Raw genomic sequence first — 57,671 nt, forward strand, 5'->3', positions numbered from 1 at the left:
AAGAAGGAAAAGATTATTACAAATTAAAATTAGTTGTTGAAAAATTAAAAGATCTTCAAAATATTAAAAACAATAAAATTAATGAACTAACCGATCAATTAAATGAATTAATTAATAAAATTTATGTTCCTATTTTAATTACAAAAGATATTGATCTAAAAATTCAAAAAACAACTGATATGGAGTTATTAGATAAATTACATCAAAAAAGACAAAATATCATTGATAAATTTACTAAAATTTATAATCATAAAATTGAACAAAAGAATTTAGTTTTATTAAAAATTAATCAAAAAACTGATAAGTTAAAAACTAGATTATTACCAAGTCAAGATGAAAATGTATCTCATTCAAGATCATTTATTTCAAGATCTTGAAAAGCTATTTTAATTTCATTTATTGGAATTGGTGCTTTTAGTGGATTAACTGCTGCTTATGTTTTAAATAATATTTATGATTTAGTTGTTGCTAACTGAGGAGAATATATTGATCCTTCATTAATTGGTGAATTTGAACAACAAGCTAGTGAAAGACACAACAGAAGAATTAGAATTAATTATCAAATTTATAACTCAAATGAGATCTTATATAATAAACTTCATACTGTTGATTATGATGTAATGATCCCAAGTGATTATATGGTTCAAAGACTTGCTTCAGAAAACTACTTACAAAAAATTGATTATAGTAAGTTGAATATATGAGGTATGTTTGGTGGTAATGATAATAAAGGATTTAACTTAAATCATAAAGATAAAGATGAATTTAAAAACTTACAAGTTAACCAAAGTTTACTAGATTTAATGTTAAAATCTCCTATTAAATTAGAAGATGAAACTAAAGAAGTAAAAACAAAAAACACTAATGGAACATACTTAAATACCAATTCTATTTTAGATTATTCAATTCCTTATTTATGAGGAGATTTAGTAATTGTTGTTAATCCAAAAGATGAAAATATTAAATTTCTTGAAAAAGAAGGGGTTAAATTTAAAAATAGTAGCGCTTCTTCTAATAAAGAAAAAATAGAAATAGATAATTCTACATTATCTTGAGATATTTTATGAAAAGCTGCAGAAGCTGGTAAATCAATAGCTCTTAATAATGACCCTAAAAACGTATTTATGTTAGGTTCTCAAAAACTATATCAAACAGTTAATTTAACTAAAAAGTCACAAATTGATGAAGTTGGAAAAGATTTAACTAAATTACTTTCAAATACTGGAGTTTCATTACATAGTGATGATCTAATAAGTATTGTTGTTAGAGAAAAATTTGATTTTGCAGTAATGTATAATGGTGATGCTGCCTATGCAAACTACGCTCATAATGAAGGTGATGGAGATTATGAAAAAGCTAGTGAATCACTAAATTTCATATACGGTAGACCAAATAAAAAGAATGATAAAAATAATAGACATGAGTCAACAAACGTCTTTTCAGATAACATTGTTATTTATAAAGATGCACAAAACGTTGATTTAGCTTATGAATTCATTAATTTCTTATATGAAAATTCAACAAAAATTACTGAATATGTTGGTGTTACTTCTCCATTAGATTCAACAATTGAAGAAATGACTGCTGCTCCAAATAGTAAAAAAGAGGAAGAAGAAAGTGAAGAAGATGAAGGTGGAACTTACCACGAATTCAAAAATCTTTATGATCCTATAACTCATCAAAATGGAACAAAATATGAAACTAATAACGAACAATTATCATTTACTTATAATGGAAAAATTGATGAATATTTAGTTAATAGTTTTAATAATTTACTTGCAAATAAATAGCAAAAAACCTGGGGGCCCCCCGCTACCTTAAACACGGACTAAAAATTTTCAATATTATAACAGGATTGTTTTCTGAATTGTACAGGAGACAATCCTTTTAATTTTTCTTTTATTCTTATATTGTTGAACCAATAAATATATTTATGTATTGCTTTAGTTAAATCTTCTATTGAATTGTATTTCTCACCATAATAAATTTCTTGTTTTAATAAACCAAAAAAATTTCTATAATAGCATTATCTAAGCAATTACCTTTTCTAGACATACTTTGTATTATGTTATTTTCTTCTAGCGTACTTACTCAACTCATGTGCTGATAATGAAATCCTTGATCAGAATGAATTACTAAACCATTTGTATTTTTAACCTTCTTAAGCGCTTTTTTTAGCATTGAATTAGTTAGGTTTAAGTTAGGTCTAGATTGAATTGAATATGAAATAATTTCACTGTTATAAAGATCAATAATTGGTGACAGATATAGTTTTTGACCATTAACTTTAAACTCTGTTACATCAGTACATCAAACTCTGTTTGCTTCTGTTGAAGAAAAATTTCTTTTAAAACATTGTCTGCGATTTTCCCAACAGTTCCTTTATAAGAACTATATCTTCTGTTCTTTGTTCTAAATTTGACACACTGAATACCAAGTTCTTTAGTTAGCCTTAAAATTTTTTGTGATTCACAATATATCCCATTGATTTTAAGGTCATTTTTAGCCGTCTATAGCCATATCTTTCAAATGATTTGTTGAATATATCAACAATTATATTTTTTAATTCCATATCCTTATCTATTGAATTTTCTAATTTCTTTTTCATTCATAAAAGAGTATTTAGGTAATTTTGCTATTTTTAAAAGAATAGAAACTTTAGCTTTTTTGTGAGTTTTTAGCATTTCTAAAATTACTTTTGTTTTTTCCTTGTTGATTCTTCTTCTGTCAACAAGGTGTTTAACTTTTTTCAGAATTCAACCTCTAATTTGTAGTATTCAACTTCTTCTTCTAATTGTTTTATTCTATCTTCATTATTAGTTGTTATTTTTGTTTTCTTTTTTTAACTGGTTTTTTCTTAGAGTTTTTCATAATTTTTTTAGGTCTTCCTATATTATTATTTAACCCTAAAATTCCATTTTCTTTATACTTTTTAACTCAACCAGCTATAGTTGATGAATGTATAATATTAAATTTTTTTGCAACTTCCCTGTATGATTCTTTAGTTTTAAGTTTATATAATACTATTTCTTGTTTTGCTTCCAAACTATAATGAGGTTTTGTTTTCTTGTGGGTAAGCGCTTCTATTCCAAACATTTCATATTTGTAAATTCAACCCTTTAAAGTATTAGCCGAGACATTATGCCTGTCTGCCAAATAGGTGCTATTTTTAACATTAAGTCTTTTAGCTTCTTTGACAATTTTTAATTTTTTTCTAAGCTTCATTTAGCCATATAAAAACCCCACTTCCTGGATTTTTAGTCCGGAATATGGGGTTCGGGGGAGGGCCCCAGGTTTTTTTAATTAATAGAATTTATGTTTATATAAAATTTAAATACACATATAAATAATCTATAATTATTAGTTTTTTAAAATAAAAAGAGCCGGGGTAACATACACTTTACCGGCACTAGTTTGCCGGGGTGACATACACTTTACCGACATGAACATTGTTATAATAACATAAATTTAATATTTAAAAAGTATTTCTAATACATAAAAATTGTTGCTATCTAATATTTTGAAAAATTAAAAAAAGCCAGGGCTCGTAAGCTTGCTGGCGTTATTTGGCCGGGACTCGTAAGTTTACCGACATTATCCTTATTGTTATAATAACATAATATTTTCAAAAGTAAACACTTTTTTTACTTTTTAGGTTCGAATATTAAACAAAATGGTACTATACCAAATTATAATCGTTTAAAATCTTCAATTTTTATACCCATTTCATTTAATATTGTATTAAAGGAAATTACAGAAAATGCATTACTGAATTTATTAAATAATTTATTTAAATCATCCTTTAATAATGAAAAATCTATCTCATTTAATACTATTTTTAAAAACATAAAAACAATTATTAGTTTTGATTTATCATAATAATCGTAATCTACTATATAAGAAATATCCTTTGCAGTAATTCTTTCAAATTTTGCATTATACATTCTTTCTTCATGTGCACAAATGTTTCGAACAATATTAAGAACCTTTAAACCTGATAAAAACGTTTTATCTCTTATTATAGACTCAAATGAAGTTAGTTCTTTTGTTTTTAAAAATCTATTAACATAATAATAAACTATTTGGTTCTTATCTTCATCTTTTAAAATTTTAAACATAAATGTCATATTTCCAAAAGACATAATATTTACAGCTACTCACAAAGGAATATGCCCATATTTCTCTATATAATGCTTAATATAGTCAGTTTTTTCACTTTTTGAAATTATTATTTTATTAAGTGCAGATATGAAATCCAAGACCTCTATATAGTTGTCTCTGTAATTTTCTGGATATAAATATGAATCTACTCTGTTATCTTTGTTATATTTTTTACTAAAATTATAAGCAACTATTGTTTTAAAATTTCTTTCAAAAAGCAGTATGTATTTTAATAGAACAGACCTTAATTCTCTATCAAATAAAAATAAAGAGTACAATTCTTCAAAAGATGTGTCTTCTACAAACTTATCTTCATTATTAAAAGAATTCTTTTCTAAAAAAAGATCCTTATAGCCATTGACAATATTATAATAATTTTCTTGCTTTAATATTTCTATTGTTCTCTGTTTATCAGTAATCTTTAAACCACGAGATTTTAGTATTTCTATTTGCTCTTCAAAAGTTTTAAATTCTTTTGGTTTTTTCATATTTATCTCCATTCTATTACGTCTGTAGTTTTTTTATACTAGAAAGGTTTTTTATATTTTCTTTATTTACTATATTTAATAAACACAAAAAAAACAACTCCTTTTTTTAGAAGTTGTTTGGATATTTTTGTTATTAAACTAATAATTAAAAGCAAATAAAAAGGGCCGGGGTGACATACACTTTACCGGCACTGGTTTGTCGGGGTGACGTACACTTTACCGACATAATCCTTATTTTTATAATAACAAAAAAAATAGATATTTAAAGTATTTTTTTAACACATAATAAAACAATGGATTTTAATATTTTATAAAAATAAAAAAGGCCAGGGCTCGTAAGCTTGCTGGCGATATTTGGCCGGGACTCGTAAGTTTACCGACGTGATCCTTATTTTTATAATATCATAGAATATTGAAATTGAATCACTTTTTTAAATCAAAACAAATACCAAATATTATCTAGAAATAAAAAGAGCCGGGGTGACGTACACTTAACCGGCGCTAGTTGCCGGGGTGACGTACACTTAACCGACATGAACCTTACTTTTATACTAACATAATATTTTTAAATATTAAATAATTTCTAATTTTTATCCTAATCAGGGTTCAAATAATATTAAACAAAATATAATATTTGCAAATATTAATCCAAAAATAGGTACTTTTTTAAGATATAAAAATAAACTTACAATAATTCCAATTGGAACATAACAATAAAGTGCAATTAATCTTCATCTTGTAAAAAATTTCATTGCATTAGTTGGTTTATTTGGATCTATAAATTTTCAATATTCACTAACTGATTCATTAAATATTAAATAAGGAAACATACAACTTATAAATATTTGAATAGCTAAAGCTATTATAATTCCAGTTACAACAGGATTCATAATATCAATTAATCTTTTAAAAAATGTAGATTGATGAAATTTTTCAGAGTACTTTATAGCAATCATCATCATAAAAATAGCAGGTAAAACAAATGCTAAATAAGTAAAAATCATTGCAACAAATCCTCATCACTGACCTTGAGCAATCATATATCCTGTAATTGCTGCAAATTTTGGACTTAAAATTCCTGGTGTTGAATTTGAAACTGCAAAAACTGTATTTATAAATTCTTCTGAAATTGGTATATTAAATCAACTATCTAATGATTTTCATAATCATACAAATATAGGCATAAATACTTGTCCACCACCAAATACTGATAGTGAAACAAAAACTAACAATAACAATGTAACTAAAAAAGCAATAAAACTTAACATTATTTCATTCCTTTCTTAATTTCATCATTATCAATTTTTTTAGCTTTTTTTGTTCTGATTATAAAAACTGTTGAATAAATTGCAATTACTAAAATCATTACTAAAACTGGAACATTATATGGAGTTGGAATAAATAAAGAAAAGATCAAAGTAGTTAAAAATAATATAATTCACAAACTTAATTTCATTACTTTTCTACCTTTTTTAAAATAGTTATAACCAAACCCTAATAAAGCTCCTGTAATTGCTACTAATACTCCAATTTGAACAACTACTAAATATTGAGTAGGAATTTTATTAAAAGCAAAAATTAAACCAACTGCAAAAAAAGTATGGGGCATTGAAGCTAAACACACAACTAAATAAGCTTTAAATTTTGATAAAGACTTAAAAGCAATATAAGCTGTTGTTTGAATAGCTGCTGGACCTGGTAGCATATTTGTTAAAACTACATTCTGATGAAATTCATCTTCATCTAATCATTTATATTTTTCAACTGCATACCTTTTAATAACAGGCATAATCGCATTACCACCACCAAAACCAATAAAAGTAATAAGTAATATAAATACAAAAATATTTCAAAATGTTGGTGGTTTTGTATATTCTTTTTTATTCATAAAATTCTCATTTCTTATATATATTTAAATATTATAAAAATGTAATAATAAATTGTTAAAAAATCCTTATTAGTAGACTTGAGATCTTATTTTAAATAGTAATACAAATAAAAAAGTGCATAAATACAAGAAATTTTAATTATTAGACTTAGATTATTATCATAAACATTTAAATCAATTTTTATTAAATACAACTATTTCTAATATGAACTAATAACTAACAATAACATTAAAGTTTATAATACTAATTAAATTTCTTTATAATTAATGTTAAGGTCAAATCATTTTTAAAATAGATAGGAGAACTATATGCTTAAATTTAATGACAAAAAAGAAGAATTAACTTTAGTTTGTTTAACTGATGTTAATGACAAAAAATATGTAGTAGATGCTGATTTAACAACCTCATTTATTAGTGAAGATAAAACTTTTTATATGGTTATTAAAAAAGATAAAAAAGATCTATTTAGAAAAGTTAAACTGGCATTTCAAAAATTTGTTTTAGAAAATAAAAGCAATGTTAATATTGATGTCGATTCATTTTTTAACTTATTAGACGAATGTGATTGTAAGAAAAAATTAATCAATACAATTTATGAAACAATTGCATTTGAAACATATGATAAAGTAAGTTATAAAAAAGATGCTAAACCAAATCAAGTAGTATATAACTTATTAACTAGTTTTGATGTTAAAGAACTAGAACAAAAAGAAGCAATAAAAATGGAATTTGTAAACTTTGCAAGAACTTTACAAGACACTCCACCAAACATTGCAACAAGTGAATATTTAGCAAGCCAAATTGTTAAAAAAGCTAGTGAAATTGAAGGTTTAAAAGTAACTGTTTTAGGTAAAAAGCAAGCTAGTGAATTAGGAATGAATTTATTTTTAGCAGTTAATGCCGGATCACCATATGAACCACAAGCTGTTGTTTTAGAATATATTGGAGATGCAAATGAACCTAAAAAAGCTTTAGTTGGAAAAGGAATTACTTTTGATAGTGGTGGATATAATTTAAAATCTTCTAAATATTTAGAAGGTATGAAATTTGATATGTCAGGAGCTGCTATTATGTTATCAACTGTAATGGCATTAGCAAAAAATAAAGCTAAAGTTAATGTAGTTGGAATTGGTATGTTTACAGATAATAGAATTGGATCAACTGCTACTTTACCTCAATCAGTAGTTAAATCAATGAATGGATTAACTGTTGAAATTGATGATACAGATGCTGAAGGAAGATTAGTTTTAGCTGATGGAATTACTTATGTAATTAGAGAAAAACAAGCAACTGAAGTTTGAGAAGCATCAACTTTAACTGGATCAGTAGTTTCAGCTTTAGGAACTTATGCAACTGGAGTATTTACTCATTGTGATAAAAGATGAGAAATTGTTAAAAATGCTTCTAAATTTAGTGGTGAAAGAATGTGAAGATTGCCATTATATGAAGAACATTTAGAAGAAGTGCAAAACGATGCTATTAATGCAGATATTACTAATGCTACAAAAAACTATGAAGCAGAAAGTTCAAAAGCAGCTAGTTTTTTAAATGAATTTAGAGAAGATAAACCTTATGTTCATTTTGATATAGCAGGAACTGATAGTATTAAAGGAAGAGGACAAGGAGTTTTAGTTAGAACTCTATTTGAAATATTTAATAGATAGGTATGTATTATGAAATTAAAAAACTGAACATTTTATAAAGCTAAACAATTTGTAAAATTAAATGAATCTAATGAAGTTTTAAAAGATATTGCTGTTTTAATATTAAGACCAGATATTAATAGAGAAAAAACATTACTAGGAGTTGCTTTAGATAAAAAAGTAGTTAACTCATTAATTATTGATCTACAAAATAAAGCATTTGAAGAAAACGAATTATTTGATATTTTTAAAGAAAATATTGGGTTTGTTTCAACTGAAGAAGTAAGTGAAATTGATGCAAAAGGACTAAATTTATCAACTCCAATTCATCAAGATAACATTAAAACAATTATTAGAATTTATAATTTATTTTTAACACCTGAACCAATTGAATTTGATACTAAAGATTATCAAGATCTAGAAACTATTCAAAATCAAGATGATGTATTTACTAATGTTGATTTTGAAAATATTCCTTTACCTGCTTTATTACAAACTTTAAATGTTGGTATGGAAAATTATAAACAAAGAGTTGAAGAAATCTTTAATTTAGATGGAAAAGAAGCTTTAAATAAAAAACTAGAACTAGTTAATATTCAATCTAATCTAATTGCTTTTTTTGATCAAGCATTAAGAAAAATGGATGAAATTATTACTAAACTAGATGAACAAAACTCTGAATTAATTAAACAATTAGAAAGTATGAAAAATTAATGAAAAGACCCGAAGCTTTAAAAGAATATAAATGAGATTTTGATTATTTATATAAAACTCAAGAAGAATGAAAAAAAGATCTAGATTATTTAGTTGAAATTTCTAAAGAATTCAAAGATTTTAAAAACAGATTACATGAAAAAGAAGTATTTTTTAAATGCTTAGATTTAGAAGAAAAAATTGATTTTATTTCAAATAAACTTTCAACTTATACAAGAATGGGAGATACTGATCAAGCTGATGAAGTTTATAGAACTTTAGAAGCTTTATTAATGAACGTATTACAAGATATTTCTATTCAAACTTCTTTTATTTCTCCAGAAACTAAAAAAATTGGTTTTGAAACTATTAGCAAATGATTAAAAGAAACAAATGGTTATGATAGATATTTATATGGTTATGAAAAATTCTTTGAACAAGCAAAACACATTTTAAGTGAACACGATGAAGGATTATTATCAAAAATATCTAAAGGAAATAGTGCTATTGATAATATGTACGATACTTTAGCTTATGCTGATAGACAAGAAGAAACTATTAATTATAAAGGTGTTAATCAAGTATTAACAAATTCTTTATATCAAGAAATTTTACAAGATTCAGATCCAATTAATGATCAAGAATTAAGATTAAAAGCTGGTGAAATTTTTTCTAAAAACTTTACTTCTAAAAAGCACAGTTTTGCTTTAATTTATGAAGGAATTTTACAAGCAGATAATCAAGATAATGAGTTAAGAAATTATGAATCAAGTTTACAAGCAAGCTTAAGTTCTGATTCTATTCCAGTTGATATTTATTTAAAACTTTTAGAAGTTGGTAAAAAATATATTAAACCATTAGAAGACTTTTTATTATTAACTAAAAAACATTTTAAATTAGATAAATTCTATCCAAGCGATAGACAATTAAAACTAGTTAAAGAATATAATCAAACATTTACAGTTGAACAAGCAAAAGATCATATTAGAAATGCTTTAAGTGTTTTAGGTGATGAGTATTTAAAAAACTTAGAAATCTCTTGAGGTCCTAATAAAATTGATTATTATGAAGATACTAACAAAAGAGATGGTGCTTATTCAACAGGTGGACATGGTGTTGATCCAATCATTTTAATGAACTGAGATGATAAATTAAACTCAGTTAATACTTTAGCTCATGAATGTGGTCATTCAGTTCATACTTTATTTTCAGAACAAAACCAAGTTTATCCATTAAGTCAATATCCAATTATTTTAGCTGAAGTTGCTTCAACAGTTAATGAACATATTTTATTTGATTATATGTATAAAAATGCTAAATTAAAAGAAGAAAAAATCTATTTATTACAACATAGAATTTTTGATTTAGTATCAACTTTTTATAGACAAATTCAATTTGCTGATTTTGAATATAGAGCAAGTTTATTAGTAAGTAAACAAACTCCATTAACTAGTGAAGTTTTAAGAGATCTATTTAGAGAAGTTGAAGATGATTATGGTTATAAAGTATTTGATAAACTAGAAAATGAAAATCAAACTGGTTATGGATGACCAAGAATTAGTCATTTCTTCCATTCTCCATTTTATGTTTATAAATATGCAATTGATGTAACTGCTAGTTATAAATTATATGATGATATTAAAAAAGGAAATATTAAAACTACACTTGACTTTTTAAAAGCAGGTGGATCTAAAGAACCTTTACAAATCATGTTAGATGCCGGAATTGATTTTAATAAAGAAGAAACTTATTTACCTTTAATTAATGGAATTAAAGATCATATTAAAGAATTAGAAGAATTATTAAACAAATAGTAAAAACCTCGAGATTAATCTCGAGGTTTTTTATAGATATTTAATATAAGAAGTTTCAAAGTGATCTAGATTAATTGTATGTTGAGTGATTTCAACAATGTTATCTTCTTTATCATATAAAATTGAATATCGGCAAATCACATAATCTTGATGATTATCAACTAAAAGATTTCTAGTTAATTGATCTTTTAATTTAGATTCTAATACACTAGTTAGTTTGAATGGTTCGATGTTATTTTGCTCAATATATTCAATTAGTGATCTTTTAATCTTTTCACTATCAATTTCTTTATCAAAAAGACTTTTATTTAGAAATGATTTAGCATATCTTACTGGTAGATCATTTACATAAAATACTTTGATATATGAAAAATAATCATCTGGATTAATATCAATATTTAAATGTAATTTGTTAATAATTGTTATTAAATTACTAGTATCTAGTTCAGTTTCAATAATCACTTCTTGTTTATTTGATAATAATTGATTTCTAATTGATTTAATTCTGTTAAAAGAAAAATCTGGGTTTATAAAATATCCTGCCCCTTTAGATGATTTAATTAAACCTTTTGTTTTTAAATCAGAAAATGCACTTCTAACAGTACCTCTACTTACTTTAAACTTAGTTACTAAAAAATATTCACTAGGTAAAGCAGTTTTATAATCAACTTTTTTATGTTCTATCAAATCTAATAAGTAGTTAACGATTTTTTGACGCTCAGTAATTTCTTTGTTTTTTTTATCTTGCATATCTTTTATATTATAAACTTTATTTACTCAACAACGATTGTTTGTCAAGGTTTTAAAGTATTTTTATTAAAATCAGATTGAGTATTTAAAATGATTTTATTATCATCATTTATTAAATGACTAATATCTACTTCTTGATCACTTCAATTAGCAATTACTTTAATTGATCTATTTTGATCAATTCTACTATAAGCAAATAACTTATCATTATTTGGATCTAATAATTCAAAATAAGCATCAATAATTAATTGAGAATAATTACTTTCATCTCTAAATTTAATTAATTTTTTTAAATAATTATAAACACCATCAGGATTTTTTAAATCATTTTTAGCATTAATTTCTTTATAATTATCATTTACATCAATTCAAGGATTAACATTACTAAATCCAGCATAATTACTATCATCTCATTGATATGGAGTTCTAGCATGATCTCTACTATTTACTAAAATACCATCTATAAACTCATCATAAGTTAAAGTTTTATCTTTTAAAACAGCTGAAGCATAAGTGTTTTTAATTTCAACATCTTTATATTTATTTAAATCAGTTCAATTAACATTAGTCATTCCTATTTCATCACCTTGATGAATAAAAGGAGTTCCTTGCATTAAAAAGAAAGTAGTTAGTAAAGTTTTTGCTGAATCAATTCGGTATTTTTTATCATTTCCATATCTTGAAACCATTCTTGGTAAATCGTGATTTGATAAAAATAATCCTGATCATCCTTTATTATGTAAACCTTGCTGTCATTTTTTATAAATTTGTTTAAATTCTAAAAAATCAACATCCATTGTTTTATATTTATTAGTTTTATTAAAAAAGCTTGTAACTGGTTCAAAGTTAAACACCATTGAAAATTCTTCATTTTTTTCATTTGAATATTGAATTGCATTATCAATATCAGCTGATCAACATTCTCCAACTGTTAAAAATTCATTTGAATCTCAACTGTTTTTTCTTAAATCTTGAATGTATTTATGTAACATTGGACCATTTGATAAAATCTTTTGATCAATTCTTTTTCCAAGTAGTTCAATAACATCTAATCTAAATCCCATAATTCCAAAATCGCATCATCATTTAACCATTTTAGCAATTTCTTCTCTAACTTTAGGATTTTCTCAATTTAGATCAGGTTGTTCTTTTGCAAACATATGAAAGTAATATTGATTAGTTTTTTTATCATAAGTTCAAGCAGGACCACCAAAAGCTGATTGAATATCATTAGGTTCATCTCTTCAAATATAAAAATCACGATATGGATTATTTTTTGATGATCTAGATTGTTTAAATCATTCATGTTGATCTGAAGTATGGTTTAAAACTAAATCCATAATTACACCAATATTTAATTCATTAGCCTTGTCAACAAATTTTTTAAACTTTTCTAACCCACCATATATTTGATTAATTGATTGATAATTTGAAATATCATATCCGTTATCAACTAGTGGAGAATCATAAATTGGAGTTAATCAAATAGCACCAATTCCTAATTCTTTTAAATACTCTAATTTACTAATAGCACCATCTAAATCTCCAATTCCATCATCATTTGAATCTTTAAATGATTGTAAGTACATTTCATAAACTACAGTATTTTTTCATCAGTAATTTGCCATTTTAAACCTCTACTTTAATTTTTGATTCTAAAAGATATTCTTTATCAAATAAATTAATTGTTAAAGTTTGTCCTTCTAGTAATTGAATTTCAACTTCAGTTTTATGATGTTTAACTTTTAAAACACGGTTTCTAAAGTTGATATTAAATTCATAACCTTGTCATTGTTCTGGTAGTTTTGGAGAAAAACAAGGTATGTTGTTTCTAACAATCATTCCACCAAATCCTTCAACAATTGCTAGATAACTTCCTGTCATACTTGTAATGTGTAATCCATCATCAGTATCATTATTATAATTATCTAAATCTAATCTAGCAGTTCTATTATAAAATTCATATGCTTTTTGCATTAAATCAATTCTTGCTGCAATTATTGAATGAACACATGGACTTAGTGAAGATTCATGAACTGTAAATTGTTCATAGAATTTAAAGTTTTTAGTAATTTGATCTTTACTAAATTTATCTCATAAATAATAAATACCTTGTAAAACATCAGCTTGTTTAATATAAACACTTCTTAAAATACGATCTCAACTTCAGTTTTTATTTAAAGGTCTTTCATCTTTACTTAATAAATCTTTATGTTTTAAATCTTTATCTAAAAATGTATCGTGTTGAACAAAAATATCTAAATCTTTATCATATGGTAAATAGATTTTATTAATAATATCAACTCATTTATCTGTTTCACTATTAGTTAAATTTCATTTAGTTTTATCTAAGTTTAATTTATCTAACATTTCTAAAGTATAAGTTAATACTCATTGACACATTAAATTAGTTAATCAGTTATTATTAACGTTATTTTCATATTCATTTGGTCCAGTTACCCCATGAATAAAATATTTATCTTTTAGATTATGATAATGTACTCTATCAGCTCAAAAACGACTAATCTCAACCATTACATCCATACCATATTCTTTAATGTATTCAAAATCACCTGTATAGTTAGTGTAATTATAAATTGCATAAACCATAGCAGCGTTTCTATGAATTTCTTCAAATGTAATTTCTCATTCGTTATGACATTCAACACCATTAAAAGTAACCATTGGATATAAAGCACCTTTAAATCCTAATAACTTAGCATTTTCTATAGCTTTATTTAAATGATTGTGTCTATATTTTAATAGATTTCTACTAATTTTTGGATCTGAAGTTTTTAAATATAAAGGTAAACAATAAGCTTCTGTATCTCAATAAGTAGCTCCACCATATTTTTCACCAGTAAATCCTTTAGGACCTATATTTAAACGATCATCATTTCCATAATAAGTACAAAATAGTTGGAATAAATTAAATCTAATTGCTTGTTGATCTAAATCTGAACCAATAATTTTAACATCACTAGTTTGTCATCTTTTATCTCATAATTTAACGTGTTTTTCTTTTAATTTTTCATAGTCAAATTTACTAATTTGATCATTAATCTTAATAGCATTTTCTTTTAATTTATCTTCAGAATAATTTAAAGAATGTACTAAAGTAACTAATTTATAAAATGTTAAAGTTTGATTAGCTTTTAAATCAAATTTATAAGTAGTTTTAGCATATAAATCACAATGATCAGATTCAATCAAACTTGGGTTTAAATTAAAATTATTTGTTGCATAACAAGCATAACTAAAACGTTCTATATCAAACTTATTTTCAACCATTTTAGATACTACTAATTGAGAATGATCATCACTTGATGAATCTAAATGAGTTCAAAACTTAGTTTTATAATTTGAATCTCTATTAATTACATCTCCATTAATATAACTAGTTAAATCTAAATTAATATCTTTATTACTTGTAATACTATATTTAATAGCTACAAGTTCTTTAGTATCAATTGAAACAAAGCGCTCAGTTTCTACTTTAATTTGTTTATCATTAATATTAGTTACAAATTCTCTACTTAACACTCCTTGTTTTAAATCTAGTGTTCTTTTATAAGAACTTAAAGATTGTTTAAATAAGTCAAGTTCAGTATTATCTATAACTACATTTAATCCTAATAAATTAACTGCATTAATAACTTTTCCAAAATAGTGAGGATATCCATTTTTTCATCACCCAACTATAGTTCTATCTGGATATCATAACCCACCAACATAACATCCTTTATGAGTATCACCTGAATAAGTTTCTTCAAAGTTTCCTCTCATTCCTAAATACTCATTTCCTAAAGAAGTAATTGATTCACTTAATCTAAAATCATAAGAATTATCTGGTAATTTGTTTTCAACTAGTTTTCAAGGATCAACTTCAAATAGTCTTTTAATATTAACATCTATATTTGTTTTCATATTACTCCTATTAATTATTAATCTTATTATTATCAATAAAAATAGACACATTATAAATAGATTGTGTCTATTTTTTATAAAAGTAAATCTAATATATAGTAATTATTTAACCAATACGGTTTTCTGTAATTCCGTTAAATAAGTGGTATTTGTGAATCTTAATACCAACTTTATCATCAATTCTAGCATCATTATCTTTTGAAGTAGTAATTACAAAGTTATTATTTGGCATTAATTCACAAGTTACTTGTTTGTTCATTCCTAATAACTCAGTATTAATTACATTAGCAACTATATTAGCAGATTTATCATTAGCATCAACTAATTGAGCATCTTCACTTCTAATTCCTAAATATAGTTTTGTAACTTCTTCTTTTTTAATTAGTTCTAATTCTTCATCAGATAATTTTACTTTATAGTTATTTATATTTGAAATAAAGTAATTCTTTTCAAGTTTACCTTCTAAAACGTTCATAGTAGGAGTTCCAATAAACTTAGCAACAAATAAGTTGTTTGGTTTGTTATAAAATTCTTCAGGTTTTCCTACTTGTTGAATAACTTGGTTATTCATTAAAACAATTTTAGTAGCCATTGTCATAGCTTCTAATTGGTCATGAGTAACATAAATTGTAGTTGTTCCTAAAATTCTGTGAATTGAAACTAATTCAGTTCTCATTGATTCTCTTAGTTTTGCATCTAGATTTGATAAAGGTTCATCCATTAAAAATAGTTTAGGTTTTCTAACAATTGCTCTTCCTAAAGCAACACGTTGTTGTTGTCCTCCAGAAAGTTCTTTTGGTTTTTTAAATAAATATTTTTCAATATTTAATAATTTGGCTGCTCCTCTAACTCTATGGTTAATGATTTCTTTTTTTTCTTTTTTCATCTCTAAACCAAAGGCTAAGTTTTTATAAACATTATAGTGAGGATATAAAGCATAACTTTGAAATACCATAGCAATATCACGGTCTTTTGGTAAAAGGTTATTTACTTTAACTCCATCAAATAATAGATCACCTTTAGTGATTGAGTTTAATCCAGCTATGATTCTTAATAAAGTAGTTTTACCACATCCAGATGGACCCAGAATTACACAAAAGTCATTATCATTAATTGTTAAATCAATATTTTCTAATGTATAAAATGAGTTACCTTCATATTTTTTTGATATATTTCTTAATTCAACTTTCATACTAACCTTTTACTCCTCCAGATAATCCACCTGTAATATTTCCTTGTAACATAATAAATAGTGTACTAATAGGAACTGCAACTAATAATGAACCTGCAGCAAATGCTCCTTGTGCAATGAAACTTGATTGACCCAATAAGCTATTTAATCCAGTAGCCATTGTTCATTCTTCTTGATCGTTTAATAATAATTTAGGTAATAGAACATCACCAAATGGTCCAATAAATGATCATAAAGCAATAACTGAAAGCATTGGTTTAGCTAATGGAACAATTATTCTAGTAAATACTGTTCAAGTACTACATCCATCAATTTTTGCTGCATCATCAATATCTGTTGAAATATTGTCTAAATATCCTTTTAAAACAAACACGTTTCCAGGGATACCTCCACCAATATAGATGAATGTAATCATTACTTGACCAGGAACACCAAAGTGTTTATTTAATACTTGGAATAATATATAGAAAACAATAAAGCTAGAAACAGTAGGAACCATTTGTATTAACATAACACTCATTAAGCTTATACGTTTTCCTTTAAATCTAAATCGAGAAAAGGCGTAACCTATCATTGCTGTTACAAAAACCATAACTATCATTGTAACAGTTGCAATTACTATAGAATTTATTGTTCAATATATAAATTTGGTTCTAGTAAACAAGAATACGAAGTTATTAAATCCAAACGCAAATCGTTGGAAATCAAATCTTCCTTCTGTTCCTATCTTACTTCCTTGAGATGTTGCATCATTTGATGATCAATAGTTAAATGTTTGTAGCACAACTTGCATTATTGGAACTATTATTAGTAATGCCCACATAATTAAAATTAAATATGTGAATCCTAACCCTATTTTTCCATATATGCTTAAAGGAGGTTTATCTGATAAGTGGAGTTTTCCAAATGTTTCTGTTAAAAATCTTACATATTTAACATAGGCATTATTTCTTTCTTTTTTAAGATCTTTTTCTATTTCTGCTATTAATTCGCTTTGGTATTTTGATATATCATTATATGAAATTTCTGAATTACTTAATATTGAATGAGATTTTTTAAATGTTTCAAAAGCAAATACTTCGTTTTTTAATATTTCATATATAACTGAAGCCTCAGTAATTTTTGTATTTAATTTTAGATCTTTATAAATAGCTTTATTAACTGCAACATATTTAGATCATAATTTGTAGCGGTCTAATTTATCTAAACCAAGTTTTGTGAAAACTTCATTTTTTAAAGTATCTTCACTTTTTAAAATATTTGATAGATTATTTCCAAATTCTTCTGAAATTTCAAAAGCTGTTTTTGTTATTAGTTGTTCAAATAATTGTTTTGCTTTATTAAAGTCTATTTTTTGTTCATTAATTTTTAATGGGTATAGATAAGCCAAACTAGATAATTTAATTATTAGTAAGTGTTTACTATATTTGTTAAAACTTAAATGTTTAGATCTGAAATACGTTTCAGATAAACTTGCTTGAAAATCAATTTTATCTTTATTTTTAAATATAAATTTAGCATATTTTAGTGATTCAGGATCAACCTTAACTTTTTTGCCATTAATTTTAATAGTATTGTAATGAACAAATTTCTCTTTATTTTCAGGAAGTTTTTCTTCTGGTTTTTCTAAAATATGTGGATGTGTTAATAATCTAAATTCCTTAGCTATAGTGTCGTTTATTTCTTCACTACAGTATAATCTAAATTTTTCTTTTGATCTTCTGTTTTCTAAAAACTTAGTTCATAGACTCTTTTTCTTAGTTTGAACTTGATAAGTTAAAGATTTCTTTAATAAGAGGAATATTATCTCTTGAATCAAAATTTGTTCTGTATTCATTTCTACTAATTCATTAAATATTGATTCTAATAAATCATTAATTTTAGTAAATGAATAATCTTCAGCTAAATGTTCATGTTGAATTAAACTTGATGAAACAAAGTCTTTTGCTTCTCTATGTGTTTCATAAGTTAATAAAAATTCGCTTGCTATAAGTTTACCTAATTTTTCAAGGTTAATTTGTTTAAAATAATGAACAATAATTGCATTAATCTTTTTTCAATTAGAAAGAAACTCATAGTCAGAAAGATTTTTAAATGAGAAGTGGTCAAAATCATCTAAAGAATATTTTTTAGAATATTGTTCTATTTCTTTAATAAATTCTTTTGAAACATATTTTTGTTCAATTAATTCATTAAGTTTTTGATTAGCTACAAGAATATTGAATTTGCTTTTATCACTAAATGAAGAATAAGCATTTGCCATTAATAATAACAACAAACCTTCAATTAATTTTTCATCTTTAGTAAATTTTTTATAAATATCAACCACATTACCAAAAATATAATTATCTGCAAGAAATTGTTTATATTCTTTTATTTTATTCGTACTTATTATAGATTCATCTTTTAGAAGTTTAGATTTAATAATAGATCAGTCACCAGATTTTTTAAAACTTGCAAAATTATATTCTTTAACAGGTTTTAAAAGACTTGAAAAAATCAATGGTTTTTCAGTGGTTTTCTGTCTATCTAATTGAATATTTTCAGCCATTATAATCTACCTCCTAATTTTTAAATGCACTCATTTTTCTAAATCCACTTGCTGAAATAGAAATAACAATAGCAGATGAGAATAAAATGAACGCTGCAGCAATACCATGTCTATAGTTTAATGGATGTGATGAAATCTTAAATACGAATGAAATTAGAATATCTGTAATACCTGGTTCTCCAGGATAGAAACCACCACCTGGTTGAATAACTTTTTGGTTAGCACCAAACAAGTAAATGATTCCAAAGTTACCAAAGTTAAATACAAATTGTCCAACTAATAATGGAGCTACTTGTACAAGAATTAAAGGAATAGTAATTTTTAGTAATTGTTTGAATTTTGAAGCACCATCAATTGTTGATGAATCATATAAATCCTTAGATATACCTTGTAAAACTCCAGTGATTAATAAGAACATATATGAGTGTCCTAATCAAGTTTGTAATAGAATTAAGACAACACGTGCTTGAGTTTGTTTAGAAGTTCATCCATCTACATTTATTCATTTCTTAGTAAATTGGTTGAATTCCGCACTTGATAAAAGAATTGCAAATACCATTATCATAATAAATGCAGGAACAGCTCAAGGTAATATAAATATCAATCTAAAGATTGCTTTACCTTTTAATCTGTCGTGATTTACTAATAAGGCAAATATAGAACCTACAAAAATTACTGATATAGTAGTAGAAATAACTCATACAAATGTTCAAGTCATAACATATTTAAATGATGAAAAGTATAATCCACCAAATATATCTTTGAAGTTTTGAATTCCGATTCATTGAATAAATTGTCCTGGGTTACCTGGATCTTGTCCTTTTCCATAGTTTGTAAATGCAATAATTATTGTACAAATAATTGGCACAACAACTATAAGTAGAATACCAATGATTGCAGGTAATGATAAAATATAAGGAATACCATGAGATTTTAGAAATGTTCTTGTTTGACTAAATCTATTAGGTCTAGAACCTATTCTCATCTTCTTAGCGTTATTAATAGAATCGCTTCAAATAGCAAATATTGATATAACAGTTAAGAAGATAAGAACTATAGATATAACTCCTTCTACTAAGAAGAAACGACCATCGGCATCAAATCCTCTATCAGCTCCAAAGTTTACAAGTCCTAAAATTCCATTTCCTCCAACATTTCCAATTCCTCATGAATATAGCGAAAATGCTAATAATAATGGAATTGAAGCAAATAATAGCGCTGCTTTTTTATATTGTTTATTTATTAATGCTGATATTCCAGGGAATCAACCAAATACATAACACAAAATTTGTTTTCATTGTGGGTATTCAATTGGTAAATTATTTTTTATATTTTCTAACTCAGCAACATATTCAAGTCTATTTTTATTTGAATCAGTTTTATAATTGTGTTTTAAGAAACTTCAGTTTTCTTTAGCTCTCTTAACTTCATTACTTGATTTAATATCTTTAACTCTTTGTTTATATTCTAATTTCAGATTTTTCTTTTCACTTTTTGTTGTAGCAAATTCTAAATCAGTTGAATAAGACTCTTTTGCTTGTTGAAGTGTTTTTTTAGTTATTTCTTTATAGGTTTGTTTTTCTTTTAAAATTTTTGAATAATTTTCTCTTGCTATTTTGATGTTTGGTATGTAGTAATTTTCAATTTCTTCTTTTTTAATTAAATACTTTTCTTCTGCTTTTGCATTTAGAGATGCAACTTCTCAATCATAACTATAATCAATACCTTGTTTATAAATTTCACTTAAACTTTCAGCCCTTTTAACACCTTTGACTTCTTTATTTAAGTTAGACACATCTTCTTTTATTTTTTTAGAAATTTCTTTTTTTCTAGCGTTAAATTCTTCTGGATTTTTATTATGTGATTTTACATAATATGAATAATCGTTTGTACTAAATAATAAGTTTAATTCAGTGACTTTTCTTTTAGCTATCTTATACGTAATATCTATAAATTTATTTTTATTATCATATGTAAATTTATTTATAAATGATAAATAAGCAACATACATTTTATTAGATTTAGTTTTTATATTTTTTAACTCTTGTTTTTTTTCGTTAAAAATAATCTTAGTAAGTTCTTTACGGGCTTTTATTTTGAACATTTCATAGATATATTCTTCATCTTTTCCAATAAAACTATCTTCAATATTTTTAATATTAAAAACAAATTTATTATTGTCATCTTTAGATAAATATAAAGCAAAGTTTTCTTTTAATTTGCCATACATATTTTTACTAATATTGTCTTTAGCAAATTCAAAAAATATTTTAGCTAGTTCTTTATTTGAAAAAGTATAATTACTATTAACAGCATTCTTTTGAACTTCATCTAATTCTATAAAAAGTTCTTCAAATTCTTTATAGCTAATCTTTTCAAGAGCACTATAAACCTCTTCTTTAGTTTTTAAGGCTTTATAAAACTCTATATTATTCATACTAACCTCACTTTCTAGAAACTATATTCTCTTTTTTTTGTTTTTTGATATCTTAATTGTCTTTTATTTTCTGAGATATCTTTTACTATAAAATAGAAACTTATTAAAACTGACACAAACAACACAATATTTATAATACTTATAGTAGATAAAGTTCTGTATAATATTAGTTCACCAAAAGCTGAACCAAATCAAACTATTAATCATAGTCCAACAAATACATAACCAACTGTTATTCTATTAATTGCAAATATACAATATATAGCAAATATAATAACTGTTATAGTATTTAATATGTATCTAAACAAATAATATTTAAAAAAATTAGATCTCTTTGAACCAATTATTTTATTTAATTCTGTTGAATCTGATACTGTATTTGAATCTACTAGAATCTTTATTTCTCTTACAAGATAGCTATATGAAACTAGTAGAGAAGCACTAATTGCTATAACAAATACAATACAAATTGCTAACAAGAAATAAGCGTTTGGTTTTTTAATGTGTGTTTTATGTCCAAAAAATAACTTAGTTTCCATAAGTTCCCCTATAAAAATTGCCAATTTTTTTAATTGGCAATAAGTTAAAATTATTATCTCAAATTATCCAAATACGTATTTAATTTTTTTGTCTTTGTATAGTCTTGCTAAAACTGTAGAAAAACTATCCTTGTTCTTGTTAATTTCTGGGTTAAGTGTTGCTCCGAATGCTTCACTAAATGTATCTCAATAGATACCAAATAACTCATTATTAGCTCTTGAAGCAATTTGACCATCTTTTCCATTACCTTGGTAAGATTCCAAAATGCTTTCATATGCATTTCCTAAAATTGTTCTTACTTCTTTTTCTTCTTTTATTTCAGCTTCAGTTTTATTTTTACCTGCACTAGGACCATCATTATGTTTTGGATTTATGCCTGTTCCTTCTTTTAATTGTTTAACAAGATGATCTCCAACTTTTTTAAATGGACTAATTTTTCCATCACCATATGCTAAATCAGTTGCATACTCTTCACTTGAAATTTCTTTAATAAATTCCATTGCTGCTTCTGCTTTAGAAAGTTTTAGTCCATTTGGAACAACTTTACCTTTTTCATCTTTTTGTTCAGCAACTCTTTTATCAATTGTTGATTTAATTCCTCAACCAAAACCACCAGCAAATCCTGTTATCTTATGTTTCCCATTACCAAATGTAATATCTCCAATTGAGGCAAATCCATATTTAGGATCCTTTGCTTTTTTACCTTGATTCATTAGAGCTTCAGCATATACTTTATGACCATCTTGCAATTCTTTTAATTTTCCTGAAACTTCATATGAACCTGCTAATGTCATTGCAGTAACACCATCTCTTCTGGCATTTGCTAAAATTTGACCAACTTGACCTGCATTACCTCCATATAATGCTTCAATATGTCCACCTAGTGATTTTACATAATTAGTAACAGTGTCTCCAACTAATTTAAGATCTTCACTAAACATTGAATTTTCAAAAATTGAGTCGTAATCATCTTTATTTTTTGTTTTTGGATCTTTAACCCCTTTTTTAATTCATACTAAACCATCTGAAGCAAAATCAGCCTTTAGTTCTTTTATTTTTTCAAGGTTATTTACTAAGATTGAATTTAATAGCATACCACCTATGAATGAACCCGCTGCGTCTAAGAAAATAAATGGGGCACCTTTAGATGTATCTATATGGTTCTTATTATCTGCATCACTAATTTTTACATTATTTTTCTTGCTTAAATTAATTTTTATTATATTTTCAATAGAAGCTTTAGGTTGATTTTTAGCCTTTTCAGGAGCTTTTTCGTCTCATTTTTCTAAGTCTGATACTTCCTTAATTTCATCACCAACTAAATAAGTGTATTTTTGACCATCCTTAACTTCTTTTTTAATTCCAACACGATTTTCATCAAAAATTCATAATTGGTTTTCAATAGCCATTGGAACAAATCCTAACATTGCTTTACCTTCTTGGTTTGGAGCAATAGCTGATTTTCAAGCCAATTCATCTTTTGAATTTTTCATATCAAGTCCTTCTAAACCTGATTTTCCGCTTACTGGTTTTATTCCGTAACGTTCTTGACCATCTTTATCATTAACTAATTTATTTTTGATTAAATCAGTCATATCATATAGATTGTTTTTATTTAGATACAAAACATAGTCTCCGATTGGAACTGTAAAAATATCTGAAACAGCTTTATCTCTAATTCCTCTAGTTGCAATAATATCTTTTTCTTGGAAGATATCTATTTCTTTTAGTTTTATTTGTCAATCAAAACCTCTATCTTTGAATGATTTATTAACTTTTTTTGCAGCTTTTTCATAACTAGGTAATCAAATTTTGTTTGTTTGAACCCAGATTTCATTAGCTTTTCTGTTATTACATGCCATTACTGCTAAAGTAGAACTACCAATAATAGCTAAGCTTGATAACATTGTCAAAATCTTTTTCATAATCTATCATCTCTTTTTAAAAAAATTTATCTCTTTTCAATATAATGCATACAGCCTATGTAAAATGCATTATTCATTTTAATTTTATATTTATTAATAATTTCTTTTTATAAAGGTTTACTAACAACACCTATATCTTGTCTATACAATAAAAAGCACTAATTGATAAATAAACCTATACAATAATAAAAAATGAATTAAGATTAATTAGGTATATTAGTTTTTAAAAAGGAGAAATGATGGGAAATATAGAGCGTGCAGCTATTTTACATGTACCTAAATCTAACATGGCTTATTGTTATGATAAAGATAGAGTTCATATCATTTTAAGAGCTAAAAAAAATAACTTACAAGAAGTGATTTTACATAGCAGTGAGCCTTTTGCACCAACAGTTACAGTTGAAACAAACAACTATGATTCAAACTTAGAAAAAAACGCTATGAGAAAGGTTGGTTCAACTGAAATTTATGATTATTGATTTATTTCAGTAACACCACCATTTAAACGTTTATCTTATTACTTTGAATTAGTTAGTGATGATGAAAGAATTTATTATTGTCAAAAAGGATTTTATCCTCTTGAAAAACTAAAAAGTGTAGAAACTGGTCAATTTAGTTTTCCTTGAATGAATGAAATCGATATTTTCAATGTTCCTAACTGAGTAAAAGACACTATTTGATATCAAATCTTTCCAGAAAGATTTGCAAATGGAAATCCTGAAATTTCACCAAAAAATGTAGTAGCTTGAAATTCAAAAGCTCCTGCTGCAGATAACTTTTTTGGAGGAGATTTACAAGGAATTATTGATCATTTAGATCATTTAGTTGAACTTGGTGTTAATGGGTTATATTTATGTCCAATTTTTAAAGCAAGAACTAATCATAAATATGACACTATTGATTATTTTGAAATTGATCCTCACTTTGGAGATAAAAAAACATTTAAAAAACTAGTTGAAGAATGTCACAAAAGAAACATTAAAGTGATGCTAGATGCTGTGTTTAATCACTTTGGTTACTGACATCCTTACTGACAAGATGTATTAAAAAATCAAGAAAAATCAAAATATAAAGATTGATTCTATATTAACAAATTTCCTGTAGAAAAATTAGATGAAAATCTAACTGAAAATAACAGTTTAGATCTAAACTATTACACATTTGCATTTACTGGTTATATGCCAAAAGTAAATACAAGTAATCCTGAAGTTAAAAAATACCTTTTAGAAGTTGCAAGATATTGAGTTGAAGAATTTAATATTGATGCATGAAGATTAGATGTTGCAAATGAAATTGATCATAATTTCTGAAGAGAATTTAGAAGTGTTGTAAATGAAAAGAAACGCACTTATATTCTTGGAGAAGTTTGAAATGATTCAAATCCTTGATTAAAAGGAGATCAATTTGATGGAGTTATGAACTATGTTCTAACTAGACAAATTGTTGATTTTGTAGCAACTAGAGAAATTGATGTAAGAAAATTTAAAAATAGAGTAACAAATGTTCTTTTCTTATATCAAAAAAACGTATGACCTGGAATGTTAAACTGTTTAGCAAGTCATGATACAGCTAGATTATTAACATTATGTGAAAATGATCCAAACAAATTAAAATTAGCTTATTCTATTATCTTTACTTTATGTGGATCTCCAAGTATTTATTATGGAGATGAAATTGGTTTAGATGGAGCTCACGATCCAGGATGTAGAAAATGTATGATTTGAGATAAATCTCAATGAAATATGGACATTTTTAATCATTTAAAAAATCTAATTAGAGTAAGAAAAGAAAACCCAGTTATCGGATCTTATGGATATTTAGAATTCAAATCATATGATGAAGAAAAACAATGTTTAGAATACATTAAAACTGATACTAAATCTCATTATTTAATTTTAGTTAATAATAGTGATAATCAAGTTGAAATTGAACATGCTGATTTATTAAACAACACTGATTTATTAACTCAAACTAAACAAACTTCAACATGTGTAAACTTAGAACCTTTATCTATGAGAATATTTAAACTAAATTAAGCATCAATGATGCTTTTTTTAGTTGTATAAACAATATTTTTTAATAAGTAAATAAAATATAATTTTATTTTTTAAAACTTAATTTAGAATTTTTATGTACTTAAGTTTAATAAGGAGATTTATGAAATTAATAGATAGAGTTGCAGTTCATCATCAACAAAGATCTAATATGGCTTATTGTTATGATAAAGACTATATTCATATTATTTTAAGAACTAGAAAAGATGATCTAAAAAAAGTAATTATTCATCATGGTGATCCTTTTTTACGTGGTCATTACTTATTAGGTAGTGATTATATTGACTTAAAACCAAAAGAAATGACTAAAAGTGGATCAACTAAGTTATATGATTATTGATTTGTAGAAGTAAAACCTGAATTTAAACGTTTAACTTACTTTTTTGAATTATTTGGAATTGAAGATGATCATTGCTATTTTGGTGAAAAAGGTTTTTATGAAACTGATGATTTTAAAACGATAAACACAGGTGGTTGAGGATTTAATTATGCTTGAATGAATCCAAATGATGTTTATAATTTACCACAATGAGTAAAAGATACTGTGTGATATCAAGTATTTCCAGAAAGATTTGCAAATGGAGATAAAAGTAATGATCCAAAAAACACTTTAGCTTGAAATTCTCAAAATCCAACTTATGATAGTTTTTTTGGTGGAGATTTACAAGGAATTATTGATCATTTAGATCATTTAGTTGAACTTGGTGTTAATGGGTTATATTTATGTCCAATTTTTAAAGCAAAAAGTAATCACAAATATGACACAATCGATTATTTACAAATTGATCCTAATTTTGGAGATAAAAAAACATTTAAAAAACTAGTTGAAGAATGTCATAAAAGAAATATTAAAATAATGTTAGATGCTGTGTTTAATCACGCTGGATATTGAAACAAATTCTGACAAGATGTTTTAAAAAACAAAGAAAACTCAAAATACAAAGATTGATTCTATATTAATAAATTCCCACTACAAGAAGAAATAGTTGATCAAAATAATAATCATAAAAAAATTAATAACTACTTTACTTTTGCATTTCATGAAGTAATGCCAAAAATTAATACAAATAATAAAGATACTAAAAAATATCTATTAAAAGTTGCTAATTATTGAATTAAAGAATTTGACATTGATGCTTGAAGATTAGATGCAGCAAACGAAGTTGATCACGAGTTTTGAAGAGATTTTAGAAAAACAGTTAATCAAAATAAACCAGTTTATATACTTGGTGAAATTTGAGGTTATGCTCATCCTTGATTAAAAGGAGATCAATTTGATGGTGTAACTAACTACATGATTACAAGTCCAATTTGTGAGTTTGTAACTAAATGAATTAAACCATCTAAGTTTAATGACAAAACTACTGAAGTTTTAAATAATTATCCTAGAAATGTATTTAAAGGAATGTTAAACTGTTTAACAAGTCATGATACTACTAGATTATTAACATTATGTGGAAATGATGTTAGAAAATTTAAACTAGCTTATTCATTAGTATTTATGTTACCTGGAGCTCCAAGTATTTATTATGGAGATGAAATTGGTTTAGATGGAGCTCATGATCCTTTAAATAGAAAATGTATGAATTGAAATAAAGATCAATGAAATTATGAAATCTTTAATTATTTAAAAAAACTAATTCATGTTAGAAAAACTCATCCTGTTTTAGGATCATATGGTACTTTAAAATATACATTAATTGATGATGATAAAAACTATATTGAATTTATTAAATATGATGATAACAATACTTATTTAATATTAGTAAATAACTCAGATCAAAAATTAGAAGTTAAAAAAGATGAATTAATTAATAAAACTGATTTAATTTCTGATCAAATTCAAACTAATAATATAGTTAGTTTAGAACCAATTTCTATGAAAGTGTTTAAAATAAAATAATGAAATTTAAAGGTGTTATTTTTGATTTAGATGGAGTAATTACAGATACTGCTCCATTACATTTTTTAGCTTGATCTCAAGCTGTTAAAACTATTGGAATTACTAATTTAGATGAATCTTTTTTAGATAAATTAAGAGGAATAAGTAGAAAAGAATCATTACAAGTAATTTTAAATTCTTATAATTTAAAATTAAATGAATCTGAATTTAATAACTTATTAGAACATAAAAATACTTTATATAAAAAAGCTTTATTAAGTATAGATAAAAGTTGAATTCTACCAGGAATAGTTGATTTTATTAAAGATTTAAAAACTAATAATATTAAGATTTGTTTAGGTAGTTCTAGTTTTAATGCAAAAGATATTTTAACTAAACTTGAATTAATTAATGATTTTGATTATTTAGTTGATCCAAGTGAAATTAAAAACTCAAAACCAGCTGCTGATATTTTTATAAAAGCAAGTCAACTTTTAAACTTAGATCCAAGTTTATGTGTTGTTATTGAAGATGCAATTGCTGGAGTTAAAGCAAGTAAAGCTGCAAATATTTATTGTATTGGAATTGGTGTTGATGCTGATATTAGATTAGAATCAACTAAAGATTTATCAATTAATTTATTAAAATAACTATTATTGTAAAACTCTAGTTTCTAGTAACTAGAGTTTTTTTATATTGTTAAAATTAATAAAATATGTTATATTATTAAGTTGCAATATAGAATAGAGAAAAGATTATGAGAAAGTTTAGTAAGTTAATTTTAGCAATTTTACCCGTTTCAACTCTTACTGTTTTTAGTGTAGTTTCATGTTCAACTAATGATAAAAAACCTATTGAAACTCCAAAAACTCCAAATAATAAAACTCCAGAAAATCAACCTAAACAACCTGAAGATGCACCAGAAAGTGATGAAAAACATAATTCTGATAAATCAAATGAAGAAGTAAAACCCGATGGTGAACCTAGCCCCGGTATGCCGGATGAACCATCTCATAATCAACCACAAGATCAACCTAAGGAACCTAAAACACCAGGAAATAATAATTCTGATTCAAGTAATAACCATAGTTCTAATAATACTAATGATGAACCACAAGGTGATGAGCCACAACCACATGAAAAACCAAATGATTCTGAAGTAAGTAAAACAGACTTTTCAGATTTAGACGATTTGAAGCATGAATTTTCGTTTAAACATATAACAAAATATAATAAGATGGATGCTGTAACGGCTTGAATTAATTTAAAAGTTGAACAAAGAACTATATTTAAAGATTTTATATTTAAGGATTATAAAAAAATTCTAGAAAAATATCAAATTGAATTTGATTACAATTATACCCCTATTACAGTTAAAGAAAAAGGCACAATTGATAAAGTTAAAATTAAATTCACAAAAAATAATGATTCTAAAACAATAGACTTTATTTTTACTGGATTTCAAATACCAGAAAATAAAAAAGAAAACAAATGAAATAAAAATGATTATATAAAACAAAAAGAAGTAATAAGTGAAAAAATAAAAGGTGTTTTCCCTTCTCTTTTAGCTTATATGCTACTATACATAGAAAATAATAAACCTTATGAAAAATTACAAGAATCGGGCAATGTTATTAATTTTGAAGAACTTAATAATAAGAACTTAAAATTATTTGACGATAATTTTGCTGGTTTTAACAAAGGTATTAAGGAATTACTATTTACTTATGATGAAAAAAATAGGACTTTATATAAAGATAAAATAGTAGCTGCAAGATACAACGATAATACCGGAGAGTTAGGTATAAAAGTAGAAGTTTCAAATACCGATGATCATCCTGACAAGCTAAATGATCCAACAATAACAAAAGAATTTACTTTCCAAGGGTTTAGACACATAGATTTGAATAATCCTAATGATAATGTTCTAAATATCACATTACCACAAAACAATCTAAAGAAAATTATAAAAAATGGTAGCTTAAAACTACTTGTTGAACAACTTACAACACATAAACATTTTGATACAAAAATTAAATTAAATGATATTTCTACAATTTGATCTGATCTACAAGCAGAATTGTTAAAAGAACTAATTGTAGATATACAAGATAAAACAAATAAAATATATAAATCTCAACAAACATTTAGTTTATATTCAAGTAAGAAAAAGGAAGATAATTCATCTATAATAGGACTAAAAAACAACATGACATTATATCCTTTTCTAACTACAATAACAAAAAAATCTATTACAGAATCTCATTTAACTATTAGTAATAAGGATCAAGAAAAAGAATTAAAATTAGATATTGAAATTAGCCTACCAATCTATTCATCTGCATTAAGTGATTTAACTTCTCACGCTGCAACTGATAAATCTTTAATTATAAAAGTATCTCAAACAACTAAAATAGACTAACAAAAAAAGAGACTTTGGTCTCTTTTTTTACACTTCTTTTCCTTGTAATAATAAATCTAAATAATGACCTAATCCACCTTCATCATTAGTATAATGAGTTATTCCTTTAGCTACAAATTTTAAACTATTAACTCCATTTTTCATAGCAACTGAACAACCAACTGTTTTTAACATTTCTAAATCGTTTAACTGATCACCAAATGCAATTACATCTCTTATATCTTTGTTATAATATTGAGCTAAAAAGATACTTGCAAAACCTTTATCAGCATTTTTATTTGTTAAAGTAATCACTGGTTTTGTTTTACTAGTAACTACTCCATATAAAATATCACTTTGGATTTTAATAGCATCTTGATATTTTGATAAAACTCTAATTACTTCATCTTTATGTTCATTTGATTTTAGTTTTAAAACTATGTTATTACTTGGTGATTTTCATTCTGTATAAGGAGAAGCTTTAATAAATTGAAAATCTTTTGTGTTTTTAACTTTATCTAAATGAAAGAAATCTTCTAATTCTTTATCAGTTTTTCATAATAATGATTTATCATAATATTCTATTAAAATATTTTCTACACTATTTTTAATAATAGGTTCATTAATAATTTGAGAAATAATTTCATTATTAATAGGTAAAACTACTCTTTTCATTAACTTTTTGTTTGGATCATGAATATGAGCACTATCAAAATTAGCTAATAAACTATTAAGTTTTAATTCTTTATAAATATGTTCAACTGCTCTAAAAGGTCTTCCAGTTATTATACAAACAACATGTCCATTTTTTTGAGCATCAATTAGAGCTTTTTTTGTTATTGGGTGAATTTGATCATTTTGATTAGTTAAAGTAGTTCCATCAAGATCTATTAAAATTAAGCGTTTTAAATTTAAGTCTTTTAACTTCATAATAAAACCTCATCTATAAGTATTACTTATTATTAATTTTAATTTATTATTTAAATAAATAAAAATAAGCCTAATTTTAATAAGTTAAATAAAAGAAGGCTAGTAAAAACAAACTTAGTTATTTGTAATAAATTAAATACAAACTAAACTACTATTAACCTATACATTTAATATTTTCATGTAAATACAACTAAATATTAAATGAGTACTTTTAAATGTTATTATTAAATTACAAGGAAGCAATACTTATGCAAATTAATAGAGATTATTATTTAAATAAATTAATAAGAAAAAAGAATAATAACAAAATAAAAGTGATAACAGGAATAAGAAGAGTTGGTAAATCCTATTTATTTTTTAATATTTATAAAGATTTTTTGTTATCAATAGGAATTAAAGAAGAACAAATAATAACACTAAAACTAGATAAATGAGAAAACATAGAATATAGAAAACTTGATAATTTATACAACTATATAAAACAACGTACAAATGATCCTAATAAAATGTATTATGTTTTTATTGATGAAATACAATACTGTGAAACTATAAAACAAACTAATAACACTGGTTATGAACAAATTTTAACTTTTGTAGATGTGATATTGAGTTTTTATGATAATCCAAATATTGATCTATATATTACTGGAAGTAATTCAAAGATGTTATCAACTGATATTCTTACAAATTTTAGAGGTAGATCTAGTCAAATTAAAGTTCATCCTTTAGTATTTAGTGAAATTAATTATTTATTTGAAAACAACGAACAAGCATTAGATCATTATATTAATTATGGTGGTTTACCTGAAGTTTATTTAAATCAAACTATAGAAGAAAAAAAGCAATATTTAACTAATCAATTTGAAGAAATTTATTTAAAAGATATTAAAGAAAGATATAACATTCAAAAAGATCTAATTGTTTTAGAAACACTTTTAAAGTTTGTTTCATCAGCTATTGGTTCTTTTACAAACCCAACTAAACTACAAAATAGATTTAAATCAGAAATGAAAACCGATATTTCAGCAAGCACAATTTCTAATTACTTATCTTATTTTGAAAATAGTTTTATTTTATCTCATATAGAAAAATATGATGTTAAAGGTAATAAACATTTTTCTTCAATTAATAAATATTATTTTAATGATATTGGTTTATGAAACGCTTGTATTAATTATAGACAAATAGAAAAAAAACATATTATAGAAAACATTATTTATAATGAACTTGTTAAAAGAGATTATAGTGTATATGTTGGAAGTGTTATTCAACAAATCACAATTGATAATAAAAGAACTACAAAGCAATTAGAAGTTGATTTTGTAGCTGAAATGGCAAGTAAAAGATACTACATTCAATTTGCTATGAATGTTTATACCAAACAAAAAAAAGATCAAGAAATTAATTCTTTATTAAAAATTAAAGATAACTTTAAAAAGATAGTGATTATTTATGATGATATTGAACCTAGATATGATGAAAACGGAATACTTTACATAGGTTTAAAACAATTCTTATTAGATCCAAATGTTATAGATTTTTAATAAAAAAACAGCTTAAAGCTGTTTTTTGTTTAGCCTAGTAGTTTTTTTGTTTTTCAAATAAATTAGAATGTGAACCTAATCTTAACATTATTATAACAATTTTATCATCATCTTTTTTATATATTAAAAGTCAGTCAGGGTCAATATGACACTCTCTATATCCTTTATAAATGCCAGTAAGTGAATGATCCTGATATTTTGCGTCTAACTCTTTGCCTTGAGTTAATATATTAATAACATAGTCTAGTTTATTTAAATCTTTGTTTTGTTTTTTAGCTAGCTTTAAATCCTTTTTAAATTTTGTTGTTCAAACAATTTTATATTTAGTCATCTAATGTCTCTAAAAGTTCTTTAAAGCTTGAATAATACTTTGTATTTGGATCTTTTAATAGTTCTTCTGCTTCTTTCATAGCTAACAAAGTTTCTTTATTAGGAGTATCCAGTTTAGTGCTAAAAGGAAGACTGTTATTTCTAATTGTAGCCTTAAAAAACATATTTATAGCTGCTGATGTGCTTAAACCCAATTCATTAAATATAGCTTCTGCATCATGTTTGACTTCTTTATCAATTCTTACGTTTAAATTTGTTGTTTTCATATTATTATCACCTTATAAATAATATAACATAATAAAGTTGTGTTTACATTGTGAATTAAATTATTAAATTTGTAATTATATTAATTTACTTTGTTCATCACTTGTCTTACAAGTAGAGATGTTTTTTTCTTTTATATTTAAAGTAGTTTTTTAATATTACACAAGAAATATATGATAAGTATATTTATTTATATGTCTCTAATAAATAATCAATATCATCTATTAGAATAACATTATCTAGTTTTTGATAATCATCATCATCAAAATGTGTTCTTATTAAAAACCCAAGTTCTATATTTTTAGATTTCATACAATTTATTAAAAGATTTTGGCTTTCTTTTAACGTTTCAATTTGTTTTTGAATTTTAATACCAACTGTTTTATTATTAATCTTTTGTTTTAAAATAGCATCTAGACCTTTATTTCTTCAAACAATATCACAGTCATATCTACTTAGAATTTGTTTTTCTTTTTCTGTTTTAGTATCGTATTTATCAATGCCATTTTTTAATAAATGCGATTGAGTTTTAATAGGATTTTGTAATCTTTTATTAGTTAAATTAATAGCATCAATATTTATATCAAAACCAATAAAGTTTCTATTTAATAATTTACTAGCAACAACACTAGTTCCACTACCAACAAATGGATCTAAAACTAGATCATTTTCATTAGTAGTTAAACTAATGATTCTTTCTAATAGCTCAATAGGTTTTTGAGTAGGATAACCTGTTCTTTCTTTTGCTTTTGGGTTTAAAAAAGGTATGTTTCATACATCACTTAAAGGCACACCTTTTTTTATTTGATTATAAATAATATTGTTGTTTTGATCTTTTTTATAAATTGTTTTATTATTTTGATCTTTAACTCTTAATTGTAAAATCTGATCAATATTAGTAGTTAATGAATAATCAGTATATATTGTGTTAAATTTAAAATCATTAGTTTTAGAATAATGATAGATATTTTGATGAGAATCTAATAAGCCTTTTTTAGAATTACTTCATCTTTTATAAACTCAAATAATCTCACTTCTAAAATTAGATGAACCAAATATTTCATCTAATAACATTCTTATTATATGATTTGCAGTCTTATCACAATGAACAAAAACACTACCAGTAGATTTTAAAACTCTTTTAATTTCAATAAATCTAATTTTTAAAAATTCCTTATATTCATTAATATTTTTTCAAGTATCATCAAAAGAATATTTTTTATTAGTTTTATCTACTAAAAAATGAGTTTTTTGAGTAAAAAATGGTGGATCAAGATAAACTAGATCAATGATATTATCTTCTATTTGTTTTAAACCATCTAAACAATCAATGTTATAAACTTGATTAAGTTTCATATAAATCCTTTATTAAATACACTTATTTTTATTAAAACATATATTAATAAATCTAGAATAGATATTAAAAAAATAAGATAAATATACTTAGCAAATAGTATATTTATCACTAATAAAACTAATTATTTAATAAAAAAACAATACTTTAAGTATTGTTTTAAAATTATTTATTTTGTTTTTTTCGTTCCTCATACTGCTTTTTTCATTCATCTCTTCAATTACCCATAAACTTATTAAAGTAAACATTTTTGCCTGAATTTTCATCAAATGTCATTGGGTATAATGAATTATAACCATTTTGTTTTTCTTTTTCATATTTTGCTTTTTGTTCAGCAAATTGTGACTTAGTAACAATTTTGTCAAACATTCTAACACCAACTAGTCTTCTTGCATGAGTTCCTGTTGGTCAAGTTGGTTTAGAAAATTCATCAAGATATGAAATTACTGGAAGAGTATCAGCTTGAGTAGTATGAGTAGGAATAATAATAGCTGAAGATAAAGTATAGAAGTTTTCTAGTTTGGCTAATTTAGTATATCTTTTATATAGATCTTGTTCATTTTCATCAACATTAGTTAATTCATTTGTGAAATATTGAAGTGAATCTTTTAGATTTTTATAAGCCTTTTCTAATTTATCTTTATCTTTTTGTTCTTTTTCGCTTATAGCTAACTCAAGTTTAATGCCTTTGTTATTGCTTTGACCATTTGATCCTGTATTAGAATTAGTTAAAACTGATTTATTAAACAATGTAGTTCAATTTTGTAGATAATCGTAAGCTCCATCGTATTTAATAGTTGCTAGATAGTTAGTTGGATCATCATAATCCGGACCTCATCCAAAAGCTGATAGTCCATATTTATTTTGACTTTCTTCTTCTCTATACTTACTTTCATCTACCGGTTGATAGATATCAAATACAAATGGAGAATCTATATCATTAGTTCCTTTTTTTCTAGTTAAGAAACTAAATACTTCAAACATACGACGTGTTTTAAGTTTATAGTCATCAGACCCAGCAGGATTTAATAAGAAAGGAATAGTAATAGGATTATTTGTATTAACACCAGAGATTTTTTGTAAATCCTCTTTTACTTGTTGTTTTAATAAGCTCATTTTTTTGTATAAAGTTGATAACTTAGAATCTTGTGCTTGATAGTCCTTATTGGGGTCAAACCCTTGATCATAAACTCCAATTAAATTAGCAAATTCTTTTGCTAGACTTTCATTTTTAAATTTAACAGATTTAGGGTCTCTATTTAAATCAAATAGACCATTATCAGAACCACCATTTTGTGGTTGCAATTGGTCTTCTTCTAAAAATGCAGTAAATGCAAGTAAATCATTTTCTAAATATGCATCATTACCTTCATTATATACACTAACTTTTCTAGGATTATCTAAATTTTTTTGGTCTTTGACTTTACCAAAACGATTAGCTCAACTTTTTATTCTTTCTTTATCATACCATTTTTTATTTTCTAAAACCTTAATCATTCAATCACTTCAAGACATTCCGTTTGAAGTGTTAGTAGAACTATTTGAAGAAGTAGATCTTACAGTAGGTGAAGAAGAGGTTGAAGCATTTCCGTTTATAGGCTCATTATTATCATTATATTTTGCAATGTCATAATAATCCTTTGCTAAGAAGTCTGTATAATCAGCTACTTTTTCCCCAGAATCCTTTGGTAAAACCATATTTTTTTCATCGTTATAAGTTGCAATATAACTACTTGTAAAACTATTTCTTAGTTGTGAACTTACTGGGTGATCTTGACCATCTCTAGCTTCTGAATAGAACTTAGCATATAATGAACGATTTAATCCATATCTAAACATTATTCTCAATGATTTTAATGCTAAAGCTCTATTCAAAATACTATCTTCTTCATCTGTTCTTGTTCTTCTTTTACTATCAACAAGTTTACCATTATTATCAAGTTGGATTTTTTCAGGAATTTGAGTACCTTTACTATTAAAGTTAAATCCAAATGCTCAAACTGTAGTTGGTTTTTGTTTGATTATGTTAGTTCCTTCAAATACAGGATCACTTTCTTTTCCAACGTATTTTTTTCAACCAGCTAAATCATTTGCGTTAATTTTAGTTGATGAAACATCACCGGTTTCAAATAAAAATCTTCTAGTTGCAGCATCACCTTTATTAATAAAACTGTAAAGAATTTTATCAATATAAATTTTTTCCTTATTATAGTAAAATTCATTTTTAGTTAGATTTAGCTTTGACCCTGGGAAATATTCTTCAATAACATATGGACCTGAATATCATAAACCATTATATCCAGCTATTCTGCTTAAAGGTTTACCATAAGCACTACCAGCATAAATATTAGCTTGTTGGTCTTTATCAGTAGCATATTGAAGAGCAATTTCTGGAATAGGAGCAAATGCTAGGTATGAAATTACAGACTCGAAGTAAGATATTTTCTTAGAAAGATGAAAACCAACATCAAAGATACTTGAATCTAGTCCATTTGCATTGGCATTATTAGAACCATTTTCTTTACCATCATTAATGATTTTTCCTTCTTTAAATGATTTTTCAGCCAATTCTTTAGTTGACATTGACGTATTCAAAGCCATTTTTCTTGCTTCTTGTTCATTTTGATTTATGTTAAAAGCAAGAATGGCTCTATCAATGAAATAACTTGACTTTAATTCGTTTTCTCTTAGATTTCCTGGAACATCCTTGTCAAAACGTGCATCATATAAACTGTCTTGTTTTCCTTTATTATGTTTAGGATTTGCTAATTTATCTATAAAGTTAAGTAATTCAGTAACGTATTTAAAGTTAGTTCTAAAATGCTCAATAGTTAAAGCAGTATTGTTCCTATTAAGAGCATATCTAAAAGTATTAAAAATATCTTTTCCAGTAATTTGGGGGCCTTTTACTTGTTTGTTATTTTCAATTTTAGTTCAAAATGCGTTTCTTCTGATTCTAAATTTTCAGTAATCTTTAGCTTCGTTATGATCTCAGTATTCAGCTAATGAACCTTCATAATGATCGTGATTATTAACTGCTAATAAAACATCTTGTAAATTAGCAATAATATCAGCATCATTTGAAGTATTATTAGTTGCTGAGTTTAGATTAGCTAAAGAATAGTTAGTAAGTTCACGTAAAACTTTAGTATTAGGATTTTTTCTATTTAAAATTTTATCTAAACTAATTCCAACTGAACAACTTACAACAGAAGCAGAAGCTGTTGCAATAATTGATCCTAAAAGTGTAATACCTAAAACTTTTTTCATAAAATTTCCTCCTTTCTTACATTTTAGTTTTTGATTTTAATTTTAATTCATCTTTGTAAGCTTTGATTTGTTTTTTATAAACTTTAACTTCTCTTTCATTAGCATAAACAAAATGACCTTTAGAAACTTCAACTCATTTTGGAAAATCAACTAAATAATCATAATGTTCAACTTCTGGATTATAAACAAAGTGAACTTTTTTACTTTCTTGAACTGGATCTGGTAAAGGAATAGCACTTAGTAAAGATCTAGTATAAGGATGTAGTGGTAGTTCAAATAATTCATCAGATTCAGCTAATTCAACAATATCACCACGATAAATAACAGCAATTCTATCTGTTGCAAATCTAACAACTGATAAATCGTGAGCAATAAAAATATAAGTTAAATCAAATTGTTTTTGAAATTTTGCTAATAAGTTCATAATTTGAGCTCTAATTGAAACATCAAGTGCTGAAATAGGTTCATCAGCTACAACAAATTTTGGTTTCATAATTAAGGCTCTAGCAATACCAATTCTTTGACGTTGTCCTCCTGAAAACTCATGTGGATATCTTGATAAATGTTCAGGTAATAATCCAACAGTTTCTAGTAATTGGTTAATTAGAAATCTTTTAATATCTTTTTTATCAATTTCTAAAATATCAGTGATTTTATTTTCTGGATTTTTAGTATTAAATCATTGTTGATATGCAACTCTAACTTGTTCATTTGTATAAAGTTCAGGAAAGTTATCTAAACCTTCTTTAATGATTTCTTCAACAGCCATTCTTTCATTTAATGATGAACTTGGATCTTGGAAAATCATTTGCATATCTTTTTTACTTTCTCTAAGTTCTTTTTTACTTGGAGATTTAAAGATTTCAGCAGTTTTTAAATTTTGATAAAAATCACTATTTTCAACAGTATTTATAACTGATTTATATTCTTCAGCTAATTCAGTTTTATTATTTAAAGTTAAATACTCAATTCTTTGTTGTAATTTTTTTAAATAATAACTGTTTTTTGATTTAGGACAAGTCAATGCTAAATTCATTAACTGATCATAACTAGCTTCTTCAAGTTGAGGAGAAATTAGTTTTTGACTTTTTATAACTAATTTTAACTTAGCTCCCATATCATCAAAAAACTTAGTTACTGAAGTATATTTACCTTCATTAACAGCATTTCTAATTGCTAACATTTCTTGTAAAGTAGTATAAATGGTGTTTTCTAAATCTTTAGTTTTTAAAATTGAACTATGAACAAAATCTTGGTATTTGTTAATCGCTTCTTGAAGCTCAAGTTTAACACCAGTATGTTTTGAAATGTTTTTAGTGATTCTTGATGCTTTTTCTTGTAGTCTAATAATTTTTAATAAACGTTTTAAATTATCAGTAATTGCTTGAATAATAATTGAAAGATTAGCATTCTTTTTAACACTAACTAATTTAGTAGTGTTTAAATTAACTCCTTCTTTAATCTTTCTTGATTTTCCATCTTCATAATCTTTTAATTCTTGAGTTTTAAAATCAAAGAATTTAGATTGAACATATTTATAATAAACTCTTTTAAATTCATTAGAATAATCATTTAAACTAAGTGAAGTAGTTAATTGGTTTTGTTGCATTATATATAAGTGTCTAGCAATTTTTTGATTAATTTTATAAACATCAGGAGATTTACCTCTTAATAATTTATTTTCAAAATAAATTGCTCCATCACTTACTGGTTGAATTCCAATAATTGCTCTACCGATTGTAGTTTTACCTGATCCAGATTCTCCAACTAAACCAAAAGTTTCACCTTTATAAACATCAAAAGTTACTCCTTTAACAGCTTTTAACTTATTTCTACCGTTTCCAAATTCAATCAAAAGGTCACGAACTTTTAAAATCGCTTCTTTTTTATTTTCTTTCATATTATTCACCAACCTTTGATTCAGAAACAGCTTTTTTCAGATTGTTTAATTGTTTTGGACGTTTAATTTTTGGAGCACGTGGATCTAATAATCAAGTTTTTGCAAAATGAGTATCAGAAATTTTAAACATTGGAGGTTCATATTTATAATCAACTGCTAAAGCAAATGTGTTTCTTGGTGCAAATGCATCAGCTTTGATTTCTTTAAATAATGAAGGTGGAGTACCACTAATTGAATATAGTTCTTCACCTTTTGTTCCAAGTTGAGGTAGTGATGAAAGTAAAGCTCAAGTATATGGGTGTTTTGAATTAAAGAATACATCATTAGTTGTTCCATATTCAATAATTTGACCAGCATACATAACAGCTACTCTATCAGCAATATTTGCAACAACTCCTAAATCGTGAGTAATAAAAATTACTGTAAATTTATATTCTTTTTTTAGTTCTTTAATTAGATCTAAAATTTGAGCTTGAATAGTTACATCTAATGCAGTTGTTGGTTCATCACAAATTAAAACTTTTGGTCTACATGCTAAAGCAATTGCAATAACAACTCTTTGTCTCATTCCACCTGAATATTTTCCAGGTAAATCTTTATAACGCTTTTCAGCATTTGGAATTCCTACTTTTTTCATTAAGTTAATAGCTTCAACTTTAGCTTCAGCTCTATTTAACTTACTATGATTTCTTAAAACTTCACTAATTTGATATCCAACACTTAATAATGGGTTTAAAGAAGTCATTGGGTCTTGAAAAATTGTAGCAATAGTTCCACCACGTAAATGTTGTAAGTTCTTATCAGTACTTCTTTTAATTCAGAAATTAAAACGTTTAATAAAATCTCATAATTCAGTTAATGATTCTAATTTAGCTTGATCTAATTTTTGATTTTTATTAGATCTAATATCATAAAGAATTTCTAAAGCTAAACTTTCAAAATGATTTTTATATTCAATTTCATCTAATCACTTAATGTGTGGTTCTAGTTTATTAATATCATCTAATTCATTTTTATTTACTTTATTAATTAGATTGATAATTTGAAAGTATTTAAACTTTTTTAAAGGACTAACTGTTTTAAAATTATAAATTTCTTTTTTAGCAGTTTGAATAGTTTTTTCTAATTGTTGAATTTCAAATTCTAATTTCTTAGGATCTTTTTTTCACTCAATTTGTTCTTTTAGTTTTTTAATTTGTTCTAAATACTCGTTTCTTTTAACTAGTTTTTTAGTACTGTTAGTAAACTCGTATTTTTTTAACATATCAGCTTTTTGTTGTAATTCTTCAATTTTTAAATTTAAAGACTCAACAGTTGATTCATTTAATTCTTTAATTAGTAATAAAGCATCTTTAATTTTTTTATTATTGTATTTTTTAATCCCTTTTCTTGATTCACTTTCTAAAGAATTTTTATGAAATTCTACTAAATCAAGATCTTTTTTAAAAACAGATGATTCATTTTCTCTAGTAGCTTTATTTGGATAATACATAATTGATCCATTAGCAATATAACCATTTGACTCTAACATATTAGTTAAAGTTTTAGTTAATACTGATTTTCCAGATCCAGATTCACCAACTATAGCTACAGTTTCTCCATCATAAATATCAAAACTAATATTTCTAATAGAAGTTAAAACTTTAGAACGGACACGAAATTTTACGACTAAATCCTTAATTGATAATATAACATTTTTCATAATTTCTATCCTTTCTATCTATGGTTTTTTGGATCTAATGAATCGGCAAATACTTTTAATACTAAGAAAAATAAAGTTGAAATAATACAAATAAATACAATAGGTAAAATGATTAAGTGCGGATAAACTTGTCATTCACTTGATTGCATAATTGATTGAAGAATTTTACCTAATGAAGTATTAACTTTTCCATCAACAAATCCTCTATCAAAGTAAGCAAGAGTTGATTCAATTGCTATTGCAGTAGGAATTGAGAATGTTGATACTTGAATTAATACTGGTAGAATTTTTGGTAAAACATTTTTTCTAATAATTTTATCTGATCTAGTTCCTAAAGTAATTGAAGCAATGTTGTAATCAGCATCTCTAATTGATAGAACTAAAATTCTTATACTAAATGCTGGTCCAATTCATGCTTGAATAACAATCCCTAGAATCATTGGCCAATATCCAACACCAAATACTGACATAATAACAATAATTAAGATTAGTTGTGGAATAACTAGAATTAATGAAGTTAATTGATAGAAGAAAATATCTAATTTTCTATAATATCCTCAAATTAATCCCATAATAATTCCAATTGATAATTGTAAAAAGGTCATAACAAAAGCAAACGATAAACTACTTCTTAAACCTAATCAGATTTCAATTCAATAATCTTCACCATTTCTACCTAATCCAAATCAGTATTTTGCAGATGGATGAGCTTGAGTTTTACCAGGTGTTACTAATGGAATTGCTTCTTTTCCATAAGGAACAATAATTGAAGTTAGTAATAAAGCTAATAAAATAATTGAACAAACAATAAACACTTTGCTAGTTATTAAAATTTTTCCAACAGCTTTTCAATAACTATATGGTTTTGTAATAAGAGTTTCACTAGTTTGTGCTTGTGAACCTACTAGTTCAAATAAAGAGTGATCTATTTGAAAAATATCTAAACCATGTCTTTTGAAAAATGCTTCTCTTTCATTATCTAAAAGTGCTGAATAATCTTGTTCTAATTGTTCAGTTTTCATACAAATCACTCCTTTCTAATCTTTAGTTAAACTTACTCTTGGATCTAATAGTACGTGAATTAAGTCAGCTAGTAATTTTGCAAAAATACTTACAAATGAAGATAAAACTGTAAGCCCTAGGAAAACAAAAAAGTCGTTTCCACCAGCTGATTCTTTAATTAATCTTCCCATTCCAGGAATAGCTCATTGAGTTTCAACAATCATTGATGATCCAAACACTGTTAAAATAATTTCACTTGGAATACTTCTAACAATTCTTACTCCAGCATTTCTAAAGATATGAACATAATAAGTTTTATTTGAACTAGTTCCTTTAGCTAAAGCAAATTTAGCATAATCAACAGTCATTTCATCAACTATATATCTTCTTACAAAAGTAGCAATACCTGGTAGGTTAATTACAACAATTGCAAAAATTGGTCAGAATCTAGTTGCAAAACTTCCTGTATTATAAATTCCTGAATTTCCTAAAACAGCTACTGAAAAAATGAATGTTCCAATAATAATAACAATTGATGGAATTGCTAATAATAGAGCTGAAACTCCATTAAATACGTTATCAAATAATTTTCCTTTCTTTTTAGCAGCTCTTACACCAATTAAAATTGCTAATGCATAACTAATTAAAACTGAAACTGAACCAATAGCAAATGAATATGGCATTGCATCTAGAAAAGTTTTTAATGCATCACTACCTTCTTCAGCAACTGAAGTAGCAGTTGTTACACCTAAATAAAGATATCTAGTTTCAGTAATCAATCTTGATGAATCAATAATAGCTTGACCATTTGTAGAAATTACAACTTCTGAACCTATTACAACTTGTTTAGGAATAAATGGTGTAATATTTTTTAGATATGTTAGGATTTGAGGAATTAAAGGTCCATAAACTCCAAAACGCTTCATTCTATCAATTAATAGAATGTTAATTTGTTCTTTAGATAAACCAGTTTTTCTAATATCAGCTGGTAAATATTTAACATCTGGAGTAATTGTACGAATCACAGCATATAAAATAATAACTGATAACAATAAAGTAATTAATCCATATAAAATACGCTTAAATGAATAACCATATAAAGGATGTCTTACAAAATATTTATAAATATTAGCTGATGTATCATAATACCAATATTTAAAAGTAGTTCACTTACTTACTTTATGTTGTTGATTAGTTTCATTAAGTAAACTAAAATCATCAAGTAATAGTTGGGTTTTTAAATTCAACTGTTCTTGTTTAGTTTTTAATGTTGACTTCATAAAACTTTTCCTTTCTATTAAATATATTAAAAAATAAAAAATAAAAAAGTTAATTAAATTAACTCAATTACTATATATAGTTCAACTAAAATCACCAAAAATTTATTAATATATTTTTTTAATAGTATCAAAATATCATTCAAAATTTTTAAAAAAAATAAAAAAAACTATTTTTTTAAATGTTTTGTTATATTCTAAAATTAAAAAGGTAGATATGTATGAAAAAATCTAAAGTATTCAAAGAGTTAAGAGATATTGATAATTTTACTAAGCAACAACACGAAAAACAAGTAGATAAAGCTATACAAGAAGTTTATGAATCTGATGATTTTAAAATGAACTTTTATGAATATCAACAAGCTAAAAAACTAGGATGAATTGGTTGATTAATTGTATTTGGTTTATTTATTATTGGAAGTTTAATTGGAGTATTATTTGGATATTTAACATTAAATATTGAACGTTTTAGTAAATGAAAAGGAATTAATTATTTTAATGTTTTATATACAGCAATTTTATTTTTTATAGGGTTTATAATTGGGTTTGTTAAAAATAGACAAGCTACTAAATTTTTTAATGATAGAAGAAGAAGATATCAAAAAACTTTAGAACTAAAAGAAGCTAAATTAATTAGAATTAAAAAGATGTTTTATTTAAGTGGATTTTTAATGTTAGTTCTTACAATTATTTTATTTGTAGTATTTAAAATTTAGATTTTAATAAGTCTAGTTAGTAGATAAATGTTTATAACTATATAATTTATTTAGTTATATTAGGAGGTTTTATGAAAAAATTATCAACTAATCAAATAAGAAGAATATGATTAGATTTTTTTATTTCTAAAAATCATTATTTTTTAGAAACAGTTTCATTAATACCAGTTGATGATCCATCTTTATTATGAATTAATTCAGGAGTTGCTACTTTAAAACCTTATTTTGATGGAAGAAAAACTCCACCTTCACCACGTTTAACTAACTCTCAAAAAGCAATTAGAACTAATGATATTGAAAATGTTGGAATTACAGCACGTCATCATACTATGTTTGAAATGCTTGGTAATTTTTCAATTGGTGATTATTTTAAAAAAGAAGCAATTGAATTTGCTTGAGAGCTTTTAACAGATAAAAAATATTTTGATATTGATAAAAACAAGTTATATATTACTGTTTTTAATGAAGATGATGAGGCTTATAAAATTTGAAAAGAAGTAATTAAAATTGAAGATGATCATATTTTTAGATTATCTAGAAAAACTAATTTTTGAGATGTAGGACAAGGACCTTGTGGACCAAATACTGAGATTTTTTATGATAGAGGTGAAATTTGAGATCCTAATAAAATTGGACCTAGATTAATTAGTGATGATATTGAAAATGATCGTTATATTGAAGTTTGAAATATAGTATTTTCTCAATTTAATAATGATGGAAATAATAACTATACTGAACTTCCTAGAAAAAATATCGATACTGGTGCTGGGTTAGAACGTTTTGCTTCAATTTTTCAAAATACTCCTACTAACTTTGAAACTGATATTTTTTATCCAACTATTAAAAAAGTTGAACAATTAACTAATGATAATTTTAAATACTCAATAGATAATTATTTTAATCCAAATCAAAAACAAACTAGAATTAATACTGCTTTTAAAGTAATAGCAGATCATATTAGAGCAACAGTTTTTGCAATTTCTGATGGTGTATTTCCTGGTAATAAAGATAGAGGATATATTATTAGAAGATTAATTAGAAGATCTTGTGTTTTTGGAAAAGAATTAGGAATTAATCAAGCGTTTTTATATAAGTTAGTTGATAGTGTAATTGAATCAATGAAAGAATTTTATCCTTATTTAATTGATAAAAAATCTTTAGTAGAACAAACTATTAAAACTGAAGAAGAAAAATTCTTAAAAACTTTATCAAAAGGTTATGATCTTTTAGAAAATATTATTAAAACTAAACATCAAGTTGTTGCAAAAGATGCTTTATTATTATTTGAATCTTATGGTTTTCCAATTGAACAAACTATTGAAATTTCAGAACTTTCTAATGTAAAAGTTGATGTTAAAGGATTTGAAGAATTATTAGAACAAACTAAACAAGCTACAAGAAATGCTAGAAAAGATTTAAAAGCTTGAGATAAACAAAACGAATTATTTACAAAATTAAATGTTGAATCTGAATTTACAGGTTGATCTGAAACAAGTAGAAATAATGCAAAAGTTATTTATATGTTTACAGATCAAAAACAAATTACAACTGCAACTGATCAAGAAGTATTTATTATATTAGATAAAACTCCTTTTTATGCTGAAAAAGGTGGACAAGCAGCAGATACTGGTTTAATTTTTAATAATAATGCTAAAGGGTTTGTTGTTGATGTTCAACAAGGGCCAACTCATCAAAACATTCATAGAGTTCAATTACAAGGAACATTAAAAGTAAATGATTTAGTTGATTGTAGAGTTGATGAAGAAAAACGTATTTATACAATGAAAAATCACTCAGGAACTCATATGATTCATTATGCACTAAGAGAAGTTTTAGGAAATAGTGTAATGCAATCTGGATCATATAATGATGAAAACGGATTAAGAATGGACTTTACTTTTAATAGATTACCAAGTAGTGAAGAATTATTAAAAGCTCAAAATCTAGTATTAGAAAAAATTAAACAAAAAGTTGATAGACAAACTTATTTTTGTAATTTAGCTGAATCAGTTAATAAATATCATGCTTTAGCTTTTTTTACAGAAAAATATGATGAGATTGTAAGAGTAATTAAATTTGGTGATTTTTCATCAGAACTTTGTGGTGGAACTCATGTTAATAATACTAGTGAAATAGAAGATTTCATTATTACTGGAATTGAATCTAAAGGTAGTGGAGTTTATAGAATTAAATGTTTAACTTCATTTAAAACAGTTAATGAATATTTAAATGAACAATTTAAACTATATAAAGATCAAGCTGAAGTTATTATTGATAAATATAATCAAAATAAAAATCTTTTAACAAATGAGTTATTAGAAAATACTTATTTACAAATTAAAAATATCACTATTAATAAACAAAACTTATTAGTAATAAAAGATCTATTAGATAAATTAAAAGAAATCAACAAAGATTATGATAAAAAAGTTAATGATTTAATTACAGCTAATAAGCTGTTACAATTTAAAGATTTAACTCCTAGTTTAAATAAAGATAATGTTAATGAAATTAGATTAGAAACTACAGGATTAAACATTAAAGATCTAAAACAACTAGCTGATGATTTAAGAAATAAATTTAATGATTTAATCGTTATTTTATTAAGTTCAACTGATGAAAATAACTTTATAGTTGTAGCTGTTAGTCAAAGTTTACAAGATAAATACAAAGCCATTGATATTTTTAACAATTTAGAAGGTTATGAGACTAAAGGTGGAGGAAATGCTAATTTAGCTCAAGGTAAATTTGTTAAAAAATAATTAATTAAACAAGTTCAAAGTATGTAATATTTTACAAACTAGGACTTGTTTTTTTTATATTTTTTGTTTAAATTTCATTACAAAACTTAATTTAAAAAGGAAAACAAATGAAAAAACTTTTAACTTTTTTATCATCATTTAGCTTAATAACTACAACAAGTTTATTTGTAATTAGTTGTAAAACAAACCAAAGTGCTCAAAAATCAAAAGAAAATATTAACATAGATGAAGAATATGCTGATCCTGAACATATGCCAGTAGATGATCCGAACGCTTACATAACAAGTTCTACTGAAGAATATGAAGATTCTACAATAATAAAAAAAGAAAATGAGCAGCCTAATAGAAAAGCAACTGAAGAAGAAAAGAAAAAGTTAGAATCAATTTTTAAAGATCAAGAAAATTCATTTGATTCTTCTCATACCTATAAAGATGTTGTAGATCAATTGCTAGTTTATGCAAACAAACAGGGCTTAAACAATATAACATTAGTAGATGGACTTGATCCAAATGAATATTTAAAAGAGGATAAAGAAAGCAAAGGAGTTAATGTTGTTAAATTAAAACTTTATGATTCTGATGTAGCATTCATTCCTAAAAAAGTTTTAAAAAAATAAGGTGAGATTTATTATTCATTGGATAAAAAACAACAAGGGCATTACAAGCGATTTTGGAGAACAAAAAATACCAAAATTTAATGTGCCTATAAGTTATTAATAAATAAAAAAGTAATAAATAAGATAAAAATATGTCTTTTTTCATCTTAAATTATTACTTTTTTTAATTTTTTTAAAATTTTTTCAAATTTTTTGGTCACTTTTAAAAATTTATTCCTAATACTATTATGAGATGAGATTATTGTTATTCATTATCATTGTATTCTCCATTTACCAGAACCACAGATAATTTCATCTCACGTTTATTCATTCATAAATTTAACTTATTAACTTAATAAAATTACCGTCGCTTTAAAAATATTAATAATAAAATGAGAGAAATCTCATTTTTTTGATTTATGTTTGTTCTAATATTCTAGTAACACTTTGTTTTCTAATAAAAAACGATATTGAAATTAATACTAAAACTACAAATACTAAATAAACTAATATACCAATTAATACTAAATCTTTTGTTAATAAAAACTCTAATCCAATTCCATAACTTGTAGCAAAACTATAAGATAAAATCTCAATTAATTTTTTAACTATTATAAAACTTATTAGTAAAGCTAAACTTGCTCCGATAAAATAACCACTAATAAAATATTTAATAATACTAAATTTCTTATAACCTATAGATTTTAATAAAATAATTACTTTTTTATTTTCATATAAAATTAATAAAACTAAAATCATAATTACAACTATCATAACTACCACTATATAATTTCTAGTTTGTTTAATAGCAGAACTCATAGCAAAAACATTACTTTTTAAAATTTTTGCTAGAATTTCAAAGTTATAAACTTTTTGATCAATACTTTTTAAAAGTCTTATAATAGCTGAGTTTTCTATACTATCAACTCTTAAAAAACTATTATTTTTTTCTGGTCAATAATTAGTAATTTGACTACCATCACTATTTGTATTATTAGTAATATTTAAAAATTTGTTATTATATTCAAATGATAAAAATGACATTATTGGAATAGTAAAATATCTAATATTAGTTGGTATTGAACTAGTTGAAAAACTAATGTTATTTAAAGTTGTATGATCATCATTTATTTGGCTTATTATAGTTTCTAATTGTTCTTTTAAATTATTTTTTGTAGAATTTAAACTATTTTTATTTAAGTGATTTTTATATTCTAATAACAAATTAAAATAATCTTGTTTATCAAAATAAATTGCATTATACAAACTATCTTTTTTACTAATTTGATTAACTTTTGCATAAATATAAAAATCACTTTTAAGATCAACAAAACTAGGAGTTAGTTTTAAAATATCATTTCTTTTAATATAAAAATAATCAGCCATCTTATTAGTTATAACTACATTTAAAACAGGTAAGTTTTTATATTGATTATTTATTTTTATATTTTCATTTGTAATAGTTCTACTATCTTTTACAAGTTGATCTTTATTAATAAAATTATTTTTTAAAATAAAATCATAAGCTAATTTATCTTTATAAGAAGCTGATAAAAACTTAGTATATAAATAGATTTTTTCTATTTTATTATTTCTAATTATTTGAGTTAGATTAATTTGGTCATTATAAAAACTTAAATAATCTTTATTAGAGTTAAAAGCAACTGATTTACCAAACAAAAAGTTAACAGGTAAAGCTATTTTAGTATTAGTGTATTTGTTATTAATGTTTGCAACTACAATTCTTTGTTCTTTTATAATGTTTTGAATTTTATTAAATTCTATTTGTATAGTTTTTTGATTATCTATAATTAATTGTTTTAATTGATCTATTCTATTAGATCAATTAAGGTTTTTAGATTTAAAATCATCAAGTTTATTAACTATTTGATCTATAAGATCTTTAAACTCACTAGTTTCTATACTATGAATAAATTGTTTGTCTAATAGATATTGTTTTAAATCAATAGGATAGTTTTTTACTATTTGTTTGTTAAAAGTAGTGTTTATTAACATATAAACAAGATCATCAATAGTTTTAATTTGTTTTAACTCATCTAATTGTTCTTTAGAACTTATTGTTTGATAACTAGGCTTGTATATTTTATTTTCATTAATAGTAGTTGAATAAAATAAGTTATTATCTGTAAGTTTTACTGACTTATAAGGTTTATATCTACTAATAATACTATTAGTTGATTGAGTAATTGAAATTGTAAATTGTATAGAAAATAACAATAAACTAAATGAAATAATTAATATTAAAAAAGTTGTAATGTTTTTATAAATATTTTTAAAAATAAAGCTAGTTGTGATTCTAATATTTGGTTTTGCTCATCAAATTAATCTATTAAATTTTTGATATAAAAGATTTGGGGTTTTACTTTTTAAAGCATTTTGAAAAGAAAATTTTCTAGTAGATAAATGTAAACTAGTAGCCAAAATAAAAATTATAAACATTAAAAGAGTTAATAAACTAACAAAAATAATAGTTTGAATTGGAATATTAAATTTAGGTATAACAAAACTAAAAGTATCACTATTAACATTTATAAAAATACTTTTCATACTAAAAGATAAACTAATTCCAATTATAAAAGCAACTATTAAAGGAATAAATGATGAAAAACTAGCTAAAGTTGCTAATTGAATTTTATTAACACCTAAACTTTTTAAAATAAACAACTTATCTTTAATATTTTGAATTAAAAGTTCTGAGATAAAATAAAACGTTACAATAATCAAAATAACCATTAAAATAAGAATTAAAATTATTATTTTTAATTGTTGATCTCTTGATCTAATAGAAACATTAAATGTGTAAGTATGGTTTTTAAAAACTGATAAACCTTTTTTAATTGACATAAAATCTTTATCTAAAAGTTTTTCAAATTCTATGTAGTTGTTTGTAATTTTTGAATTAAAAGCAACAAGTTTAGATAAACGATTTTGTAAAATGATTTGATAATATAATTTTGAACTTAATAAAACATTTTGTACTAAGTTTTCATCAGTACTATCTGCTTTATAACCCGAACCTAAAATTAGAGTTTCATAAATCGTTTTGTTGTAACTAAACTTATAAATTAAACCTAGTTTTAAATTATATTTTTTTAAATAATGTGGTGAAACAAACACATAATTTCTTTTATCGAAATATTTAGTTTTTAAATCTTTTGAAAGTTTATTAATATCATAAATTGAATCAATAATAATCATAGAACGATCTTTACTTGCAAAATTTATTTTATTAAATACTTCTGAAGAGTTAAATTCTTTTAAATCAGTTAGTAAAGTTAAATTTACATCATTTGAACCTAAAAAATCTTTGCCTATATAAAAAGAGTTTCAAGATAATTGATGATCATAAGTTTTATAAAGATCTGAATTTAAAATATATTCAGCAAATAAGTTATTTGAAATTGATCTAGTTGTAGTTGCTATATTTTTAATTTGTTCAACAGAAAAATGTTCAAATAATTTTTGACCAATGATAAATTCATTTGAGTTATTTGAAAGTTTTTGATATTTTAAAAGTTCACCGTTATTTGAACCTATAAAATCTATGTAGTTTTTAATAGTTTTTTCTAGTTTATTATTATTTTTTAATTCTTTAATTTTTAAATCTTTTGAATAATTTGAATCAATGATTTTATAAACAAATTGATAAATATTATCATTTTTATCAATATAGCCTTCAAAACTAGAATCATTTAATTTATTAGAACTTGCAAATTTAGGATAATTGTTAAATGCTATTTTTGATAAAGTTCTTTCAGCTTGATCTATTTTATTTGTATAGGCTATATAAAAAGAATGCAGACCAGTTATTATACAAAAACCAACAGCTAAAAAAATCATAAAAATAAAATATAAAATCTTTTTAGATTCAAAATCTTTTATTGATTGTTTTAGCAATAATCTGATTTTCATTTTAGCCCCTCTATTTTTAATTATAAATTCAAAAAGTACTTGCAAAAAAACTAGGGGTATTTAATTTTTTATTCTTTTTGGGTATTATTTATTATTTTTTTCTAATACTATAATGAAAAGTTTAAAAACTTTTTAATAAAAAGATAATAAATAAAATTCAAAAATAAGTTGTATAAATAAAAAGCTCCTAGATTATCTAAGAGCTATGTATTAATTTATAGTAACTCGATGTGGATTAGATGCTAGTTGTTTATCATTAGCTTTAGTTCTAATTTCATATGTTCCTGATTTTAGATTTTCAATTTTAGTACCTATAATTTTTTCTCATTGTGAATTTTTATTAATAACACGATATTCCATAGTATTATCAACACCAATTATAGTATTTGAACCTTCTAGTTTAACCATATTATAAACATCTCTTGCTTTAGTGATTTCTATTTTTTGTACATCTGAAGCAAATTTATCATAACTATCTTTAAATCTAAATTGCAATCTACCTAAAACTATATTAGCTATAAAACTTTCTTGATTTATATCAATTCAATCATTTATATTATTTCTATATTGCATACCTGGTTTTACATTAGTAATGAAAACTCTATTTTCATCAATAGTTTTTACTATTGCTTTAGGTTTTTCTTTAAATTTTTCAACATTGAATGTTACAGATTGATTTAATGAGTTAAATTTATATCCTTTTTTCTTGATATCAATTAATTTAACTGTGACGTTACCAAAAGTTTTAAAATGATCTAGATATAAAATATATGATTTACCATCTTGTTTTGCTTCTTTAATCATTGCATTTTCAATGGTGAAATTACCTGGCTTTAAACCATCAACTTTTTCACTCAAGTTAATCTTAATTGCATATTTACCTAAAATTTTAGAAGTATCACTTTCTGTGTATTTGTCTACACTTTGGACTTTAACATCTTTTACTTCAGATTTATTTTTATCTTCTAATCAATAATTAACTATTTTATAAGTTGCATATGCACTATCTTTAGAAACAGTGTAACGTTTTATTTCTAATTCTGCTTTTTCAAATGCTTCAGAAATGATACCATACATATTTTGATAAGTTTTTACTTTTAATATTCTTGGACTGGTTTTTTTATCTTCAAAATTTTTATCTATTAACGCTTCTATATCTTCTTTGTTTTTTACAAAATTAGATGATTTTAAATTTCTAAGACGTTGTCCAAAATTTCTAGTATTTCTTGTAAAAATATCATCTTTAGTAAAGTCATCATCATGTAATAAAAAGAATCTATATTCTTGTCTTTGACCTTTTTCAATACGATCTGAAGTAGTATCAATATGATATCATTCACCGTCGATTTCAACTAGATTTCAAACGTGTTTTACACCATTAACATCACGTGGACTAACATCGCTTGTAATTAAAGTACACAAGATTCCTAATTCATCCATTAACATTTGAAATCCCTTAGCATATCCTGTACAAACTGAAATTTTTTCAACTAATGATGAATATGCAGTTTGTCCTTTTATAAGAGTAGAAGAATAATTAAATTTAACATTTTCTGTCATTCATTCATATGCCTTAGTAATCTTTTCTAATGTCGGAAGTTCTCTTCATTTCTCAACGATCTTTTTAGCTTCTTGTTTTGCTTTTTGAATATTTACTTCACGAACTGGAACAACAGTAACAGTAGCTTTATATAAACTTCCTTTATATTCAGCTCACAATTCAAATGCTTGTGCATCAGAATTATCTACAAATTTCTTAACTGAAATTGATCCATCTTTTTTTAGAGTAACTAAAGTATTGTCATCATCTTGTTCTGAATTTAACAACTTATCAGTTGGAATTCTTAACCTTTGATATCAATTAACACCCTCCACTTCTTTATTAGTTTTTGAATCAACCAGTTTTAACTTTTCTGTTTGGCCTTCACCATCTAAAGTTATATATTGTTTTTCAAGTTTAAACTTAGGATGAGAATAATAATTTGATGGAATATTGTGATTGAAAATAATTTCTTTAATTTTTTCTTCACTCAACTGTTTTTCCTTAAACTCTTCTACTTTTTGTTCAGGATAAAAATTTTCTAATTTTTGTAAAGAGTAGTTTGAATATTTAGATATATCAAAAGAATCACTTATTTGTATATTAAAGTCGTTTTTATTACCTTTATAATTTCTAGCTAATGGAATTTCTCCAACTTTACTATTTAAACTATAGTTTTTAGAAAAACTACAACTTGTAGTAATCACTGAAACACCAACTACAGATCCTAAAACTACTGAACTTAAGATTATTTGTTTTTTATTATATTTTTTTGTCATTTTTTCAATCCTAATCATACTTAGCTATTTTATATTAACATTAATAGCTACTAATTAGAATCCTAAAAATAAATTTGCAAATAAAAAAGGCTTAGATAATTCTAAGCCTAGTTAATTCTCTTTATGGTGGAGATGGCGAGAATCGAACTCGCGTCCAAGATACACAAATACATACTTTCTACAGTTTAGTTAATTTTCTAATTATGATATTTAATTAAAATTAACTAAAGGTTAAATACCATTTGCAATTAAGTTTTAGATATATTTATTGCAATCATATATCCTATTAGACTTGGGTAATACGGTTATAGATAAAGCCTAAAATACCTATAATTCGTGAAATACTATAACTAAACTAAGTAGTTATTAAGCAAACATATAGTTTGCTCCAGCTGATGCATTGTTCATCATGAATGCTGGCATTTCAAAAGTTTCTTCGTTTTCGTTTGCGTTTTTTCAAACCTAGTAGTATTTATAGTCTACAACACTACTGCTTATATGTACTAGTTATATCCTGTCAAATCCATGACATCCCCAGGAAATGTATTTTATAATAAATATTATTTAATTACTAGAAAACTAAAATATTTATTACAAATTAATTATAAATTCTTTTAGCTTAATAACTTAAATTAGATAATTTTATTTTTTTGTTATTATTAAATAATAAGGAGTAAAATGGTAGATTTAGAACAAAAAGAACAAGAAATTTTAGAACTTTATGATAATAAAGAATTTGATAAATGTATAGAAATTATTAAAAGTCTAAGATATGCTGATGTTGGTGAAATTTTTAATTATTTAGATGAACAAATTGCTTTTGATTTATATAAAAGATTAGAACTAAAAAAAGCTAGTGAAATATTTAATTATTTATCTTTTGATTTAAAAGAATACATACTAACAAATTTAAGTAAAGTTAAAATAAAACAACTAATTAATGACTTATATACTGATGATATTATTAATGCTGTTGAAAAAATGCCTATTGAAGTAGTTAAAAAAGTTTTTAACGCGGCTTCAAAAGAACAAAAAAGAGAAATTGCAAGTATTTTAAAATATGATATTGATACTGCTGGAAGTATTATGAGTGTTAACTTTTTATCAGTAAAACAAAATACTACAGTTTCAAAAACTATAAAAGAAATTCAAAAAAATCATGATGATTATGATGAAATTGATGATGTTTTTGTAGTTAATAAATTTAATCAATTAGTTGGAAGTATTGAAGTAAAAGATTTAATTCTAAATGAGATGAGTACTAAAGTTGAAGATATCATGAATACTAAAGTAATTAGTATTAATTCAAATCAATCTCAAGAAGATGCAAGTAATACTTTACAAAAATATGACATTAGTACTTTAGCAGTTGTTGATAATAATAATGTATTAGTTGGAATTATAACTTCAGATGATATTATTGATGTTTTAATTGAAGAAACTAATGAAGATATGCAAAAATATACTGGAATTAGAACTAATGAAACTAATTATTTTGATACTTCAATTTTTAAAATGTTTGTTTCAAGAATTTGATCACTAGTTTTAATGCTAGGTTTAACAATAATTACAAACGCTTTATTATTAATATTTTTTAAAAACTATAATTGAACACCAGAAACTAAATCAAAAGAAGAACTATTGTTTATGTTAATTCCACTAGTTGTGATTTTATCAACAGTAATTATTTGTTGTGCTAATCAAACTTTAGTAATGATTAGAAGAGCAATTAGTTTAGAGCAAATCAATAAAAAAAGTTTAAAAACGATTGTTTTAAAAGAACTTGTAGTTTCTCTGATGATTTCATTTGTTTTAATAAGTGTTAATATTTTAAGAATGATTTTAATTTATGCTGTTAAGTATAATGCTAATTTAACTAATATAAATATATGAAATAGTGTTTTAATTAGTTCAATTGGAATTATTGTTACTATTATTTTTGCAAACCTTTTATCTTTATTCTTACCATTAATTGTTAAAAAAATTGGAAAAGATTCTTCTTCAGTTTCTCTGCCTTTATTTGCTTTAATTATTGATATTTTATGTGTTGGTGCATTTTTAGGAATAGGATTATTATTTTAATATGAGATTAAGAAAAAAATCTTGAACTGATGAGTTTTTAAACCAACACACTTCTTATTTAATTAAATATGATGATAATAAAATAGATTTAAATAAAGTTTTTTTAAACAACAATCCAACTTGTTTAGAAATAGGATGTGGTAAAGGACAATTTATAACAACTTTAGCTTTAAACAATCCTAATTTAAATTATATTGGTATGGAAAAATCTTCAACAATTGTTGGAGTAGGATTAAAAAAGAGTTTAAAAGAATTTGAAAATAATTCTAAAAGTATGACTAATTTAAAGTACTTTAATGATTTTGCTGAAGATCTATCAAAAATGTTTTTTAATGATTCATTTAATAAAATTTATTTGAATTTTTCAGATCCTTGGCCAAAAGCTAGACACTATAAAAAACGTTTAACTTATGTTAAGTTTTTAGATATTTATTCAGATATTTTAATAAAAGATGGTTATTTAGAATTTAAAACCGATAATGATTTGTTATATCAATTTACTATTGAACAATTACAATTAACTAATAAATGACAAATAGTTTTAAATACTACTAACTTATATAACGATCAAGAATTATTAAAAGATAACATACCAACAGAATACGAAACTAAATTTCATTTAGCAAATAAAAATATTTATAAAATAATAATTAAAAATTTGAAATAGATTAATTAACAACTCAATAGAGTTGTTTTTTATTAAGTAATTAGAAAAAAGATAATGTTTTTAAAGTAATTATGGTATTAAAAAAGCTATGTGAATATTATTTAAAAAAATATATAAAAAACAAAACTAGCAAAATTGCTAGTTATATTAAATTATTAATCAAGAAAAGGTCCAATAATTGTTCTTAAATCATTAATAGTATCATCAATGATTTTTTTAAATTTGTTTCTTGATATATTGAATTTTGTAAATATTTGCTTTTTAGGAACATTATCTAAATACATTTCAAAAACAGGTTTGGCTAATTTATTTTTATGTTTTTTAAAGTATATTTCAACCATTTCAAATATGACATAGTTAAATTCTTTATAAGTTTCTGCTGGAATATTTTCAAGGATTTCTAAACTAATGTTAGAATTAGCTAAGCTCATATTTAATATTTTGTGACGATTATTAATGTATTTTGCACATACATCTGTGCACTTTCAACTAACTGCATCAATAACAGATCAAACAAATTTCTTTTTGATATTTTTAGTTTGATATACTTTTAAAAGTTCATCAAATGCTATTCATGCATAAGATAATAAGTCTTGATGCTCAAGTGGTATAGAATGAAATTTAGACAATGCTTTTTTAATGCCATAATTAATCGGAGGAGATAGTAATAAGAATA

Annotated in this window: 37 protein-coding genes, 1 other RNA gene and 1 pseudogene (2 of these 39 only partly in view); 14 read left to right on the forward strand and 25 right to left on the reverse strand. The window is 24.3% G+C overall.

From position 1 onward, the window contains the following. Window positions 1-1,790, forward strand: partial view of a spermidine/putrescine ABC transporter permease/substrate-binding protein gene (gene potCD, locus D500_RS03495; RefSeq protein WP_008363741.1) — the 3' portion only. 1,339 nt of this gene lie to the left of the window's left edge; 1,790 of the gene's 3,129 nt are visible here — the last part of the coding sequence; its start codon lies off the left edge, out of view; its stop codon occupies window positions 1,788-1,790. Window positions 1,791-1,828: 38 nt separating this feature from the next. Here potCD and D500_RS03500 read toward each other — a convergent pair. The 4 genes and pseudogenes from D500_RS03500 to D500_RS03515 all read right to left on the reverse strand — a co-directional run bounded on the left by D500_RS03500 (window position 1,829) and on the right by D500_RS03515 (window position 6,537). Next, window positions 1,829-3,225, reverse strand: a pseudogene (locus tag D500_RS03500) (IS3 family transposase). A gap of 464 nt (window positions 3,226-3,689) precedes the next feature. After that, on the reverse strand, window positions 3,690-4,649 hold the full coding sequence (locus D500_RS03505; RefSeq protein WP_008364289.1) for an Abi family protein: 960 nt from the start codon (window positions 4,647-4,649) through the stop codon (window positions 3,690-3,692). 590 nt (window positions 4,650-5,239) lie between these two features. Continuing rightward, entirely contained in the window at window positions 5,240-5,917 is a 678-nt protein-coding gene (locus tag D500_RS03510; RefSeq protein WP_008364290.1) for a chromate transporter, read from the reverse strand. After that, window positions 5,917-6,537 carry a chromate transporter gene (locus D500_RS03515; protein WP_008364291.1) on the reverse strand — a complete coding sequence of 207 codons (621 nt, stop codon included), beginning with the start codon at window positions 6,535-6,537 and terminating at the stop codon, window positions 5,917-5,919. Before D500_RS03515 ends, D500_RS03510 begins: the two co-directional genes overlap by 1 nt. A gap of 309 nt (window positions 6,538-6,846) precedes the next feature. Here D500_RS03515 and D500_RS03520 point away from each other — a divergent pair, with 309 nt between their 5' ends. Genes D500_RS03520 through pepF form a run of 3 tightly spaced genes read left to right on the forward strand, consistent with a single transcriptional unit; the run spans window position 6,847 to window position 10,688 of the window. Then, a complete protein-coding gene (locus D500_RS03520; RefSeq protein WP_239759413.1) occupies window positions 6,847-8,202 on the forward strand; it encodes a M17 family metallopeptidase in 1,356 nt (451 codons plus the stop codon). A gap of 9 nt (window positions 8,203-8,211) precedes the next feature. Continuing rightward, on the forward strand, window positions 8,212-8,895 hold the full coding sequence (locus D500_RS03525; RefSeq protein WP_008364200.1) for a hypothetical protein: 684 nt from the start codon (window positions 8,212-8,214) through the stop codon (window positions 8,893-8,895). Next, window positions 8,895-10,688: an oligoendopeptidase F gene (pepF, locus tag D500_RS03530; protein ID WP_008364202.1), complete on the forward strand. Its 1,794-nt coding sequence runs from the start codon at window positions 8,895-8,897 to the stop codon at window positions 10,686-10,688. Before D500_RS03525 ends, pepF begins: the two co-directional genes overlap by 1 nt. Before the next feature lie 30 nt (window positions 10,689-10,718). Here the strand turns inward: pepF and D500_RS03535 are convergent, their stop codons facing one another. The 8 genes from D500_RS03535 to D500_RS03570 all read right to left on the reverse strand — a co-directional run bounded on the left by D500_RS03535 (window position 10,719) and on the right by D500_RS03570 (window position 24,010). Further along, a complete protein-coding gene (locus D500_RS03535) occupies window positions 10,719-11,438 on the reverse strand; it encodes a GntR family transcriptional regulator (RefSeq protein WP_008363563.1) in 720 nt (239 codons plus the stop codon). 23 nt (window positions 11,439-11,461) lie between these two features. Beyond that, window positions 11,462-13,066, reverse strand: coding sequence for a glycoside hydrolase family 13 protein (locus D500_RS03540; protein WP_008363560.1), 1,605 nt, complete (start codon window positions 13,064-13,066; stop codon window positions 11,462-11,464). Between the two features lies 1 nt (window position 13,067). Beyond that, window positions 13,068-15,365 carry a glycoside hydrolase family 65 protein gene (locus D500_RS03545; protein ID WP_008363557.1) on the reverse strand — a complete coding sequence of 766 codons (2,298 nt, stop codon included), beginning with the start codon at window positions 15,363-15,365 and terminating at the stop codon, window positions 13,068-13,070. 106 nt (window positions 15,366-15,471) lie between these two features. Continuing rightward, complete coding sequence (locus tag D500_RS03550; protein ID WP_008363555.1) at window positions 15,472-16,557, reverse strand: ABC transporter ATP-binding protein; 1,086 nt, start codon at window positions 16,555-16,557, stop codon at window positions 15,472-15,474. A gap of 1 nt (window position 16,558) precedes the next feature. After that, complete coding sequence (locus D500_RS03555; protein ID WP_008363553.1) at window positions 16,559-19,108, reverse strand: sugar ABC transporter permease; 2,550 nt, start codon at window positions 19,106-19,108, stop codon at window positions 16,559-16,561. 13 nt (window positions 19,109-19,121) lie between these two features. Further along, window positions 19,122-21,545 carry a carbohydrate ABC transporter permease gene (locus D500_RS03560; RefSeq protein ID WP_008363551.1) on the reverse strand — a complete coding sequence of 808 codons (2,424 nt, stop codon included), beginning with the start codon at window positions 21,543-21,545 and terminating at the stop codon, window positions 19,122-19,124. 14 nt (window positions 21,546-21,559) lie between these two features. Next, entirely contained in the window at window positions 21,560-22,084 is a 525-nt protein-coding gene (locus D500_RS03565; protein WP_008363549.1) for a hypothetical protein, read from the reverse strand. Window positions 22,085-22,147: 63 nt separating this feature from the next. Further along, window positions 22,148-24,010: a hypothetical protein gene (locus D500_RS03570; protein WP_008363547.1), complete on the reverse strand. Its 1,863-nt coding sequence runs from the start codon at window positions 24,008-24,010 to the stop codon at window positions 22,148-22,150. A 239-nt stretch (window positions 24,011-24,249) separates the two neighbouring features. Between D500_RS03570 and D500_RS03575 the strand changes: the two genes are divergently transcribed. The 4 genes from D500_RS03575 (at window position 24,250) to D500_RS03590 (ending at window position 30,368) form a co-directional block, all read left to right on the forward strand. Next, window positions 24,250-26,046 (forward strand): glycoside hydrolase family 13 protein, encoded by a 1,797-nt coding sequence (locus tag D500_RS03575; RefSeq protein ID WP_320415080.1) that lies wholly within the window; start codon window positions 24,250-24,252, stop codon window positions 26,044-26,046. A 121-nt stretch (window positions 26,047-26,167) separates the two neighbouring features. Next, the gene (locus tag D500_RS03580) at window positions 26,168-27,967 is read left to right on the forward strand and encodes a glycoside hydrolase family 13 protein (RefSeq protein ID WP_239759415.1); all 1,800 of its coding nucleotides are present in this window, start codon (window positions 26,168-26,170) and stop codon (window positions 27,965-27,967) included. Continuing rightward, window positions 27,967-28,596, forward strand: coding sequence for a beta-phosphoglucomutase (gene pgmB, locus D500_RS03585; protein ID WP_008362614.1), 630 nt, complete (start codon window positions 27,967-27,969; stop codon window positions 28,594-28,596). Before D500_RS03580 ends, pgmB begins: the two co-directional genes overlap by 1 nt. Window positions 28,597-28,703: 107 nt before the next feature. Beyond that, a complete protein-coding gene (locus tag D500_RS03590; RefSeq protein WP_008362615.1) occupies window positions 28,704-30,368 on the forward strand; it encodes an LppA family lipoprotein in 1,665 nt (554 codons plus the stop codon). A gap of 27 nt (window positions 30,369-30,395) precedes the next feature. Here D500_RS03590 and D500_RS03595 read toward each other — a convergent pair whose 3' ends face one another. Next, window positions 30,396-31,277, reverse strand: coding sequence for a Cof-type HAD-IIB family hydrolase (locus D500_RS03595; RefSeq protein WP_008362617.1), 882 nt, complete (start codon window positions 31,275-31,277; stop codon window positions 30,396-30,398). Between the two features lie 248 nt (window positions 31,278-31,525). Between D500_RS03595 and D500_RS03600 the strand changes: the two genes are divergently transcribed. Further along, window positions 31,526-32,821, forward strand: coding sequence for an ATP-binding protein (locus tag D500_RS03600; RefSeq protein ID WP_008362619.1), 1,296 nt, complete (start codon window positions 31,526-31,528; stop codon window positions 32,819-32,821). A 34-nt stretch (window positions 32,822-32,855) separates the two neighbouring features. Here D500_RS03600 and D500_RS03605 read toward each other — a convergent pair whose 3' ends face one another. From D500_RS03605 to oppB, 8 genes are all read right to left on the reverse strand, one after another. Further along, a complete protein-coding gene (locus tag D500_RS03605; RefSeq protein WP_008362621.1) occupies window positions 32,856-33,152 on the reverse strand; it encodes a type II toxin-antitoxin system YafQ family toxin in 297 nt (98 codons plus the stop codon). Then, window positions 33,145-33,417: a type II toxin-antitoxin system RelB/DinJ family antitoxin gene (locus tag D500_RS03610; RefSeq protein WP_008362623.1), complete on the reverse strand. Its 273-nt coding sequence runs from the start codon at window positions 33,415-33,417 to the stop codon at window positions 33,145-33,147. The genes D500_RS03605 and D500_RS03610 overlap by 8 nt, the downstream gene beginning before the upstream one ends. A gap of 184 nt (window positions 33,418-33,601) precedes the next feature. Then, entirely contained in the window at window positions 33,602-34,771 is a 1,170-nt protein-coding gene (locus D500_RS03615; protein ID WP_008362626.1) for a DNA-methyltransferase, read from the reverse strand. 163 nt (window positions 34,772-34,934) lie between these two features. Then, window positions 34,935-38,039 (reverse strand): oligopeptide ABC transporter substrate-binding protein OppA, encoded by a 3,105-nt coding sequence (gene oppA, locus D500_RS03620; protein WP_008362628.1) that lies wholly within the window; start codon window positions 38,037-38,039, stop codon window positions 34,935-34,937. A 16-nt stretch (window positions 38,040-38,055) separates the two neighbouring features. Next, a complete protein-coding gene (locus D500_RS03625; RefSeq protein WP_008362631.1) occupies window positions 38,056-39,939 on the reverse strand; it encodes an ATP-binding cassette domain-containing protein in 1,884 nt (627 codons plus the stop codon). 1 nt (window position 39,940) lies between these two features. Then, a complete protein-coding gene (gene oppD / locus D500_RS03630) occupies window positions 39,941-41,641 on the reverse strand; it encodes an oligopeptide ABC transporter ATP-binding protein OppD (RefSeq protein WP_008362633.1) in 1,701 nt (566 codons plus the stop codon). A gap of 14 nt (window positions 41,642-41,655) precedes the next feature. Next, complete coding sequence (oppC, locus tag D500_RS03635) at window positions 41,656-42,663, reverse strand: oligopeptide ABC transporter permease OppC (protein WP_008362635.1); 1,008 nt, start codon at window positions 42,661-42,663, stop codon at window positions 41,656-41,658. A gap of 15 nt (window positions 42,664-42,678) precedes the next feature. Next, window positions 42,679-43,923 carry an oligopeptide ABC transporter permease OppB gene (gene oppB, locus D500_RS03640; protein ID WP_008362638.1) on the reverse strand — a complete coding sequence of 415 codons (1,245 nt, stop codon included), beginning with the start codon at window positions 43,921-43,923 and terminating at the stop codon, window positions 42,679-42,681. A 218-nt stretch (window positions 43,924-44,141) separates the two neighbouring features. Here oppB and D500_RS03645 point away from each other — a divergent pair, with 218 nt between their 5' ends. The 3 genes from D500_RS03645 (at window position 44,142) to D500_RS03655 (ending at window position 48,015) form a co-directional block, all read left to right on the forward strand. Next, window positions 44,142-44,636 (forward strand): hypothetical protein, encoded by a 495-nt coding sequence (locus D500_RS03645; protein ID WP_008362640.1) that lies wholly within the window; start codon window positions 44,142-44,144, stop codon window positions 44,634-44,636. 71 nt (window positions 44,637-44,707) lie between these two features. Beyond that, a complete protein-coding gene (gene alaS, locus D500_RS03650; RefSeq protein WP_008362642.1) occupies window positions 44,708-47,398 on the forward strand; it encodes an alanine--tRNA ligase in 2,691 nt (896 codons plus the stop codon). 107 nt (window positions 47,399-47,505) lie between these two features. Next, window positions 47,506-48,015 (forward strand): lipoprotein, encoded by a 510-nt coding sequence (locus D500_RS03655; RefSeq protein ID WP_008362644.1) that lies wholly within the window; start codon window positions 47,506-47,508, stop codon window positions 48,013-48,015. Window positions 48,016-48,411: 396 nt separating this feature from the next. On the opposite strand, the gene D500_RS03660 is transcribed toward D500_RS03655, so the two are convergent. The 3 genes from D500_RS03660 to ssrA all read right to left on the reverse strand — a co-directional run bounded on the left by D500_RS03660 (window position 48,412) and on the right by ssrA (window position 54,782). Continuing rightward, window positions 48,412-51,927, reverse strand: coding sequence for an ABC transporter permease (locus tag D500_RS03660; protein WP_008362647.1), 3,516 nt, complete (start codon window positions 51,925-51,927; stop codon window positions 48,412-48,414). Between the two features lie 210 nt (window positions 51,928-52,137). Next, window positions 52,138-54,246 carry an MAG6410 family transglutaminase-related lipoprotein gene (locus D500_RS03665; protein ID WP_008362649.1) on the reverse strand — a complete coding sequence of 703 codons (2,109 nt, stop codon included), beginning with the start codon at window positions 54,244-54,246 and terminating at the stop codon, window positions 52,138-52,140. Window positions 54,247-54,370: 124 nt separating this feature from the next. Continuing rightward, window positions 54,371-54,782, reverse strand: a transfer-messenger RNA (tmRNA) gene (gene ssrA, locus D500_RS03670). Between the two features lie 142 nt (window positions 54,783-54,924). Between ssrA and mgtE the strand changes: the two genes are divergently transcribed. After that, the gene (mgtE, locus tag D500_RS03675) at window positions 54,925-56,328 is read left to right on the forward strand and encodes a magnesium transporter (RefSeq protein WP_008362652.1); all 1,404 of its coding nucleotides are present in this window, start codon (window positions 54,925-54,927) and stop codon (window positions 56,326-56,328) included. Between the two features lies 1 nt (window position 56,329). After that, window positions 56,330-56,995, forward strand: coding sequence for a tRNA (guanosine(46)-N7)-methyltransferase TrmB (gene trmB, locus D500_RS03680; protein WP_008362654.1), 666 nt, complete (start codon window positions 56,330-56,332; stop codon window positions 56,993-56,995). A 155-nt stretch (window positions 56,996-57,150) separates the two neighbouring features. On the opposite strand, the gene D500_RS03685 is transcribed toward trmB, so the two are convergent. Continuing rightward, window positions 57,151-57,671: the 3' portion of a hypothetical protein gene (locus D500_RS03685; protein ID WP_008362657.1), read on the reverse strand. It continues 82 nt past the right edge of the window; 521 of the gene's 603 nt are visible here — the last part of the coding sequence; its start codon lies beyond the right edge, outside the window — the gene reads right to left on this strand; the stop codon is at window positions 57,151-57,153.

Source organism: Mycoplasma feriruminatoris, assembly GCF_000327395.2.
GTDB lineage: Bacteria > Bacillota_I > Bacilli_A > Mycoplasmatales > Mycoplasmataceae > Mycoplasma > Mycoplasma feriruminatoris.